This window comes from Streptomyces sp. NPDC002564 (assembly GCF_042889645.1).
Classification (GTDB): Bacteria; Actinomycetota; Actinomycetes; order Streptomycetales; family Streptomycetaceae; genus Streptomyces.
Genome location: NZ_JBIARE010000006.1, coordinates 543,400 through 594,936 on the forward strand (window position 1 = coordinate 543,400; position 51,537 = coordinate 594,936).

38 protein-coding genes (1 of these 38 only partly in view) are annotated in these 51,537 nt (G+C 73.4%); 26 read left to right on the forward strand and 12 right to left on the reverse strand.

The genetic code is table 11. The features are described 5' to 3' along the window. From ACFYXE_RS24090 to ACFYXE_RS24125, 8 genes are all read left to right on the forward strand, one after another. Positions 1-465: the 3' portion of a 3-hydroxybutyrate dehydrogenase gene (locus ACFYXE_RS24090; protein ID WP_389315451.1), read on the forward strand. It extends 288 nt beyond the left edge of the window; only the last 465 of its 753 coding nucleotides appear in the window; the start codon falls outside the window, past its left edge; its stop codon occupies positions 463-465. A 351-nt stretch (positions 466-816) separates the two neighbouring features. Continuing rightward, entirely contained in the window at positions 817-1,836 is a 1,020-nt protein-coding gene (locus tag ACFYXE_RS24095) for a pyridoxal-phosphate dependent enzyme (RefSeq protein ID WP_389315453.1), read from the forward strand. A gap of 166 nt (positions 1,837-2,002) precedes the next feature. Next, positions 2,003-3,031 carry an ornithine cyclodeaminase family protein gene (locus ACFYXE_RS24100; RefSeq protein WP_389315455.1) on the forward strand — a complete coding sequence of 343 codons (1,029 nt, stop codon included), beginning with the start codon at positions 2,003-2,005 and terminating at the stop codon, positions 3,029-3,031. 56 nt (positions 3,032-3,087) lie between these two features. Next, positions 3,088-4,899 (forward strand): GNAT family N-acetyltransferase, encoded by a 1,812-nt coding sequence (locus tag ACFYXE_RS24105; protein ID WP_389315457.1) that lies wholly within the window; start codon positions 3,088-3,090, stop codon positions 4,897-4,899. Next, complete coding sequence (locus ACFYXE_RS24110; RefSeq protein ID WP_389315459.1) at positions 4,896-6,164, forward strand: ATP-grasp domain-containing protein; 1,269 nt, start codon at positions 4,896-4,898, stop codon at positions 6,162-6,164. The genes ACFYXE_RS24105 and ACFYXE_RS24110 overlap by 4 nt, the downstream gene beginning before the upstream one ends. Continuing rightward, positions 6,161-7,432, forward strand: coding sequence for an MFS transporter (locus tag ACFYXE_RS24115; protein ID WP_389315461.1), 1,272 nt, complete (start codon positions 6,161-6,163; stop codon positions 7,430-7,432). The genes ACFYXE_RS24110 and ACFYXE_RS24115 overlap by 4 nt, the downstream gene beginning before the upstream one ends. 51 nt (positions 7,433-7,483) lie before the next feature. After that, positions 7,484-8,482: a diiron oxygenase gene (locus ACFYXE_RS24120; RefSeq protein ID WP_389315463.1), complete on the forward strand. Its 999-nt coding sequence runs from the start codon at positions 7,484-7,486 to the stop codon at positions 8,480-8,482. Beyond that, the gene (locus ACFYXE_RS24125) at positions 8,479-9,480 is read left to right on the forward strand and encodes an ornithine carbamoyltransferase (protein WP_389315465.1); all 1,002 of its coding nucleotides are present in this window, start codon (positions 8,479-8,481) and stop codon (positions 9,478-9,480) included. Before ACFYXE_RS24120 ends, ACFYXE_RS24125 begins: the two co-directional genes overlap by 4 nt. Here the strand turns inward: ACFYXE_RS24125 and ACFYXE_RS24130 are convergent. Continuing rightward, a complete protein-coding gene (locus ACFYXE_RS24130; RefSeq protein ID WP_389315467.1) occupies positions 9,444-12,236 on the reverse strand; it encodes an AAA family ATPase in 2,793 nt (930 codons plus the stop codon). The two genes, ACFYXE_RS24125 and ACFYXE_RS24130, sit on opposite strands and share 37 nt — an antisense overlap. 112 nt (positions 12,237-12,348) lie before the next feature. On the opposite strand from ACFYXE_RS24130, the gene ACFYXE_RS24135 reads away from it, so the two are divergent. Together ACFYXE_RS24135 and ACFYXE_RS24140 are read left to right on the forward strand one after the other, a co-directional pair. Beyond that, entirely contained in the window at positions 12,349-13,425 is a 1,077-nt protein-coding gene (locus ACFYXE_RS24135; RefSeq protein WP_389315469.1) for a dihydrodipicolinate reductase, read from the forward strand. Between the two features lie 4 nt (positions 13,426-13,429). Then, positions 13,430-13,921, forward strand: coding sequence for a carboxymuconolactone decarboxylase family protein (locus ACFYXE_RS24140; RefSeq protein WP_389315471.1), 492 nt, complete (start codon positions 13,430-13,432; stop codon positions 13,919-13,921). Between the two features lie 55 nt (positions 13,922-13,976). Here the strand turns inward: ACFYXE_RS24140 and ACFYXE_RS24145 are convergent, their stop codons facing one another. Beyond that, positions 13,977-15,620 (reverse strand): GMC oxidoreductase, encoded by a 1,644-nt coding sequence (locus tag ACFYXE_RS24145; RefSeq protein ID WP_389315473.1) that lies wholly within the window; start codon positions 15,618-15,620, stop codon positions 13,977-13,979. A 190-nt stretch (positions 15,621-15,810) separates the two neighbouring features. Then, the gene (locus ACFYXE_RS24150) at positions 15,811-18,552 is read right to left on the reverse strand and encodes a M4 family metallopeptidase (protein WP_389315475.1); all 2,742 of its coding nucleotides are present in this window, start codon (positions 18,550-18,552) and stop codon (positions 15,811-15,813) included. Positions 18,553-18,918: 366 nt separating this feature from the next. Between ACFYXE_RS24150 and ACFYXE_RS24155 the strand changes: the two genes are divergently transcribed. The 4 genes from ACFYXE_RS24155 to ACFYXE_RS24170 all read left to right on the forward strand — a co-directional run bounded on the left by ACFYXE_RS24155 (position 18,919) and on the right by ACFYXE_RS24170 (position 24,921). Next, complete coding sequence (locus ACFYXE_RS24155; RefSeq protein ID WP_389315477.1) at positions 18,919-20,334, forward strand: MFS transporter; 1,416 nt, start codon at positions 18,919-18,921, stop codon at positions 20,332-20,334. Positions 20,335-20,413: 79 nt separating this feature from the next. Continuing rightward, entirely contained in the window at positions 20,414-22,318 is a 1,905-nt protein-coding gene (locus ACFYXE_RS24160; protein ID WP_389315479.1) for a helix-turn-helix domain-containing protein, read from the forward strand. Positions 22,319-22,389: 71 nt separating this feature from the next. Further along, positions 22,390-24,045: a cytochrome bc complex cytochrome b subunit gene (locus ACFYXE_RS24165; protein ID WP_389315481.1), complete on the forward strand. Its 1,656-nt coding sequence runs from the start codon at positions 22,390-22,392 to the stop codon at positions 24,043-24,045. 21 nt (positions 24,046-24,066) lie between these two features. Beyond that, on the forward strand, positions 24,067-24,921 hold the full coding sequence (locus ACFYXE_RS24170; protein WP_389315568.1) for a metallophosphoesterase family protein: 855 nt from the start codon (positions 24,067-24,069) through the stop codon (positions 24,919-24,921). 12 nt (positions 24,922-24,933) lie between these two features. On the opposite strand, the gene ACFYXE_RS24175 is transcribed toward ACFYXE_RS24170, so the two are convergent. Next, the gene (locus ACFYXE_RS24175) at positions 24,934-26,844 is read right to left on the reverse strand and encodes an NAD-binding protein (protein ID WP_389315570.1); all 1,911 of its coding nucleotides are present in this window, start codon (positions 26,842-26,844) and stop codon (positions 24,934-24,936) included. Positions 26,845-27,047: 203 nt separating this feature from the next. Here ACFYXE_RS24175 and ACFYXE_RS24180 point away from each other — a divergent pair, with 203 nt between their 5' ends. The 5 genes from ACFYXE_RS24180 (at position 27,048) to ACFYXE_RS24200 (ending at position 31,878) form a co-directional block, all read left to right on the forward strand. Beyond that, complete coding sequence (locus tag ACFYXE_RS24180; protein ID WP_389315572.1) at positions 27,048-28,343, forward strand: alpha-L-fucosidase; 1,296 nt, start codon at positions 27,048-27,050, stop codon at positions 28,341-28,343. 228 nt (positions 28,344-28,571) lie between these two features. Beyond that, positions 28,572-29,423 (forward strand): TetR family transcriptional regulator C-terminal domain-containing protein, encoded by an 852-nt coding sequence (locus ACFYXE_RS24185; RefSeq protein WP_389315483.1) that lies wholly within the window; start codon positions 28,572-28,574, stop codon positions 29,421-29,423. Positions 29,424-29,479: 56 nt separating this feature from the next. Continuing rightward, a complete protein-coding gene (locus ACFYXE_RS24190; RefSeq protein WP_361180311.1) occupies positions 29,480-30,376 on the forward strand; it encodes a 3-keto-5-aminohexanoate cleavage protein in 897 nt (298 codons plus the stop codon). 36 nt (positions 30,377-30,412) lie between these two features. Continuing rightward, complete coding sequence (locus ACFYXE_RS24195) at positions 30,413-31,390, forward strand: 3-hydroxyacyl-CoA dehydrogenase NAD-binding domain-containing protein (RefSeq protein WP_389315486.1); 978 nt, start codon at positions 30,413-30,415, stop codon at positions 31,388-31,390. Next, positions 31,387-31,878 carry a thioesterase family protein gene (locus ACFYXE_RS24200; protein ID WP_389315489.1) on the forward strand — a complete coding sequence of 164 codons (492 nt, stop codon included), beginning with the start codon at positions 31,387-31,389 and terminating at the stop codon, positions 31,876-31,878. The genes ACFYXE_RS24195 and ACFYXE_RS24200 overlap by 4 nt, the downstream gene beginning before the upstream one ends. A 49-nt stretch (positions 31,879-31,927) precedes the next feature. Here the strand turns inward: ACFYXE_RS24200 and ACFYXE_RS24205 are convergent, their stop codons facing one another. Continuing rightward, positions 31,928-33,226 (reverse strand): MFS transporter, encoded by a 1,299-nt coding sequence (locus ACFYXE_RS24205; RefSeq protein WP_389315491.1) that lies wholly within the window; start codon positions 33,224-33,226, stop codon positions 31,928-31,930. A 67-nt stretch (positions 33,227-33,293) separates the two neighbouring features. Further along, the gene (locus ACFYXE_RS24210; protein WP_389315493.1) at positions 33,294-34,145 is read right to left on the reverse strand and encodes a hypothetical protein; all 852 of its coding nucleotides are present in this window, start codon (positions 34,143-34,145) and stop codon (positions 33,294-33,296) included. A 152-nt stretch (positions 34,146-34,297) separates the two neighbouring features. Here ACFYXE_RS24210 and ACFYXE_RS24215 point away from each other — a divergent pair, with 152 nt between their 5' ends. Further along, positions 34,298-35,674 (forward strand): 6-phospho-beta-glucosidase, encoded by a 1,377-nt coding sequence (locus ACFYXE_RS24215; protein ID WP_389315495.1) that lies wholly within the window; start codon positions 34,298-34,300, stop codon positions 35,672-35,674. Further along, complete coding sequence (locus tag ACFYXE_RS24220) at positions 35,671-36,060, forward strand: (2Fe-2S) ferredoxin domain-containing protein (RefSeq protein ID WP_361180018.1); 390 nt, start codon at positions 35,671-35,673, stop codon at positions 36,058-36,060. The genes ACFYXE_RS24215 and ACFYXE_RS24220 overlap by 4 nt, the downstream gene beginning before the upstream one ends. Positions 36,061-36,205: 145 nt before the next feature. Here the strand turns inward: ACFYXE_RS24220 and ACFYXE_RS24225 are convergent, their stop codons facing one another. Next, positions 36,206-36,856: a hypothetical protein gene (locus ACFYXE_RS24225; RefSeq protein WP_389315498.1), complete on the reverse strand. Its 651-nt coding sequence runs from the start codon at positions 36,854-36,856 to the stop codon at positions 36,206-36,208. Between the two features lie 101 nt (positions 36,857-36,957). Between ACFYXE_RS24225 and ACFYXE_RS24230 the strand changes: the two genes are divergently transcribed. After that, a complete protein-coding gene (locus ACFYXE_RS24230) occupies positions 36,958-37,278 on the forward strand; it encodes a hypothetical protein (protein ID WP_389315500.1) in 321 nt (106 codons plus the stop codon). A gap of 53 nt (positions 37,279-37,331) precedes the next feature. Here ACFYXE_RS24230 and ACFYXE_RS24235 read toward each other — a convergent pair whose 3' ends face one another. Genes ACFYXE_RS24235 through ACFYXE_RS24245 form a run of 3 tightly spaced genes read right to left on the reverse strand, consistent with a single transcriptional unit; the run spans position 37,332 to position 39,677 of the window. After that, on the reverse strand, positions 37,332-37,871 hold the full coding sequence (locus tag ACFYXE_RS24235) for an FBP domain-containing protein (protein WP_361180554.1): 540 nt from the start codon (positions 37,869-37,871) through the stop codon (positions 37,332-37,334). Positions 37,872-37,908: 37 nt separating this feature from the next. Then, the gene (locus tag ACFYXE_RS24240; protein ID WP_389315574.1) at positions 37,909-38,715 is read right to left on the reverse strand and encodes a GNAT family N-acetyltransferase; all 807 of its coding nucleotides are present in this window, start codon (positions 38,713-38,715) and stop codon (positions 37,909-37,911) included. Between the two features lie 38 nt (positions 38,716-38,753). After that, entirely contained in the window at positions 38,754-39,677 is a 924-nt protein-coding gene (locus ACFYXE_RS24245; protein WP_389315502.1) for an NADP-dependent oxidoreductase, read from the reverse strand. Between the two features lie 277 nt (positions 39,678-39,954). On the opposite strand from ACFYXE_RS24245, the gene ppk2 reads away from it, so the two are divergent. After that, complete coding sequence (gene ppk2 / locus ACFYXE_RS24250) at positions 39,955-40,920, forward strand: polyphosphate kinase 2 (RefSeq protein WP_389315504.1); 966 nt, start codon at positions 39,955-39,957, stop codon at positions 40,918-40,920. A 60-nt stretch (positions 40,921-40,980) separates the two neighbouring features. Here the strand turns inward: ppk2 and ACFYXE_RS24255 are convergent, their stop codons facing one another. Continuing rightward, positions 40,981-42,177, reverse strand: coding sequence for a serine hydrolase domain-containing protein (locus ACFYXE_RS24255; protein WP_389315506.1), 1,197 nt, complete (start codon positions 42,175-42,177; stop codon positions 40,981-40,983). Positions 42,178-42,267: 90 nt separating this feature from the next. Continuing rightward, positions 42,268-45,027, reverse strand: a complete 2,760-nt coding sequence (mgtA, locus tag ACFYXE_RS24260) for a magnesium-translocating P-type ATPase (RefSeq protein WP_389315508.1) — start codon at positions 45,025-45,027, stop codon at positions 42,268-42,270. Positions 45,028-45,524: 497 nt separating this feature from the next. Between mgtA and ACFYXE_RS24265 the strand changes: the two genes are divergently transcribed. The 3 genes from ACFYXE_RS24265 to ACFYXE_RS24275 all read left to right on the forward strand — a co-directional run bounded on the left by ACFYXE_RS24265 (position 45,525) and on the right by ACFYXE_RS24275 (position 51,308). Next, positions 45,525-47,582, forward strand: coding sequence for a phosphocholine-specific phospholipase C (locus ACFYXE_RS24265; protein WP_389315510.1), 2,058 nt, complete (start codon positions 45,525-45,527; stop codon positions 47,580-47,582). 110 nt (positions 47,583-47,692) lie between these two features. Further along, positions 47,693-50,245 (forward strand): valine--tRNA ligase, encoded by a 2,553-nt coding sequence (valS, locus tag ACFYXE_RS24270; protein WP_389315512.1) that lies wholly within the window; start codon positions 47,693-47,695, stop codon positions 50,243-50,245. A gap of 88 nt (positions 50,246-50,333) precedes the next feature. Continuing rightward, the gene (locus tag ACFYXE_RS24275) at positions 50,334-51,308 is read left to right on the forward strand and encodes a phospholipid scramblase-related protein (protein ID WP_389315514.1); all 975 of its coding nucleotides are present in this window, start codon (positions 50,334-50,336) and stop codon (positions 51,306-51,308) included. Positions 51,309-51,537 lie beyond the last annotated feature (229 nt).

Genomic DNA, 51,537 nt, shown 5'->3' on the forward strand with positions numbered 1-51,537 from the left:
TTCGAGCTGATCCAGCGCCTGATGGTCACCGCGCCCTTCCTGCTCCTGCGGCACTGCCTGCCGCACATGTACCGGCGCGGCTGGGGCCGGGTGGTGAACATCTCCAGCATGCACGGGCTGCGGGCCAGCCCCTTCAAGTCCGCGTACGTCGCCGCCAAGCACGGCCTGGAGGGGCTCAGCAAGGTCGCCGCCCTCGAAGGCGCCCCGCACGGCGTGACCAGCAACTGCGTCAACCCCGGCTATGTGCGTACGCCCCTGGTGGAAGGGCAGATCGCCGACCAGGCCGCCCTGCACGGCATCGCCGAGCAGGACGTCGTCAGGGACGTCCTGCTCGGCCGCTCCGCGATCAAGCGGCTGATCGAGCCCGCGGAGGTCGCCGCCGTCGCCCGCTGGCTCTGCGGCCCGGACACCGGCTATCTCACCGGGACCTCGGTCCCCGTCGACGGCGGCTGGGGCGCCGCCTGAGCGGCCCGGACCACCCGAGGAAAACCCTGGGTCCGGCCCTGGCGCCCGGTGGTTGAACCGCGGAACCACCGGCTCACCGTTCCTGCGTTCGACGCCCTGCGTCCCACCTGCCCCTCCCGGCCCGCGGCGCCCGGCCGGCCACCTCCGGTCCCGGGCCCGGAGTCCAGGGTTTTCACGGTCGCCCCCGCTCACCCGCGGGGCCAAGGTGGAGCCACGGTCGCGGAGCCGCGGCGGACCTGGAAACACCGATACGGGGGAGAAGGACCGGTGACCGGACGTACTACGGGGGTGTACGCACCGGCGGGCCGCCCGGGACCGGGGGAGCGACCGTCGCGAGGGCGGGGGACGGGGGTGCCCCACGGCACCCCCGCTCGGGTGCGGGACGTCTCCAGGATCGGCCGCACCCCCCTCCTGCCCGTGCGGCTCCAGGTCGCCGGGCGCGAGCGGGAAGTGGCCCTGAAACTGGAGCAGTTCAACCCGGGCGGGTCGGTCAAGGACCGGACCGCCTACGCCCTTGTCGAGGACCTGGAGGACCGCGGGCTGCTCGGGCCGGGACGTACCGTCGTGGAGTCCACGTCGGGCAACCTCGGCGCGGCGCTCGCCTATGTGTGCCACAGCCGGGGCTACCCCTTCGTCGCCGTCGTCGACCCCAAGACCTCCCGCCGCAACCTCGACGAGATGACCGCACTCGCCGCCCACGTGGAACGCGTGGACCGGCCCGACGCGCACGGCGGCTATCTGCACGCCCGGCTCGACCGGGTCCGTGACCTGCTCGCCGGCGACACCTCGCTGGTCTGGCCCGACCAGTACCGCAACCCGGCCAACCCGCGCGTCCACCGCGAACAGACCGGCCCGGAGATCCTGCGGCACGCACAGGCCAGGCCCGACGCCGTCTTCGTGGCCGTCTCCACCGGCGGCACCCTGGCCGGAGTCGCCCAGTACCTGCGGATGGTCGCGCCCGAGTGCCGGGTCGTCGGGGTGGACGTGCGCGGCTCGGTGGCGCTCGGCGGCCCGCCGGGGCGGCGCAGGCTGACCGGGATCGGGGCGGGCCGCCCGTCCGCGTTCGCCCGCCCCGCCGACTGCGACGAGGTGCGGCACGTGCCGGACGCCGAGGCCGTGGCCGCCTGCCACCGGCTGCGGGCCGGGACCGGCGTGGGCGTCGGCGGCTCCTCCGGGGCCGTGCTCGCCGCGGCGGCCCGGTACCTCGCGCGGCACCCGGACGCCGGGGAGGTCGTGTGCCTGTGCGCGGACGGCGCCGACCGCTACGAGGACACCGTGTACGGCGCGGCCTGGCTGCGCGAGCACGGGCTCACGCCCGCACCGTCCGGCGCGTCCACCGGGCCCGCCTTCGACGCCGCGCGCCTCGCCTGACCCGGCGGCACCGGACGCACCGGCCGGCTCCGCGACCACAGGACCACGACCACGACCAAGACCACGACCAGGACCAGAACCAGGTCCACCGCAAGGACCACCGCAAGAACACCGCGCACGACCGCACTTCGCAGGACAACGGCAGTACAACGGGGGAACCGTCACCATGCCCGCTCACGGCACCATCACCCATCGATCCGACACGCTCACCTACCTCTGCGGCGAGGAGGTGCGTCAGGCCTGCGCCGAGATCGACCCGCTGGCCTGCATGCACGAGACGCTCGTCGCGCACGCCGAAGGCAGGACGATCCTGCCGCCCGAGGCCTACCTCGGCTGGGCGTCGCCCGGCGGCGGCGAGGCCCGCAGCATCGCCATGCCCGGCCTCGTGCACGGCGGCCTCACCGCCGCGGGGACGAAGGTCATCAACGCCCGTCCCGGCAACGTCGAGCAGGGCCTGCCCCGCGCCAGCGGCCTGACCGTGCTCTTCGACCCGCGGACCGCCCGGCCGCTGTGCGTCATGGAGGGCGCCCACATCAGCGCCCTGCGCACCGCCGCCGTGTCCGTGCTCGCCGTCCGCCGCCTGGTGCGCCCCGGCGCCCGGGCCGCCGCCCTCTACGGCGCGGGCGTCATCGCCCGCGAGCACGCCCTGATGCTCGCCCGCAGGCTGCCGGGACTGGAGGAGATCCGGGTGTACGACGCCGTGCCGGGCCGCGTCGCGCAGTTCGAGCAGGACACCGGCGTGGTCCTCGCCACCTACGGCGTGAAGATCACCGCGGCCGAGGACGCCCGCACCGCCGCGTACGGCGCCGACGTAGTGATCGCCTGCACCAGCGCCCGGCACGGCTACGTCGAACGCTCCTGGCTGGCCCCCGGCACCCTCGCCGTGAACGTCTCGCTCGACGACCTCACCGAGGACGTGCTGCTCGGCGCCGACAAGCTCTACGTCGACGACTGGGGCCTGATCCGCGACGACCCGCACCGGCTGCTCGGCCGGCTGCTGCGCGCGGGGCGGGTGCGCGAGGAGCACGGCGCCACCCTCGGCGAGCTGCTCGGCGGCACCCGCCCCGGACGGGAGTCCGACGACGAGCTGATCGTCGTCAACCCGTTCGGCCTCGCCGTCGAGGACATCGCGCTGGCCCACCGGGTGTACCGCATCGCCCGCCACCGGGGCCTGGGCACCGCGCTCCCGCGCTGAGTCCGCCCACCCCGCCCCAGCCCACCGCGCCACCCGTAGCCACGGAGAAGAAGACTGTGAAACGACTGCTGTTCGTCGCGGGCCGCAGCGGCCCGTCCCTCGACTACGCGCTGCCCCGGCTCGCCGCCGTCGCGTCCGTGCACGCCGTGCTCCTCTCGCCCGTCGACGACTTCGCGCGCGGAGAGCTCGCCCGGCACTGCGCCGACGTCACCGACCGCGCCGACGCGCCCGACCCCGTCGCCGCCCTCACCGAACACGCCGCGCTGACCGGCGCGCAGGGCCTGCTGACCTTCTCGGAGTACGCGGTACGGCCCGTCGCCGAGGCCTGCCTGCGGCTCGGCCTGCCCGGGCCCGGCGTCAACGCGGCCCGGGCCCGCGACAAGTGGCTGATGCGGCTGCGCTGGCAGCGGGCCGGGGTGCCCGTGCCACGCTTCCGGCAGGTCACGAGCCTCGGCGACCTGCAGCGGGCCAGGGACCGGCTCGCCGCGCCCTTCCTGCTCAAGCGCGCCGACGGCGCCGGGTCCATCGGGCACGTCCTCATCGGCGAGGACACCGACATCGCCGACGTCTGGCACCGCTCCCTGGAGGTCGACCGGGCCGCCCGCCTCGACGGCTTCGGCGACTACACGGCGGGTGAGCACGCCCCGTCGTTCGTCGCCGAGGAACTCATCGCCGCCACCACCGCGTCCTGGTACCCGGGCGAGGACGACGGCACCCGCGGCTACGGCGACTACGTGAGCGTCGAGGGCATGGTCACCGGCGGCACCTACCACCCGGTCTGCGTCACCGGGCGGCTGCCCACCGTCGCCCCCTTCACCGAACTGAGCAACCAGGCGCCCTCCGTCCTGCCCGAACGGCTCCAGCGGATCGTCGAGGCGCACGCCCGCCGCGCCGTCGACGCCCTCGGCCTGGACACCTGCGCCACCCACACCGAACTCAAGCTGATGGCCGACGAACGCGTCAGCCTCCTGGAGACCGCGGCCCGCGTGGGCGGCGCCATGGTGACCCGCGAGGTGGCGGAGGTCTTCGACGTCGACCTGATCACCTGCCAGGCCCACGAGGCACTCGGCGAACCCCAGAAGTACCCCGAGCGGATGCTCGTCACCGGCACGGGCCGCGCCGCGGCCTCGCTCGCCCTGATCGCCACCGACTCCCGTGGCACCCCGTGGCGCACCCGGCCCCGCCTCACCTGGCGCACCCTGGACTGGAGTTCCCTGGTCTCGCCCGGCACCACGGTCGAGGTCGCCCGTGGCAGCACCGTGCCCGACGGCACCGTCATGCCCCGCTACGACGCCGCGGCCGCCGCCCTCAGCATCGGCGGCATCGCCTACGTGACCGCCGCCGACCCCGCCACCCTCAAGGCGGACACCTACCGCATCCTCGACGGCCTGGAGGGCGCACTCGCCCCCGGCACCCGGACCCCGGCGCACCGCAGGATCACGCTCACGGCACCGGCGCCCGTCACCTACGCGGACGAACTCCCGGACGCCGCGGAGGTGGCGGACCTCTTCCGCGCCGCCGGACTGAACGGGCCGCTCGACGACCCCGACCGGATGCGCCGGATGCTGGAGACCTCCCAGCACATCCTCACCGCCCGGGTGAAAGGCCGCCTCGTCGGGCTCATCCGGGTGCTGACCGACCTGTCGTTCAACGCGTTCGTCGCCGACCTCGCCGTCCACCCCGACCAGCAGCGCCGCGGCATCGGCAGCGACCTCCTGCGCCGGGCCACGGAACCGCACCCCGGCGTCAAGTTCGTCGTCCACCCCGGCAACCACTCCGGGGACTTCTACCGCAAGCAGGGCTTCCAGTCCGCGCCGGAGTGCGTGGCCCTGCCCCGGCGCGACCTCCCGGCGAAGGAGACCCGATGAAGACCGCCGACACGACGGCAGGAACGGTCCTGGTGGTCGGCAGCGGCACCGAGGAGTACCGCGCCTACCTGCTGCGCTCCGCCGCGCTCCGCGCCGACCTCTGGCTGCTCGACGCGGCCGCCCCCACCTGGCAGGCGCCGCACCTCACCGGGGCCACCACCGTCGACCCGACCGACCCCCACGCCCTGATCCGCGCGGCCCGTGCGGTCGCCGAGGTCCGGAAGGTACGGGGCGTCCTGTGCTACGACGAGGCCCTGATCCTGCCCGCCGCGCAGGTCGCCGAGGCCCTGGACCTGCCGGGCCCCTCCGTCTCCGCCGTCCGCAACTGCCGCGACAAGCACCGCACCCGCGCCCTGCTGCGCGACGCCGGGCTCCCGCAGCCCCGCCACGCGCTGGTCGCCGACCTCGCCGAGGCGGCCGCCGCGGCCGAGTGGATCGGCTACCCCGTGGTGGTCAAGCCCCGCGGCCTGGGCGCGAGTCGCGGGGTCGCCCTGGTCCGCTCGGCCGCCGACCTGCGCGACCTGTTCGCCGACGCGCGGGCCGCCCACTACCCGGGCGTCCCGACGTACCGCGCGGGCATCCTCGTCGAGGAGTACCTGGACGGCCCCGAGATCAGTGTCGACGGCGCCGTCCACGACGGCCGCTACCTGCCGATGTTCCTGGCCCGCAAGGAGGTCGGCCTCTCCCCGTACTTCGAGGAGACCGCCCACGTCGTCAGCGCCGGCGACCCGCTCCTGGACGACCCGACGCTGCGCTGGGTGCTCGCCGAGACCCACCGCGCGCTGCGCGTCACCGACGCCCTCACCCACACCGAACTCCGCCTGACGGCACGGGGATTCGTCGTCATCGAGGTGAACGGCCGACTCGGCGGCGACCTGATCCCCCACCTCGGCTCGCTCGCCACCGGCATCGACCCCGGCCTGGTCGCCGTGGACGTCGCCCTGCGCACCCCGCCCGACCTCACGCCCGACCGCTCCCGCTGCACCGGCATCCGGTTCCTCTACCCGCCCGGGCACTGCCGGGTCGAGCGCGTCACGGTGCCCGCCGCCGACCCCGCGCGGGGCCTGCTGCGGTCCGTGGCCCTCGCCGCACCCGGCGACGAACTGCGGCTGCCGCCACTGGACTACCTCCAGCGGTACGCGTACGTCCTGTGCGAGGCCGACTCCGCCGCCGAGTGCGCCGCGCGCCTGACCGACGCGGAGGCCCGGGTACGCCTGGAAGCGACCCCGCTGGACCTCGCCCGCGCCGAACGGGTCGCGTCGTGACGGCACCCGACCCGCCCGCACGCGGCTCCGGGCACGGCGCCGCCGACGGGCGGCAGCCCGACCCCGGCATCCGCGCCGCCCTGCGCGAGCTGCCGGGACCCGCCCGGCTGCTCCTGGCCGGCGTCGCCCTGAACCGCATGGGCTCCTACGTCCAGGTCTTCGTCGTCCTGTACGTCACCCACCTCGGCCACACCGCGGCACAGGCGGGCCTGGTCCTCACCGGCTACGGCGCGGGTTCCGTGCTCGGCACCCTGCTCGGCGGCACCCTCGCCGAACGCGTCGGCAACCGCCTCGCCATCGCCGGATCCGTGCTCGTCACCGGACTGCTCACCGCCGTCCTGCCCGCCGTCCCCGGCTACCTTGCGCTGCTCCTGACCGTCACCGCCATCGGCACCGCCTCCCAGGTCTACCGGCCGGCGGCCGCCGCCCTCCTCGCCGAACTCCTGCCCCCGCACCGCCTGGTGGTGGCCTCCGCCGCGTTCCGCCTCGCGCTGAACGTCGGCGCCGCCCTCGGACCGCTCGTCGGCGCGGCGCTCCTGACCGGCTCGTACACGCTGATGTTCGAGGTCAACGCCGCCGTGTCGGTGCTGTTCGCGCTGCTCGCCCTCGCCGTGCTGCCGCGCGGCCGGCCCGCCCCCGCCCCGCCCGGCGGCCCCGCCCGCGCGCGCTACGCCGACGTGCTGCGCGACCGGCGGTTCGCGCTCGTCGTCCTCGCCCTGTTCCTGATCGCCCTCGTCGAGTCGCAGTACCTCTCCGCCCTCCCGCTCGACCTGCGCGAGCAGGGCGTGCCGACCGCCGTCTACACCGCGCTCGTCGCGCTCAACGGCCTGCTCGTCATCGCGGGCGAACTCCCGCTGACCCGCTATGTGCAGCACTGGCCGATGCGGGTCTCCATCGCGGGCGGCATCGCGCTCATCGGCGTCGGCATCGGCCTGTACGGGGTGCGGGCCGGGGCCGTGCTGCTCGTGGTCGCCACCGTCGTGTGGACGCTCGGCGAGATGGTCGCGGCCCCCTCCACCCTCGCCTACCCCGCGCTCACCGCGCCCGGCCCCGCCCGCGGGCGCTACATCGCCGCGCTCTCGGCCGGCCAGAGCATCGGCTACGCCGCCGGACCCGCCCTCGGCGCACTGCTGTTCCAGGGGGTCGGCTCCGCCGTCTGGCCCGTCTTCGCCGCCGTCGGCCTGCTCGGCGCGGCCGCGGCGGGCGCCGGGGTCCGCCAGCCGCGGGTCCTGCGCCCCGCACCCGCCCCCGCGGCCCCGCCCCCGTGACCCGCCGACCGCCCACCGACCCGCCACCTGCCCCCCCGGATCAGAGGAGAGATGACCACCAACGCGTCCCACGACGGCCCCGACTGGTACGAGCGGTCGGGGGTCCGCAGCGGCCCGCACCGGACCGTGACCGGCCCCCTCGACCCCGCGTCCCGGTTCTTCCCGCCCCACCTGGTGCCGTACTGGAACCACCCGCTGGTCCGCGCGCTCCCCGAGCGGCGCCGCCACGAACTCCTCGCCCGGCACCTCTACCACTACCTCACGTTCACCGCGCACTTCGAGACCCGCGTGGTCAACCGCGCCACCGAGCGCATCGCGGACGGCCGCACCGGGCTCGCGCTGCCCGCCGGGGTGCGCCTGGACGCCTACCGCATCTACTGCGACGAGGGCTACCACGCGCTGTTCAGCCTGGAGGTCGTCGAGCAGATCGCCGCGGCCACCGGCATCGCGCCGCTGCCCTACGCCTTCGACCCGTTCCTGGACCGGCTCGACGGCATCGGCGCCGAACTCCTCGCCGGGGAACCGGTCCTGGCCCAACTGCTGCAGGTCGTCGTCTTCGAGACGCTCGTCACCTCCGTCCTCGGCGACGTGCCCAAGGACCGCGCGGTGCTCCCCGTGGTCCGCGACGTCGTCCGCGACCACGCCCGCGACGAGGGCCACCACCACGTGTACTTCGCCCGGTTCTTCGAACGGCTCTGGTCCGACCTGCCGACACCGCTGCGCCGACGCGCCGCCCACTGTCTGCCCGAGCTGATCGTCTCCAGCCTCTCGCCCGACCTGCGGCCCGTCGGCGCCGCCCTGACCGTGGCGGGCCTCGGCCCCGACGCGGTGAGCGACGTCATCGCGGACAGCTACCGCACCCCGCGCGGGGCGAGCGCGCTGCGGGCCACCGCACGGCACACCGTCCGGCTGTTCCGGGACGCCGGAGTCCTCGAACTGCCCGGCGCCGCCGACGCGTTCGCGGCGGCAGGACTGCTCACCGACGTACCCGACCGGCCGGCCCCCGACGTACCGGACCTGCCGGCACCACCCGTGGAGGAGGAACGATGACGTCCCCCGGCACCACCGCACCGCGCGGCGCCCCGCCCCAGGTCCCCGAGACCGGCCTGTTCTCCCTGGCCGACCTGCCCGTGGACACCGTCACCCGGCTCGCGGACCGGGCCGTGGAACTGCACCACGACCCCGCCGCGCACACCCGCCCGCTGGCCGGGAGGACCGTCGGCGTGCTGTTCACCGAGCCGTCCACCCGCACCCGGACCGCGTTCACCGTCGCGGCCGTCCGCCTCGGCGCCGCCCCCGTCACCTACGGGCCCGGCGACCTCCAGCTGTCGACCGGCGAGGCCGTCGAGGACACCGGACGGGTCCTCGGCAGCATGCTGGACGGACTCGTCGCCCGCACCGCGGGACCCCTCGCCGACCTGCGCACGCTCTCCCGGCACGGGCACCTGCCCGTCGTCAACGCCATGGCCACGGAGGAACACCCGTCCCAGGGCCTGTGCGACCTCGCCACGCTGCGCCTGGTCCTCGGCGACCTGGGCGGACTGCGGCTGCTCTACGTGGGGGAGGGCAACAACACGGCGACGGCGCTCGCGCTCGCCCTGTCCGGCATCCCCGGCTGCGAGGCCACCTTCGCCTGCCCGCCCGGCTACGGCCTGCCCGACGACCTCCTCACCACGGCGCGCAAACGGGCCGCGCACTGCGGCGCCACGCTCACCCACCGCGACACGGCGCACGCCCTGCCCACCGGCGTCGACGTCGTCTACACCACCCGCTGGCAGACCACCGGCACCAGCAAGCCCGACGCCGCCTGGCGCGAGCGCTTCCGGCCCTTCCACATCGACGAGGAGTTCATGACCCGGCGCCCCGGCGCGCTGTTCCTGCACGACCTGCCCGCGCACCGCGGCGACGAGGTGACCGGCGCCGTCCTCGACGGCCCCCGGTCCGTGGCCTGGACGCAGGCGGCGATGAAGCTCAGCAGCGCCACGGCCGTCCTCGAACACGCCCTCGGGGATCAGACCCCGGAGATCTCCGGGACCTCCGAGGCCTGAGCGAGCAGCCGCACGAGCTGCGCCCTGCGGTGCACCCCGTCGAGCTTGCGGTAGATGTTGCTCAGGTGGAACTCCACGGTCTTGACGCTGAGGAACAGCCGCTCGGCGACCTCGTGGTTGGTCAGACCGCGGCCCACCACCAGGGCCACCTGCAGCTCCTGCGGGGTCAGCCGCTCCAGCGGGGCGCGCTCCGGGCGCACCTCGGTGCCGCCCGCCGCGCGCAGTTCGGCCGCGACCCGCGCCGCCCACCCGGCCGCGCCCAGCCGCTCGAAGGTCGCGAGCGCCCGTTCGAGGACCCGCCGGGCCTCGCTGCGCCTGCCCTGCCTGCGCAGTTGCTCGCCCCACGCGAACTCGGTGCGCCCCCGCTCGAAGGGCACCGGACGCTCGGAGAGCAGCGCGAGCGAGCGCCGCATGTGCCGCGACGCGGCCTCGGGGTCGCCCGGTTCGAGCAGACCGCGGCAGCGGGCCGCCGCACCGGCGGTGACCGGGCGGTGGCCGCGGCCCGCCTCGTACTCCAGGACGGCCAGGACCTCGCGGGCCTCCTCGGTGCGGTGCAGGTGGACGTAGGCGTCGGCGAGGTCGGCGGCCCACGTCAGGTACAGGCCGTCGCCCCGGCCGTGCCGCTGCGAGAAGGCCCGCACCTCCTCCAGGTGGCGCACCGCCTCCTCGAAGCGGCCGAGCCCCAGCTCCAGGAGGCCGAGCCCGCCCAGCGCCCGCGCCGCGTCGAGCTGCAGCTCGGTGGAGGCGGCCCACTCCATGGCCTGCGCCGCGTGCCGCCTGCAGTCCTCCTCGCGGCTGAGCGCGGCCTCGGTCCTGACCAGGGCGGCGAGCCCGCGCGACACCTCGATGAGCTGCCCGCTGGCCTCCGCGAGCCGCACCGACTCGTCCGCGTGCGCGAGCGAGGCCGTCCAGCGGCCCCGCCAGAAGTCGACGACGGCCAGGGTGCCGAGCAGGTGCGAGAGCAGCCCGACCGCGCTGGAGCTCCGCGCCGTGTAGGCGGCGCGGTCCAACAGGCCGTGCGAGGCGTCCAGTTCCTCGGCCGCCAGGTAGCACAGGCCGCCCACCCCGGCGAGCGGGTAGGGGAAGGCGGGGTCGGGCGAGGTGAGGGGTTCGGCGAGCTCCCGCAGGAGCGCGCGGCCCGCCTCCGCGTCGCCGCCGAGCAGCAGCACCAGGGCGTGCAGCAGCCGCACCGGCAGCAGCGTCTCGTGCGCGGAGTCGGCGAGCCCCATCGCCGCGGCCGAGGTGGCACGGGCCGCGGTGAGGTCGCCGATCGCCAGCTCGGTGAGCGCGATGCCCCCGAGCATCACCGCGGCGAGCGCCGGGTCGACCTTCTCCGCCTCGTCCACGGCCGACCTGAGCAGTTCGCGCGAGCGGGTCGGCCGGCCGCGCTGCACGTCCAGGTAGCAGCGCAGTTGGCGGATGTCGAGCCGGGTGCCGAGCTGTTCGGCGTGCTCCAGGGCGCGGTCCAGGATCGCCGCCGCCTCGTTCAGCGATCCGGCGGCCTGGGAGGCGCGGGCCGCGCACAGCAGCCGCTCCGCCTTGTGCTGCCCCGCCGGGGTGAAGCGGGCGGCCCGCTCGTACAGCCGGGAGGCCAGCGGGTAGGCGAGGGTGTCGGGGGCGCCGGACGCGGCGTTCTCCAGTAAGGACGCCACGTGTTCGTCGGGCTCGGCGCCGGATGCGGCCAGGTGCCAGGCGTACTGCTCCAGGGCGGGGGCGGTCGCGCCCTGGAGGGAGCGGGCGATGGCGTGGTGGGCCCGCCGTCTGCGCACGGGTGTCGCGCCGTGGTAGACCGCCGAGCGCACCAGCGGGTGCCGGAAGGCGTAGCCGTCGCGCTCCTCGACCACCAGACCCGCCTCCTCGGCGGCCTCCAGCGATTCGTAGCTGAGGCCGTGCGCCCGCAGCGCCGCCTCGGTGCCGGCCAGCGGCCGGGTGCCGAGGACCGCGAGCAGCAGCATCGCGTCCTGTGCCTGGGCGGGCAGCCGCGCCACCGCGCTGCCGAAGGTGTGGGCCAGCAACTCGCCGATGGGCAGCGGCGCCTGGGAGCCGTCCCCGTCGTCGTCGGCGTCGCTGCCGGCCAGCAGAGCGGGCAGCTCGATCAGCGCGAGGGGATTGCCGCGGGCCTCCGCGAGGAGCCGGGCCGCCTCCCGCTCGGTGAGGTCGGCGGTGCCCTTCTCGGCGATGAGCCGGTGCGCGGACTCGGGGTCGAGGCCGGTGAGGGTGAGCGTCTCGATGGAGGCGAGGCGGGACGCGGCCTCCTCCAGCTCGTCGCGCGCGGTGAACAGGACGACGACGCCCTCGCGGCCCAGTCTGCGGGTGGCGAAGGCGAGCGCGTCCAGGGAGTACGGGTCGAGCCAGTGCGCGTCGTCGACGGTGACGAGGACGGGGCCCTCCTCGGCGAGCGCGCCGAGCAGGCTGAGGGTGCCCGCGGCCACCGCGAAGCGGTCCTGCGCGACGGCGGGGCCGAGGGCGAGCGCGCCGGTCAGCGCGGCGGCCTGCCGCTCGGGGATGCGGTCCAGGAAGTGCAGGACGGGACGCAGCAGGTCGGCGAGGCCGACATAGGGCAGGTCGGACTCGACCTCGACGCCGCGGGTGCCGATCCGCAGCAGGTCGCCGGCCTGCTCGGCGACGTGACCGACGAGGCTGGTCTTGCCGATCCCGGCCTCGCCGCGGACGAGCAGGGCACCGCTCTCGCCCCCGCGTGCCTTGTCGATGAGGGCGAGAAGACGAGCGCATTCCGCGGAACGCCCCAGGAGCATGCGTCCAGCGTACCGGCGTCGGGTGACGAAGCGGAGAGGCGGAAGCGAACGTATCTCTTCTGGTCGGGTCACGCCTCTGTCAACCGTCGACGCCCCTCGCTACCCTCCGCGCATGATTCCCACGGTGGTCTGGGGCACCGGCAATGTCGGCCGTGCGGCCGTGCGTGCCGTCGATGCCCATCCCGATCTCACGCTCGCGGCCGTGCTGGTGCACGACCCCGCCAAGGTCGGCGTCGACGCGGGTGAACTCGCAGGCATGGACCGTGCGTTGGGGGTGGCCGCCACCGACGACGTGGCGGCGGTCCTCGCCGCGCGGCCCCGCGCGGTGGTGTACGCGGCCTCCGGCGACCTGCGTCCCGACGAGGCGCTCGACGACGTCGTCAGGGCGGTGCGCGGCGGCGCCGCCGTCGTCACGCCCGCCCTGTACCCGCTCTACGACCAGCGCGGCGCGCCGCCGGAGTTCCGGGACCCGGTGCTCGCGGCGGTGGCCGAGGGCGGCGGTTCGCTGTTCGTCTCCGGGGTGGACCCGGGCTGGGGCAACGACGTGCTGCCGCTCCTCGTCAGCGGGCTCGGCTCCACGATCGAGGCGGTCCGCTGCCAGGAGATCTTCGACTACTCGACGTACGACCAGGAGGCCTCGGTCCGCGATCTGATCGGCATGGGGCACCCGATGGACTACGAGCCGCTGATGCTCGCGCCCTCGGTGCCGACCATGGTGTGGGGCGGGCAGATACGCCTGATGGCCAGGGCCCTGGACGTCCGGATCGACGAGATCCGCGAGACGATGGCGCGGCACCCGCTGGACGAGACCGTGCACACGCGCACGATGGGCGAGTTCGCCGCGGGGACGCAGGGCGCGGTGCGCTTCGAGGTGCAGGGCATCGTCGACGGCGTACCCCGGATCGTCATCGAGCACGTCACCCGCATCCACCCCTCCTGCGCCCCGCACTGGCCGACGCCGCCCGACGGGGGCGACGGCGCGCACAAGGTGATCGTCGAGGGCCGCCCGCGCATCGAGGTCACGGTCGAGGCCACCGACGAGGGGGAGAACCGCTCGGCGGGCGGCAACGCGACGGCGGTGGGCCGCCTGGTGAACGCCCTCGACTGGCTGGTGAGCGCCGAACCCGGCCTCTACGACGCGCTCGACGTCCCGCTGCGCCCGGCAGCGGGCCGACTCGGAAGGAAGTGAACCCATGGGTGGTTCCCTGCGCATCGACATCCCCGAGGGGCAGGACGCGATTCCGTACGTGTGGGGCGACATGGTCCCCGAGATCGGGACGGCCGCGTCGAACTTCTCCCTCGCGGTCTACGCCCACACGACGCTCGGTCTGCGCGAGTTCGAGGCGGCCCGGCTGCGCGTCGCCCAGATCAACGGCTGTGTGTTCTGCCTGGACTGGCGCACCGAGCGCGACGGCGAGAAGGTCGACGACGACTTCGCCGAGGCGGTGACCCAGTGGCGTACCACAGGCGCCTTCGACGACCGCACGCGGCTGGCCGCGGAGTACGCCGAGCGGTACGCCCTGGACCACCACCATCTCGACGAGGAGTTCTGGACGCGGATGACCGCGCACTACAGCCAGGCCGAGATCGTGGAGTTGAGCATGAGCATCGGATCGTGGCTCGCCTTCGGCAGGCTCAATCACGTGCTGGGCCTCGACACGGTGTGCGTGCTGCCCAAGCCGTGACCGATGACGGGCCGGCCGGTCCTTGCGGGCCGTTCGGCCCGGTCGGTCCCGCGGATCACAGGTCGGTCGCGATGACCTTGTCGATGTTCCGCTCGGCGAGTGCCGTGATGGTGACGAACGGGTTGACGCTGGTGTTGCCGGGGATCAGGGCGCCGTCGATGACGTAGAGCCCCGGATAGCCCGCCAGGCGACCGTAGTTGTCGGTGGCCTTGCCGAGCACCGCGCCGCCGAGCGGGTGGTACGTGAGGTGGTCGCCCCAGATCTTGTAGGTGCCGAAGAGATCGGTCCGGTAGATCGTCCCCTCCTTCGAGTTGATCTTGTCGAAGATCGTCTTGGCGGCGTCGATGGAGGTCTGCTTCCAGGCCGTCTGCCAGTTCAGCTCGGCCCGGTTCGCCGCGGCGTTCCAGGTGAACTCGGCGCGGTGCGGGGTCTTGGTGATGGACAGGTAGAACGAGGCGTACGTCTCGATGCCGGTGGGCAGCGGCGCGACCTCGGCGAAGGCGCCGCCCGCGGCCCAGTTGTCGATGCCCGCCGTGGGGATGGACGACTGGAGCTTGCCGGTCGGGTCCCACAGGTGGTTGGCGCGGCCGCACATGACGTTGCCGTTGTCGCCCCAGCCCTTGCCGATCTCGCCGTTGAGCCGGGGCAGGGCGCCGGTCGCCTTCAGTTTGACCAGGAGCTTGCTGGTGCCGACGCTGCCCGCGGCGAAGAAGACCTTGTCGGCCGTCACGGACTTGGTGGCGGTGGTGTCCCCGGTGGTGTTGATCTGGTCGATGGTGACCGTGTAGCCGCCACCGGCCGCCGGTGTGACCGAAGTGACCTTGTGCAGCGGTGAGATGGTGACCCGGCCGGTCGCCCTGGCGCGGGCGATGTAGGTCTGCTGCAGGGACTTCTTGCCGTAGTTGTTGCCGTAGAGGATCTCGCCCGCGAGCGCCGACTTGGGGACGGTGCCCGCCTGCTCCTTCTTCATGTAGTCCCAGTCGTACACGTCGGGCACGAAGGTGAAGGCGAAGTTGGAGCGCTGGGCGTGCTTGCGGCCGACGCGGGCGTACTGGTAGCACTCGGCCGTCTCGAACCAGTTGGGGTCGATGGTGTTCACGCCGAGGCCCGCGTTGGCGCGCGGGTAGTACGTGCCGTACATCTCGCCCGCGTCGACCGTGGGGAGCACCGCGGCGAAGTTCTCCCGTTTCGGGGTGACCGCCATGCCGCCGTTGACCAGCGAGCCGCCGCCGACGCCGCGGCCCTGGTAGACGATGATCCCGCCGAACTCCTCGGCGTCCAGGATCCCGGTGTGCCGCGGGACGTCCTTGTCGATCGGGAAGCCGAGGAAGTTGCTGATGGGCTGCTTGGTCCTGGTGCGCAGCCAGAAGGAGCGCAGATCCGGCGTGGTGGTGTTGGCGAAGATCTTGCCGTCCGCCCCCGGGGTGTCCCAGGCCTTGCCCATCTCGACCATCTGGACGTCGACGCCCGCCTCGGCGAGCCGCAGCGCGGCGACCGAGCCGCCGTAGCCGGTGCCGATCACGAGGACGGGGACCTTGGCGCCGTCGGGGATCGGGGCGGCGGCGACGCTGTCCGCCCGGGCCGCCGACGTCGTGTGTCCGGCCAGCGCCACGGCGCCAAGAATAGAACTCGTTCCTGCTATGAATCTTCGACGTGACACACCGTCAGAACCGGTGCTACACACAGGATTTACACTCATGTGATCTACCTCACTTGTGAGTGAACGGAAACGAGTTCTACTGCGGGGCGTGTGCGAAGTCACGCCATACTTGTGGGTAATTTCTGGCCGACGACAGCGCCCCGCCCCTCCAGGAGCGGAGGAAGCGGGGCGCATCGGTGCAAGGGGTCTGTACAAGGGGGGACGGGTTGTACCGGCCGGTACGGGCCCGCTAGGAGCAGGCGCCCGCCGGGCGGGCCCGGGTGACCAGATCGGTGTGACCGGTCGTGCCGTCGATCCACACCACGCGCCGGCCCGTGTCGGCCACGCCGTGGCTCTGCTCACCGCGGTTGCACGACACCCGCTGCGCGCCCTTGCCGTCCAGGCCGGTCTGCACGAGCTTGGTGAGGTTGGTGTTGCTCCAGCCCCGCTCGGGCTTCCACTGCGTCAGCGTCAGCGCCGTGTCGGACGCGTCCACACCCCAGAGGTAGGCGTTGTCGCTGTTCTCCGGAATGACGTCGGTGCGTCCGGTGCCGTCCAGCTTCGCGCGGCGCAGGCCCTGGCGGTTGTCGTCGGCGATGTCGTCGACCAGCCAGTACAGGTACGTGCCGTTGATCGTGGGCGAGGAGATGCCCAGGCGGCTCTCCTTGGCCGGGACCAGCGTCCTCCGGCCGCTGCGCACATCCGTGATCTCGGTCGAGATCTGCTCCACGCCGTCCTTGTCGGTGTACAGCTTGGCGTAGCCCAGCTTGTCGCCGTGCAGCGTGGGCAGTGCCGTGGCCACGTCGTAGCGGCCGCCGTCCACGAAGCGCGGCTCGCGCTCGCCGGCCCTGAGGTACGCGACGCGCTGCTGCCCGAGGGGGCTGGACTCCTGCCAGGCGACGGTGCCGCCCGACACCCGGACGTTGCCGACAGTGGTCCCCGCCGACCAGAGCTTCTTCACCGGCCCGCCGCTCAGCCTGCGGCTGAGCACGTCCACGCCGTCCGCGCCGTACGCCGCCCAGGCCACTGTCGTGCCGTCGGTGTCCGCGTAGACGTGGAACCGCCCGTCGTTGGGGCTGATCAGCTTGGGTGTGCCGGCTCCGGACGTGCGGCCCGCGTGGACCGAGTAGGGCTCGCCGCCCTCCTCGTCGGACTTCGAGGCGGCCCACCGGCCGCCGCCCGCGCCCGCACCGGTGCCCTTGACGTTCAGGTCGCCGAGGAGCTTGTCGGAGTCGGCGCCGATGGCCTTCTCCCAGCCCCTGACGATGCCGTGCGCGTCGAACGCCCGGGTGACCGCGCGCAGGTCGGCGCCCTTGACGCCGAGATCCTCGGCGGCGGCGACCACCGCGTCGCGCGCCTCGGTGAAGCCGTCGAGCGGCGTGAGGTACGCGGTGAGCGCGCGGTAGACGATCCGGTCGGCGCGCTTGCCCCCGAGGTCCTCGCGGATGTCCCACAACGCACCCGAGAAGATCGTGGAGTTGAGGTGCACGCCGCCGCTGTCGGTGGCGTAGGTGACGCCCAGGAAGTCCTTGGCGGTGGTGCGGCCGTCGTTCAGGTCGCGCATCGCGCAGTCCTTCGGCCCCCGCGTGCGGCAGAGGTCCTCGCCGATCAGCGAGGCCTCGGGGGAGTGCGCGTCGCCCGTGGCGTCGACGTCGATGGCGTTGCCGAAGTAGTCGGCGACGGCCTCGTTCAGCGCGCCGGACTGGCCCGTGTAGACGAGGCCCGCGGTGTGCTCGACGACGCCGTGCGTCATCTCGTGCCCGACCACGTCCAGGTCGGCGGAGAACACCTTGTTCTCCTCGTCGCCGCCCCCGTAGACCATCTTCTGGCCGTCCCAGAAGGCGTTGACGAACGGCAGGCCCCGATCCGTCACGCCCACCAGGGAGTTGATGGCCATGCCCTTGCCGTCCAGGCTGTCCCTGCCGTGCCGGGACTTGTAGTAGTCGTATACCTTCCCGGCGGCCCAGTGCGCGTCGACCGCGCCCGAGGTGGTGGCGTCCGCACCGAACGCGGGCGTCGGCGACGTGACGTCCTTGAGGCCCGCGGGCCACGTGCCGGACGCGTCCTCCGCGTCCACGTCACGGGCGTCGTACGTGGTGATCGCGTTCTTGCTGCCGCCCCACTGCCGGCGCCGGTCGACCAAGGCGTACGCCCCGGTCCGCGCGTCCTTGGTGATGTCGAGGGCGACCTCGGTGCCGTCCAGCTTGACGCCCGACCCCGTGCTGCCGGGGCGGGCGGCCGGGGCGCCGTCGAAGGCCTGGATGCCGGAGTAGCTCAGGACGGGGAAGCCCGCGTCCGCGTCGACGTAGATCTCCTGCTTGACCGGCGCGCCCGTCGCCGGGTCCTGGCCCGTGACGGTGACGTGGTAGGTCAGGACGCCCGTGCCCCGCGGCAGGACGACCAGGCCGTGCGAGGTGCCGGTGAGGGCGGGCTGCCGCCCCGAAGTCCCCTTGCCCAGCGACTTCCTGGCGCCGTCGTGGCCTTTGCCCGCCGCGGGGCCGCGCAGCTTCGTCCAGCTGCCGGCCCGGTCGCCGGAGAGCCCGGCGAGGGCGGCCGCGGTGGCCCGCTCGACGGCCGTGGCCCGCGACACCTTGGCCTCGGTGTCCACCGCCAGGCCGGTGAAGTACTTGCCGGACGTGCCGGTGACGATCCGGTCGCCGTCCTGCTCCGCCAGGCGCACCAGGTACTGGCCGCCGAGCACCGGTATGCCCCGGTGCTTCTGCTGGAAGCGGACCGTGTCCCCCGTGCGGTCGTGCACCGTCCGCCCCGCGGTCAGATCCCGCGCCGGGTCGGGTATGCGGTAACGGCTCTTCTTCTGGGCCAGGTGCCTCTTGGCGGCCTCGGCGGCGCTGCCCGTGGTGCGGACGCGCTCCTCGATGCCGTCCACCAGGGCGGGAGTCGCGGTGCGCCGGCCGGGTATCAGCTCCGGCCCCGGCTCGGGATCCGCGGCGTGGGCGACGGGCGCCGACACGGCGGCCAGCAGTGCCGCCACGCCGAGCAGGGCGGCGCCACCGGCCGCGCCGGGTATGCGGGGTCTCCGAACGCCCCTGACGGATCTGGGTTTTGTGCTCATGGGTGACGTGCTCACATTCCCCTCCATGGCAGGGCCGCAGGTCGGGCGGCCCTCTTGATCATGAAGGTGCCAGACGAATGTGGATCAAGTGATAACGCGATGTCACAAGTGTCCGGAAGCAGATGCCCCGCGACGGCCCGCCGCCCCTCGCGCCCGCCCGGCATGGCGGCCGGGCACACGGCCGGACCACGAACCATGGTGCTCCGCCATATACGCCACTGATCTGCGGTTTCCTACCTTGTGCCGGTACGGAAGCGTCCCCGCAGAACACTGGAAGTGGTGCACATGGCCTCGCAAGGAACCGCTCCGCCCGCCCGTACCGGCATGGTCCGCACCGTGGCCGCGAGCCTCGTCGGCACGACCGTCGAGTGGTACGACTTCTTCCTCTACGGCTCGGCCGCCGCGCTGGTCTTCAACACCGTCTTCTTCCCGTCGAGCGACCCTCTCGTCGGCACGCTCCTCTCCTTCCTGACCTACGCGGTGGGCTTCGCCGCACGCCCCCTCGGCGGAGTCGTCTTCGGGCACTACGGCGACCGGATGGGCCGCAAGAAGCTGCTCGTCGTCAGCCTCCTGATGATGGGCGGCGCCACCTTCGCGATGGGCCTCCTCCCCACCCACGCGACCATCGGCGTCGGCGCACCCGTCCTGCTCACCGTGCTGCGCCTGGTGCAGGGCTTCGCCCTCGGCGGCGAGTGGGGCGGCGCCGTCCTGCTCGTCTCCGAGCACGGCGGCGACCGGCACCGCGGCTTCTGGGCGTCCTGGCCGCAGGCCGGCGCTCCCGGCGGCAACCTGCTGGCCACCGGCGTGCTCGCGCTGCTCGCCGCCGTCCAGTCCGAGGAAGCCTTCCTCGCCTGGGGCTGGCGCGTGCCGTTCCTGCTCTCCGGGGTGCTCGTGGTGATCGGCCTGTGGATCCGCATCTCGGTCAGCGAGTCGCCCGTCTTCCTCGCGGCGCAGCGCCGGGCGGACGAGGCCGCGGCGGCGGGCGCCGGGCGAAAGCCGCCCGTGGTCGAGGTCTTCCGCAGGAGCCGGCGCGAGGTGCTCACCGCCATCGGCACCCGCTTCGGCGAGAACATCTCCTACTACATCCTCACGGCGTTCGTCCTCGTCTACGTCACCGTGCACCTGGAGCTGCCCAAGAGCGACGCGCTCAACGCCGTGCTCATCGGCTCCGCGTTCCACTTCGTCACCATCCCGCTCTGGGGCGCGCTCTCCGACCGCGTCGGGCGCCGTCCGGTCACCCTGATCGGCGCCCTCGGCATGGCGGGCTGGGCCTTCGCGTTCTTCGCGCTGGTCGACTCCCGGTCCTTCCCGGTCATCACGTGCGCGGTCACCGTCGGACTGCTCTTCCACGGCGCGATGTACGGGCCGCAGGCGGCGTTCATCTCCGAGCTGTTCGACACCGAGGTCCGCTACTCGGGCGCGTCCATGGGCTCCCAGCTCGCCTCCATCATCGGCGGGGCGCTCGCCCCGATCATCGCCGTGGAACTCCTCAGGGACTACGACTCGGCGCTCCCCGTCGCCCTCTACCTGTGCCTGGCCGCGCTCGTCACCGCCGTGACCGTGTACGTCGCCAGGGAGACCCGGGGCCGCGACCTCGCCGCCGACGAGGCGTCCGGGCCCGCCCCGGACCGCGCCGCGGGCAGCGCGACCGCCCCCGACCCCGCAGGCTCCCTGCCGCTCGGCGGCCGGCACCCCGGCTGACACCCCCGCGCCCCGGCCCCCGCGCCGGATCCGGGGCGGCCCATCGACCGCACCCACCCCGCCGGGAGACGATCGCTCCATGCTCCCCACCACCGAGGGCGCGGACCACGCCGATCCCCGGTCGGCGCTGCGCAGCCTGCTCGACCTGCTCGACCGGGGCGCGCCCGCCGAGGAGTTCGCGCGCCCCGCCGCCCGGGCCCGCGAGGCCGGTGCCGCCCCCGGCGACCTCGCGGCCCTCGACGCGGCCACCGACGTGGCGCTGCGCGTCCACCGCACCCTGGGCGCGCACCGCCGCCGCGAGGCCGAACTGACCGCCCTGTTCGACACCGCGAGCGACCTGGCCGCGCTGCGCGACGCGGACGCCGTCCTGCGCGCCATCGTGCGCCGCGCCAAACTGCTCCTCGGCACCGACGTCACGTACCTCTCGCTCAACGACGAGGCGGCGGGCGACACCTACATGCGGGTCACCGACGGCAGCGTGGCCGCCGCCTTCCAGCAACTGCGGCTCGGCATGGGCGAGGGGCTCGGCGGCCTCGTCGCGCAGACCGCCCGGCCCTACGTGACCGGCGACTACCAGCAGGACCCCCGCTTCCACCACACCGACGCCATCGACAGCGCGGTCCACCAGGAGGGGCTGCGGGCCATCCTCGGCGTGCCGCTGCGCCTGGGCCCGCGCGTCATCGGGGTCCTGTACGCGGCCGACCGCGCCGCCCGCGCGTTCGCCACCGAGGAGATCGTGCTGCTCTCCTCCCTCGCCGACCACGCCGCCATCGCCATCGACGGCGCCCGCCTGCTGGAGGAGACCCGGGCCGCGCTCGTCGACCTCAACGCCGCCACCGAGACCATCCGCGCGCACAGCAGGGCCATGCGCCGCGCCGAGCAGGCCCACGACCAGCTCACCGACCTCGTGCTGCGCGGCGGCGGCGCCGACGACGTGGCCGACGGAATCGCCGCCCTCCTCGACGGCGGCGTCCTCATCCACGACGCGGACGGCGTCGAGCTCGCCCGCACCGGCGCCGGACCGCTGGCGCCGCCCGCGCCCGCCGTCGCCGCCTCGCGGGCCAGCGGCCGGGCCGTCCCGCAGGACGGCACCTGGGTGTGCGCGGTGCTCGCCGGGCCCGAACTCCTCGGCAGCATCGCCCTGACCGGACGCGCCGAACTCGCCGACGCCGACCGCAGGTTGTTCGAGCGGGCGGGCGTCGTGACCGCGCTGCTCCTGCTGCTGCGCCGGTCGGTCGCCGAGACCGAGGACCGGGTGCGCGGCGAGCTCCTCGGCGACCTGCTCGCCCCCCGCGGCGACCCGGCGGGCCTCGCCGGACGCGCCCGCCGCCTCGGGGTCCGCCTCGACCGCCCGCACGCCGTGTTCGTCGCCCACGGCGAGAGCGCGCCCCGCCCCCGGCTGCTCGCCGCGGCGCACCGCACCGCCCGCGCCCACCGCGGCCTGGCCGGACTGCACCACGACGACGTGGTCGTCGTGGTCCCCGCCGCGGCGCCCGGCGCCGACGCCGCCGCGCTCGCCGCCGCCCTCGGGCAGGCCGTGGGCGCCCCGGTCACCGTCGGCGCCGCGGGCCCGGCCGCCGGCCCCGCCGGACTGCCCGCCGCGCACGCCGAGGCGCTGCGCTGCCTCTCCGCGCTGCGGGCGCTCGGCCGCACCGGGCACGGCGCGGCCCTCGCGGACCTCGGCTTCGTCGGCCTGCTCATCGGCGAACAGGCCGACCTGGGCGGCTACGTGCGGGCCACGCTGGGCCCCGTCCTGGACTACGACGCCGAACGCGGCACCGAGCTGGTGCGCACCCTGGAGGCGTACTTCGGCCGGGACCGCAGCCTCACCCGCGCCAAGGCCGCGCTGCACGTCCACGTCAACACCGTCGTGCAGCGCCTGGAGCGCGTGGCCCGCCTCCTCGGCGACGACTGGAACACCCCCGCCCGCACCCTGGAGATCCAACTCGCCCTCAGACTGCACCGGTTGACGCCACCGCAGTGAGTTGTCACGTCCGCACCTGTTGGATCCGCCACCCATGCGACCTACCCTGGTACCGCCTGAAAGGGAGTCGCATGAGCGGACGCATCGAGCGCACCGGGACGACTGCACGACCTGAACGGCCCGGCAACCCCGGCAAGGGGGAGCGGGTCGCCGACTGGGCGGACGGGCGGCTCGGCATCCACACGCTGGCCAAGAGCCAGATGCGGAAGATCTTTCCGGACCACTGGTCGTTCATGTTCGGCGAGATCTGCCTCTACAGCTTCATCATCCTGATCCTCACCGGCACCTATCTGACCCTCTTCTTCGACCCGAGCATGTCCGAGGTCGCCTACGACGGCCCGTACACCCCGCTCAAGGGGGTCCTGGTCTCCCGGGCGTACGAGTCCACGGTCGACCTCAGCATGGAGGTCCGCGGCGGCCTGCTGATCCGGCAGATCCACCACTGGGCCGCGCTCGTCTTCGTCGCCGGGATGCTCGTGCACATGATGCGGGTGTTCTTCACCGGGGCGTTCCGCAAGCCGCGCGAGCTCAACTGGCTGTTCGGCTGGACCCTGTTGTTCCTCGGCATCCTCACCGGCCTGACCGGCTACTCACTACCCGACGACATGCTGTCCGGCACCGGCATCCGCTTCGCGCAGGGCGCCATCCTCGCCACCCCCGTCGTGGGGACGTACCTCTCGTTCTTCCTGTTCGGCGGGGAGTTCCCCGGCGAGGACATCATCCCGCGGCTCTACCCGATCCACGTGCTGCTGCTCCCGGGCATCATGCTCGGGCTCGTCGTCGCGCACCTGATCCTCGTCTTCTACCACAAGCACACCCAGTTCTCCGGCCCCGGCAGAACCGAGAAGAACGTGGTCGGAGCGCCGCTCCTGCCCGTCTACATCGCCAAGGCGGGCGGCTTCTTCTTCCTCGTCTTCGGCGTGCTCGCGATCATGGGTGCGGTCGCCTCCATCAACCCGGTCTGGGCGATCGGCCCCTACCGGCCCGACCTGGTGTCCACCGGTGCCCAGCCCGACTGGTACCTGGGGTTCTCCGAGGGGCTGATCCGGGTGATGCCCAGCTGGGAGATCAACGCCTGGGGCCACACCCTGGAACTGGGCGTCTTCATCCCCTTCACGATGTTCCCGCTGATCCTCCTGGCCATCGGCATCTATCCGTTCGTCGAGTCCTGGGTCAAGGGCGACAAGCGCGAGCACCACATCGCGGACCGGCCGCGCAACGCCCCGGTGCGCACCGGACTCGGCGTCGCCTGGCTCGCGCTCTTCGGCGTCCTGATGGTCGGCGGCGGCAACGACCTGTGGGCCACCCACTTCCACCTCTCCATCAACGCCATCACCTGGCTCGTGCGGATCGGGTTCTTCGTCGTCCCCGTCCTCGCGTTCGTCGTCACGCACCGCATCTGCCTCGGTCTGCAGCGCCGGGACCAGGAGAAAGTGCTGCACGGCCGGGAGACCGGCACCATCAAACGCCTCCCGCACGGCGAGTACGTGGAGATCCACGAACCGCTGCCGCAGTCCGAGCTCTACCGGCTCACCGCCCACGAACAGCCCCGGCCCTACGAGATCGGCCCGCTGGTCGACGCCAACGGCGTGGCCCGCAAGGTCAGCCGTTCCGACCGCCTGCGGGCCCGCCTGGCACGCGCCATGTACGGCCCCCGGGCACAGGTGCCCAAGGCGACGCCCGAGGAGTACCTCGCGGTCCGGCAGGGGGAGGGCGATCACCACTGACTCGGTTAGCCTCACAGCGTGATGGCATCCGAGAAGACCCCGAAGCTGCTCGCGATCAGTGACCTGCACGTGGCGTACGCGGAGAACCGGAAGTACGTCGAGACCATCCGCCCCGGGACGGACGGGGACTGGCTGATAGTCGCCGGTGACGTCGCCGAGCGGATGGCCGACATCGAGTGGGCGCTGCGCACGCTCGCCGGCCGCTTCGCCAAGGTGGTGTGGTCGCCGGGCAACCACGAGCTGTGGACGCCCAAGGACGACCCGGTCCAGCTGCGCGGCGAGGAGCGCTACCGGCACATCGTCGCGTTCTGCCGCGAGTTGGGGGTGGCCACCCCCGAGGACCCGTATCCCGTGTGGCGGGGCGCGGGCGGTCCCGTCGTCGTCGCCCCGCTCTTCCTGCTCTACGACTACACCTTCCGCCCCGAGGGGACGCACACCAGGGAGGAGGCGCTGGCGGTCGCCCACGACGCGGGCGTCGTCTGCACCGACGAGTACTTCCTGCACCCCGACCCGTACGCCACCCGCGACGACTGGTCCCGCGCCCGCGTCAAGCACACCGAGGAGCGGCTCGCCGAGCGCCCCGCGGGGCTGCCCACCGTGCTGGTCAACCACTGGCCGCTGCTGCGCGAACCCACCCGGATCCTGCGCTACCCCGAGTTCGCCCTGTGGTGCGGCACCGAGCAGTCCGCCGACTGGCACCTGAAGTACGAGGCGGCGGCCGTCGTCTACGGGCACCTGCACATCCCGCGCACCACCGTGCACGACGGGGTGCCGCACATCGAGGCGTCCGTCGGCTACCCGCGCGAGTGGCGCAGGGACTTCCACCCCGACCCGCACCTGCGCCAGGTCCTGCCGGTACCGCCCGCCACGCCGTGAGGGACCGGCCCGTCAGGTCCTGCCGGGCAGCGGCCTGCGGGCCAGGAGTTCGGCCAGGCCCTGCCGGGTGGCGGCGAGGACGACCCGGTCCTCGGGGCGCAGCGTGTAGTGCGGGTCGAGCTCCCACTCCAGGCCCGACGAGAGGCCGGACGCCTGCCGCGAGGCGCGTTCCAGGGCGACGACCCGCCACGCCCCGGGGCGGAACACCTCGGCGATCGTGCGGCCCGTCAGCTGCGGCTGCAGCGACACGTCGAGCGCGGCGAAGAGCAGCACCGACCGCTCGACCGGCAGCGCGCCGAGGATCTGCCGGCCCATCATCGCCCCGGCGAACGCGGGTGCGGCCAGCGCGGACACGCTGCGGCTGCGGGTGAGCGCGCCCGGGTGCGCGGCACGCAGGGTGCGGTAGACGGCGGTCGCGAACTCGTCGTCGTACAGCCGCAGCGCCACCCGCAGGTCGGGCTTCACCGACCGTGCGTACAGGGCCGCTTCGAGGTTGATGGTGTCCGCGCTGGTCAGGGCGAGCAGCGCGTGCGCGCGGTGCACCTTGGCCGCCTCCAGGACGCCCTCCTCCGTCACGTCGCCGACGACGGTCGGCACGCGCAGGCGCCGGGCCAGCGAGATGCCGCGCGCCTCGGGGTCGGCCTCCACGCACACCACGGGGATGTCCAGCTCCCGCAGCCGGGCGAGCACCCTGGTGCCGATCTTGCCGAGGCCCAGCAGGACGACGTGGCCGGAGAGGCCGCGCGGCGGGCGGCGCAGCGAGGACGCGGTGCGGAAGGTGCCGAGCGCCTCCAGGACGGCGGCGAACAGGATCGGCAGGAGCAGCAGCCCGACCAGGCCGGACAGGAGCTGCAGGATCTGCCGGCTCGTCGGCCCGTCGGTCGCCGGGTCGTTGAGGGAGAACAGGTCGAGCAGCGTCAGGTAGGTGGCGTGCAGCGGGGTGGTGTCGTCGGTGGTGATGATCGAGGCGATGGCCATGCCGACGACCGCCGCCGCGAATCCGGCCACCGACCAGCGCAGCCGCCGCGAGAACAACTGCCGCAGCGGCACCCCCCGTCCGGCGAGGAACCCGGGCGGCGGCGCGGACCCCGAGTACGAGACGGTCTCCAGGACCAGCGCGCCCCGGCCGGGCGCGGCGGCCACCGCCGCGTCGTCCGGCAGCAGCCGCGGCCCCGCGCCGGTGTCCGACGCGTCGTGGCCCTCCGCGCCCGCGGGGTCGTTGGCGGTGGCCGAGAGCAGCGCGAGGGTCGCCAGGCCCCGGGGCGCCACCTGGCCCGGCGCCGGGGGCGTGCGTTCCACCGCGCGCAGCAGCAGCCCGTCGGCGTGCACGACCTTGCTGGTCCCGGCGACCGCCGTGGCGGCGAGGGCGGGCGCCGCGGTGTCCGCGTCGGACAGCACGGTGACGCTGGCGTCCGTGGTGGCCAGGCCCGCCACGGCCGCGGCCTGGTCGAGCAGTTCCTCCAGGTGCTGGCCCAGCTTGCGGTTGTACAGCCGGATCACCAGGCGCAGACGGGGGTTGAGCCGCCGGGCGGCCAGCGCGGTACGGATGTTGGTCTCGTCGTCGTCGTGCATGAGCGCGAGCGCGGCGGCCCGGGCGACGCCCGCCTCGGTCAGGACGTCGTCGGTGAGGTCGGTGGCCTCGAGGACCCGGGGCGGGTCCGCGGTGCCGCTCTCGCCGGTGCCGCCGACCGCGTCGGGGCCGCTGCCGTTCCCGGTCCCGTTCGCGGTCCCGTTCCCCGTGGTGCGGGACACGGCGGCGGTGATCCGTCCGAGCAGCGCCGTCGTACGGGCCCGTCCCGTCAGCCGGTTCGGCTCGCCGCGTCCCGCGGGCGGCACGACGAGGACGACCTGTTCGCCGTAGACACCGCGGAGTTCGGCGGCGAGCCGGTGGGCCAGGACGTTGTCGCCGCCGCACACCACCATGTGGCCGGGCGAGGCCGGCGTCGGGCGCTGCGGGGGCAGGGAGGATGCGTGCGACACAGGGAGAAGAGTGCCGCACGGGGGCGGTCGGTTCCCCGCGCACCCCACCGGACGCCGCTCCGCGGTGAGGACGCCGTAGCGGAAACCTCCGACCTATTGCCTCCGTCATCCGGGCCGACTTAGCCTGTTCGCGCTTCCGGCCGGCGATCGGACACACCACCAGTGAGGGGGAACGGCGCGTGATCCAGCCCTGGTTCGGCGAGGCCAAGCTCGGGATCTTCGTGCACTGGGGCATCTACAGCGTGGACGGAGTGCCCGAGTCCTGGTCGTTCTTCGACGGCACGGTGCCCTACGACCGGTACATGGCCCAGCTCGACGGTTTCACCGCCGCCCGGTACGAACCCGCCGCCTGGGCGGACCTGTTCGTCCGCGCCGGCGCGCGGTACGCCGTGCTGACCGCCAAGCACCACGACGGCGTCGCCCTGTGGGACACCGCGGCGAACGACCTCTCGGTGGTCGGGCGCACCCCCGCGGGCCGCGACCTCGTCGCCCCGTACGTGGACGCGCTGCGCGCCCGGGGCGTCAAAGTCGGCCTGTACTACTCGCACGTGGACTGGTCGCACCCCGATTACGCCACCGTGCGCCCTCCGGGACAGGACCCGGCCGAGCGCGGCAACCCCTACTCCATGCCCGCCGCGGGGGACGAGTCGTCGGAGCGCTGGGCGAACTTCCTCGGCTTCCACCGCGCTCAGGTCAGGGAGCTCCTGGAACGCTTCCGGCCCGATCTGCTGTGGTTCGACGGCGAATGGGAGCGGGCCCCCGAGCAGTGGCGCACGGCGGAGCTCGCCCGGGACATCGCCGAGCTGAGCCCGCACACCGTGGTCAACGGCCGCCTCACCGGCCACGGCGACTACGCGACACCGGAGCAGGGCGTGCCCGTCCAACCGCCCGCACAGGAATGGGAGTTGTGCCTCACCGTCAACGACTCCTGGGGCTACCAGCCGCAGGACACCCGCCACAAGTCCCCGCGCCGACTGGTCCGCATCTTCGCCGAGACCATCGGGGGCGGCGGCAATCTCCTCCTGGACGTCGGCCCCAAGGAGGACGGCACGCTGCTGCCCGAGCAGGCCGAGCGGCTCGAAGCGCTCGGGGAGTGGATCGGACGGCACACCGACGCCGTGTACGGGACGGTGCGGGGCCTGCCGCACGGCCACTTCTACGGACCCTCCACCCTCGCCGCCGACCGCCGCACCCTCTACCTCTTCCTCTTCGACCGGCCCAACGAGTACGTCGTGCTGCGCGGGGTGCGCAACGCGGTGCGTTCGGCGCGCGTGCTCGGCACGGACGTCGAGGTGCGCCACGAACGGGTCGGCGGCCTCGGTGACGTACCGGGCTGGGAGTACGTCCACCTCACCGACGATCACCTCGACCCGCTGTGCACGGTCCTCGCCCTGGAGCTCGACGGCGCGCTCGACCTGTACGGCGCGCACACCCGCGACTGAACGCGCACACCTGAACGCGCCCACCTGAACGCGCACACCCGCGACGGCGACCGCGTCCGCCGGCCCGACCCCGCGCCCCGGCCCGTGCGGGGTTCCGGCACAGGAGTGACTGATGCGTCAGTCAGAATCGCAATCCTGTGCGGAATGCAGGTGAAGATTGGGTTTCCGGGCGAGCTCGCGCCGTCGTCGCGTTGTGTTCGTCGCAACGTGCGGGTAGGGTCGCCGACCATGCAGCACGACCCCGAGGTGGCGGACCGCGTCCGCAAGGTGATCACCGACGCCGGTGTGACCCAGCGCGAATTCGCGCGCCGCATCGTCATGGACCCCTCCAAGCTCTCCCGCTCGCTCGGCGGCACCCGCCGCTTCACGGCGGCCGAGCTCGCCCGGATCGCGGACACGGGCGGGGTCGACGCGGGCTGGCTGCTCGGCGCCGCCCGCCCCCCGGAGCCGGCCGTGGCGCGACGTGAGCGCGCCGTGGCCCCCGAGGGCGGTCGGCCCCTGCAGATCGTCCGCGAGACGGTCCGGCTCATCGCCGAGCGGGGCTTCCACGCCGTCCGCGTCCAGGACATCGCCGCGGCCTGCGACACCAGCACCGCCGCCATCCACTACCACTTCCCGGGCCGCGACGACCTCCTCGAAGCCGCCGTGCGCTGGTGCATGGACGAGGACACCGCGCGCCGCGCCGCCCGGATCGCGGACGCCGCCGACACCGCGGACGAGCTGCGCCAGCTCATCGAGCTGCAGATCCCCCGTACCCCGCAGCAGCGCTGGCAGTGGAGCGTTTGGCTCGACCTGTGGGCCGAGGCCGCCCGCTCCACCGCCGTCGGCCGCCTGCACGCCGAGTACTACCGGCAGTGGCGCACCACCGTCGCCGACGTCGTCCGCCGCGGGATGGCCGAGGGCTGCTTCCGGCTCGCCGACCCCGAGTCCGCGGCGCTGCGCCTCACCGCGCTGATCGACGGCCTCGCCACCCAGGTGCTCGCCTCGGCACCGGACGCGCCCGGGGTCCCCGGCACCGGACCCGACGACATGCACGAGGCCCTGACCGCCTACGTCGACGCGACGCTGACCGCGCACTGACCCGTACGCCCGCACCGACCCCGTACGCCCGCACACCCCCCGAGGGAGAGTTCCGCATGCCCGTGAACGACAACGTCATCATCACCTGCGCCCTGACCGGCGCGGGCGACACCGTGCGCAAGAGCCCGCACGTACCCGTCACGCCCGAGCAGATAGCCACCTCGGCCGTCGAGGCCGCCGACGCGGGCGCCGCCGTCGTGCACATCCACGTCCGCGACCCCGAGACCGGCGACCCCTCGCGCGACCCGCGGCTGTACCGCGAGGTCGTCGAGCGCATCAAGGAGACCGGCACCGACGTCGTCATCAACCTGACGGCCGGCATGGGCGGCGACCTCGTCATCGACCCCGTCCAGCCCCTCAAGGACCTCGGCGAGCTGCCCGGCACCGACCTCGTCGGCGGCCTGGAGCGCCTCCCGCACGTCGAGGACCTGCTGCCCGACATCTGCACCCTGGACTGCGGCTCCCTCAACTTCGGCGACAACCTCTACATCTCCACGCCCGACATGCTCCGCCAGGGCGCCCGGCGCATCCAGGAGCTCGGCGTACGCCCCGAGCTGGAGATCTTCGACACCGGCCAGCTGTGGTTCGCCAAGCAGCTGCTCGCCGAGGGACTGCTCGACGACCCCACCGTCTTCCAGCTGTGCATGGGCATCCCGTGGGGCGCCCCCGCCGACCCGGGCGTCCTGCAGTCCATGGTCAACATGCTGCCCGAGGGCGCCCAGTGGGCCAGCTTCGCGCTCGGCCGCATGCAGATGCCGTGGGTCGCCCAGTCCATTCTGCTCGGCGGGCAGGTCCGCGTCGGCCTGGAGGACAACCTCTACCTCGGCAAGGGCAACAAGGTCAGCAACGCGCAGCTCGTCGAGCGTGCCGTGCAGATCACCGAGAACCTCGGTTCGCGCGTGGCCACCCCCGACGAGGCCCGCCAGAAGCTGGGCCTCAAGCCCCGCTCCTGACCTCCGCGCCCCCCCCACGACGAGGAGGACCCCTCCATGAACGAGATCACCACACCGCCCGCCCCCTGCGCCCCCGAGGACGTGCGCCGCGTCGCCTGTGTCGGCGCCGGTGTCATCGGCGGCGGCTGGGTCGCCCACTTCCTGGGCCGCGGTTACGACGTCACCGCCTGGGACCCCGCGCCCGACGCCGAGCAGCGGCTGCGCCGCCTGGTCGAGGCCGCCTGGCCCGCGCTCACCCGGCTCGGCCTCGCCGAGGGCGCCTCGCAGGACCGCCTCACCGTCACCGCCACCCTCGAAGAGGCCGTCGCCGACGCGCAGTTCGTGCAGGAGAGCGCCCCGGAGAAGCTGGAGCTCAAGCGCGACCTGCTGACGCGCCTCGACGCCGCGACGCCCGCCGGCGTCGTCATCGCCTCCTCCACCTCCGGCTACCCGATGACCGACATGCAGACCGGGGCGGCCGACCCGGGCCGCCTCGTCGTCGGGCACCCCTTCAACCCGCCCTACCTGATACCCCTCGTCGAGGTCGTCGGCGGCGAGCGCACCGCCGCCCACGCCGTGACCTGGTCGTCCCGCTTCTACGAGGTCGCGGGCAAGTCGGTGATCACCATGAAGAGCGAGGTGCCCGGCTTCATCGCCAACCGCCTCCAGGAGGCGCTCTGGCGCGAGGCCCTGCACATGGTCGCCAACGGCGAGGCCACGGTGCGGGAGATCGACGACTCGATCACCGAGGGCCCCGGCCTGCGCTGGGCGTTCATGGGCCCCATGCTCACCTTCGCGCTCGCGGGCGGCGAGGGCGGCATGGCCCACATGCTCGACCACTTCGGCCCGTCCCTGAAGTCCCCGTGGACGCGCCTGGAAGCCCCCGAACTCGACAAGAAGCTGTACGACGCCGTGGTCGCCGGGTGCGACGAGGCGGCGGACGGCCGCACCATCGCGGACCTCGTCGCCGAGCGCGACCAGGGCGTCATCGACGTCCTGCGCGCCACCGGCCGGCTGCCCGGAGGCGCCGCATGAGCGACCCGCTGCCCCCGCTCCGCCGCCAGGTCCGTCCCGAGTGGATCGACTACAACGGCCACATGAGCGAGGCCTTCTACGTCCTCGTCTTCGGCTACGCCACCGACGCCATGATGATCGAGACGGGCCTGCACGCCGGGTACCGCGAGTCGACCGGCTGCTCCCTCTACACGGTCGAGGCGCACGTGCGGTACCTGAACGACGTCTCGGAGGGCGCCCACCTCGTCGTCCGCACCCGCGTGCTCGGCGCGGACGCGAAGAAGGCGCGCTTCACGCACGAGATGTACGTGGTCGAGGACGACCGGGCCGAGCCCGCGCCGGACGCCGCCCCCGTGGCGACGACGGAACTCCTGGCGCTCCACGTCGACCGGAACCAGGGCCGTACCACCGCGTTCCCCGACGACATCCGCGCGCACCTCACGGCGCTGACCGAGGCGGCCCCGGACTGGGCGGGCCGCTCCATCGCGCAGGTCCCGAAGGCTTCCTAGGGACGCCGGGAACCGCGCGGCGAGCCCCGACGGCCCGCGGCCGAGGAGCTCACCGGTCGAGCGGCTCGCGCGCGGTCTCCGGCAACCGCAGGTAGACCACCGAAGAGATCACGCACAGCACGGCCACGTACACGGGGAACAGTCCGGGAGAGCCGATCTCCTTGAACAAGGTGCCCATGTACGGGGCCGTGCCGCCGAACAGCGCGACGGTCAGCGAGTACGGGAAGCCGATCCCGGCGGCCCGCACCCGCGCGGGGAACACCTCGGCGTTCACCGCCGCCGAGATCGACGTGAAGCCGGTCAGCAGCACCATGCCCGCGCACTGCACGAACAGCAGCGAACCGAACGACCCCGAAAGGGACTTGAGCAGCGGCACGCTCAGGACGGCGAAGCCGATGCCGAAGAACAGCAGCAGCGGCCTGCGTCCGAGCCGGTCCGACAGCAGCCCGCCGACCGGCTGGAGCAGGGCGAAGAAGGCGAGCGAGAGGGTGCCTGCGAGGAGCGCCTGGCCCTTGCTGATGTCCGTGTTCAGCTCGGCGTACGTCGGCAGGTACGACGTCCACGTGTAGTAGGCCAGGGTGCCGCCCGCCGTGATGCCGCAGATCAGCAGGGACTGGCGGGGATACTGGCGCAGCGCGTCGAACAGGCCCGGGCGCGCGGCCGGTTCGGCGGGGGCCCGGTGCGTCTCGTGCGCCCCCTGCCGGATCCAGAAGCCGACCAGACTGAGCAGCGCCCCGAGCACGAACGGCAGTCGCCACCCCCAGCCGTCCATCTGTCCCTCGGAGAGCGTGGCGACCAGCAGGGCCGCGACGCCGGACGCCGCGAGCTGGCCGGCGCTGGTGGAGACGTACTGGAAGCTGGAGAAGAGGCCGCGCCGCCCGGGCCCCGCCGACTCCACGAGGAACGTCGTCGACGCGGCGAACTCGCCGCCCACGGACAGCCCCTGCAGCAGCCGCGCGAGCACCAGGACGACGGGGGAGAACACCCCCACCGCCGCGTAGGTCGGGGTCAGCCCGACCAGCAGGCTGCTGCCGCCCATGAGCAGGATGGTGACGGTCAGCGCGGCGCGCCTGCCGCGCCGGTCGGCGACCGCGCCCATCAGCAGGCCGCCGACGGGCCGCATGAAGAAGCCGACCGCGAAGACGGCGAAGGTGGAGAGCAGCGGGACCAGGGAGTTCCCCGAACCCTTGGGGAAGACCTGGCCCGCGATGTACGTGGCGAGGAAGGTGTACGCGTACCAGTCGTACCACTCCACGGCGTTGCCGACCGAGGCGGCGAGCAGCTGCCGGATCGGGCGCCGCTCGGGGGCGGGGACGGTGGCGGTCACCTGCGGGTCGTGCTGTGTCATGATCACGACCTTCCCCGGTCCGGCGGCGCCCCACACGTGCTGTCCGGCAGACGGACGGGGCGTGCGCTTAGCCGGACGTCGGCCGGTAGGCGTGCACCGCCGTCGTCACCAGGCACGGCGCGGGCGGCACCACCTCGACGCGCAGGGTGCGGCGCGCCGCGTCGTAGTCCACGCCCTCCGTCTCGAACGTGCCGGAGCAGATGCTGCGCTGCGGCGCCGCGAAGAGGCTGGAGACGTGCCCGGTCACCTCCTTGCCGTCGAGCGGACGCGCCAGGTCGACCTGGAGGACGGGACGGTCCTCGGGGAACAGTTCCTTGGACGCGTCGTTGGAGGCGCACACCAGACGCGTGTCGGAGACGAAGTCGCAGCCCTGGATGTCCCGCACCGGCTTGTCCAGCGAGATCTGCCCGGCCTGCGGGAGCGCGCCGCCGGTGGGCGGCGTCGAGGAGTTGAGGAGCGGGGCGGGGAAGACCTGGAGGCGGTTCTGGTCGCCCCACTCGCCGGACACCAGCCACTGGTCGTCCGGCGAGACGGCCGCGAAGGAGTTGTTGAGCTTCTCGCCCGCGTCCAGCCGGTGCTCGTAGAGGTAGCGCTTCCCGGCCGGGGTCGTGACCGCGTACATCTTCGACCGCGCCGCGTCGCCGCCCTGATAGGCGTCGAAGGTGTGGCCGCGCGCGATGTCCGGGTCGCCTATGTGCTCCCAGCCCTTGACGCGCAGGTCGAGCGGGACCGAGCCGAGCCCGCGGTGGAGCAGGCTGCCGTCCGCGCGGCTGGCCAGACCCTGGCTGCCGGTGAGCGAGTTGACGTACGAGGTGCCCGACTCCTGCCAGCCGCCCGGCGCGGCGGAGGCGCCGCCGGCCGTCATCACCACCAGGGTGACGGCGCCGAACAGGGCGGTTGATGCCTTCCAGACGGTCATGGGGCGCTACCTCCGTGGGGGGTCGGAACGCTGCGGCGTCATCGTACGGAACACGCGCCCCGGCAGGTACACCCCGTGCGGCCCCGCGAGGTACGTAACGTGAACCCCGGCGGTACCGGCCCGACACCAGGACGACAGAAGGCGGTTCAGACGTGAAGCTGGCAATTCTCGGCGGGGGCGGATTCCGCGTGCCGCTCGTGTACGGGGCCCTCCTCGGCGACCACGCCGAGGGGCGCGTCACCGACGTCGTGCTGCACGACGTGGACGCCGCCCGGCTCGGCGCCGTCGCCCGCGTCCTGGCGGAGCAGGCCACCGGGATCCCCGACGCGCCCGCGGTCACCGTCACCACCGACCTCGACGAGGCGCTGCGCGGCGCCGACTTCGTCTTCTCCGCGATCCGCGTCGGCGGCCTGGAGGGCCGCGCCGCCGACGAACGCGTCGCGCTGGCCGAGGGCGTCCTGGGCCAGGAGACGGTCGGCGCGGGCGGCATCGCGTACGGCCTGCGCACCGTGCCCGTCGCCGTCGACATCGCGCGCCGCGTCGCCCGGCTCGCCCCCGACGCCTGGGTCATCAACTTCACCAACCCCGCGGGCCTGGTCACCGAGGCCATGGCCCGCCACCTGGGCGACCGCGTCATCGGCATCTGCGACTCGCCGGTGGGCCTGGGCCGCCGGGTCGCGCGCGTGCTGGGCGGCGATCCGGACGAGGCGTTCATCGACTACGTCGGCCTCAACCACCTCGGCTGGCTGCGCGGGCTGCGCATCGAGGGCCGCGACGAGCTGCCGCGGCTGCTCGCCGACCCGGCGCTGCTCGGCTCCTTCGAGGAGGGCAGGCTCTTCGGCGCCGACTGGCTCCAGTCCCTCGGCGCCGTCCCCAACGAGTACCTGCACTACTACTACTTCAACCGCGAGGCCGTACGCGCCTACCAGGAGGCCGAGCAGACCCGCGGCGCCTTCCTGCGCGACCAACAGGCCCGCTTCTACGCCCGGATGCGGCAACCCGACGCCCCCGCGCTGAAGACCTGGGACACCACCCGCGCCGAGCGCGAGGCGACGTACATGGCGGAGAACAGGGAGGCGGCCGGCGCGGGGGAGCGGGCCGAGCAGGACCTGGAGTCCGGCGGCTACGAGCAGGTCGCCCTCGCCCTGATGCGGGCCGTCGCACGGAACGAACGGGCCACGCTGATCCTCAACGTCCGCAACGGCACGACCCTTGCGGCGCTGGACGCGGACGCCGTCATCGAAGTCCCGTGCTCCGTCGACGCCAATGGCGCCCACCCCATGGCGGTGGCCCCGCTGCCCGGCCACGCCACCGGCCTGGTCTGCGCGGTCAAGGCCGTCGAGCGCGAGGTGCTCGCCGCGGCGGAGAACGGCTCGGCCGCGACCGCCGTGAAGGCGTTCGCGCTGCACCCGCTGGTCGACTCGGTGGCCGTCGCCCGGCGGCTCGTGGACGGTTACCGGCAGGCGCACCCCGGCCTCGGCTACCTGGGCCGCGGGCGGCCACAAGGGCCTGACATGATCACGGGATGAGTCCCGTCGTCTCCATCGGTGCCGCAGCCCGCCGCCCCTGCACGCTCGTCGTGTGCCGGGGCTGCTGCTGCGGCGACGCCCGCAAGAACCCCGGCATCGACCACGCCTGGCAGTTGGAGCGGCTGCGGTCCGCGGCGGCGGCCTCGCGCGGCCGGTTCGCGGTGCGTACGAGCGACTGCCTGGGGCCGTGCGGGCAGGCCAACATCGTGGTCGTGCAGCCCTCGCCGGAGGGGCGCAGGCGGGGCGGCCGTGCCGCCTGGGTCGGCTTCGTCACCGACGACGAGTCGCTCGACGGGATACTCGCCTGGGCCGAGGCGGGCGGCCCGGGCATCGCGCAGCCGTCGGCGACGCTCGCACTCCAGCTCGTGGACCCTCGCGCGGTCTAGGGGGTGAGGCGTCGGCCGCCGCCGTGCGGTCTAGGGGGTCAGGCATCAGCCGCCCCTGTGCGGTCCGGCGGTTCAGGTGCCAGTCGCCCCCGTGCGGTCCGGCCAGCGGCCCGGGCGTCGGCCGGCCGTGCGGTCGGCCCCCGCCTCAGCCGCCGCCCCCGCGCGGGGGCCACGGCGGCGGGGGCGCCGCGCCGCCGGGCGGGGCGGTGGCGTTCCCGGCCGGGTCCTCCCCGTGCAGCAGCCTGATCGCGTGCGCGTCCATCGCGCGGACCAGTTCCAGGCGCGTCTGCGCCAGTCCGGCCATCTGCTCGTCGAGACGGTCCCAGACCTCGTCGGGGATCCCCAGGTCGAAGTCGAGGACGAGCTGCCGCGTGGCGGTCGTCAGCGCGACCAGATGATCGTGCACCCGCGCCGAGCAGCGCTCCACTTCGTGCTCCCGGTGGTAGAGGGGCGCGTATCCCAGCTGGACGACCTGGCCGCCCGCGTCCGCGACGGCCGCGTCGAACACCGCCAGGTCGGCGGGGTGCCCCGCCCGCATCGTCTGCTGGAAACGCAGCAGCACGTCCATCCACAACCGGCCGCCGACCCGCAGCCCCGTCAGCCGGTCCACCTCCGCCCGCACGTCCTGCTGGTGCCGCGCCACGTCCCGCTCGGCGTGCTGCCGGGCCAGGGCCGCGGCCTCGCTCTCGCGCGCGGCCCGCCGCTGCCGGTTCGCCACGGCGACCCCGCCGACCGCGGTGATCGCCGCTCCGCCCAGGGCCCCGGCGAGCCCGACCCATAACGCCGCATCGCTCATGGCCCGAGTATCGCGCCCACGGGGCGGGGGACGACAGAGCTCGTGGGCCCTTCGCCGCGCGCTGTCCTGCCGGACCCGGGCGGTCCGGGCAGAATCGGCGCATGTCCCCGAACCCGCGGCCCGAGCACACCCCGGACGGGCACTTCGTCCTCATCAAGGGACGGAAGTGGCGGGCGACCGACCCGATGCTCCCGGACGAGGTCGCGGCCCGGCTGCGCTCCCATCTGATGGCGGCCCGGCGCGCGGTGCGCTCCGCCCTCGCCGACGGGGACGAGACGGCGGAACGGGCGGCCCGGGACCGCGTGCAGCACGCGAAGGTCGCCCTGGGGGAGCGCGGCACCCCGTGGTGGGAACAGAGCGAGGCGCAGCGGCGCCGCCGCTGGGAGGACGGCCTGAGCGCGCTCGACGCGGCGCGCCCGTAGCCTCGACCGGCCGATGACCCGACCCGACCCGACCGGCCGATGACGTCGTCCGGCTAGCTGATGGCGTCGTCCGGCCGGCCGATGACGTGCTCCGACCGGCCGATGACCTGGTCCAGGAAGCCGTGCAGGTTCCGCAGGGTGCGCGCGTTCTGTTCGTCCGGCGTCAGGCTCTCCTCGAAGCGGCGGGCCAGCGCCGTGGTCTTCTTCCCCCGTACGTAGAGGGAACAGGCCAGGTCAGCGCAGATGTAGAGCCCCACCGAATTGCCCTGCCGGCCCGCCGCGCCCGCCTTGGGGGCCACCAGCAGCGTGATGCCGGAACCGGACTGCGGTGTCACGCAGACCGAGCAGATGCTGGACTTCAGCAGGCTCTTGCGCGCGCCCGTCGAGGCGCGCAGGGCGATGCCCACGGGCTCGCCCTCCCGCCACGCCACCACATAGCCGCGGTCCGGCGCCTTGGGGTCGCGCCAGCCGAGGAAGTCCAGGTCGGACCAGGGGGTGGAGGCGAAGCCCGCCGGGAGGGTGAGCCTGCGGGCCTCGCCCTTCGAACAGTTCACAAAGGACGCGCGGATCTCGTTCTCACTGACGTGCTGCATGATCCGGAAGGTATCAACGCCCGGCGGGACCGTCCTGTCATTTCCCCCCGTCCCCGGCACCGTCCCCGGCACCGTCCCCGGCACCGTCCCCGGCACCGTCCCCGGCACCGGCACCGGGGACGGCCCCTTCCCCGCCCGGCACCCGCGCCGCCCGGAACTCGGTGGTGCGCCGCAGCCGGAAGCCCAGCGACTCGTAGAGGCGGATCGCGGAGGTGTTCCGCGCCGACGTGTGCAGGAACGGGGTCTCGCCGCGCTCCCTGATGCCGTGCGCGACGGCCAGGATGAGCCGGGTCGCGAGCCCGTGGCCCCGGTGGGCGGGGTCGGTGCAGACCGCGCTGATCTCCGTGTGGCCCGGCGGGTGCAGCCGTTCACCGGCCATCGCGACCAGGGCGCCGCCCCGGCGGATGCCCAGATACGTGCCGAGTTCCACGGTGCGCGGCAGGAACGGGCCGGGCCGCGTCCGCGCCACCAGGTCCAGCATCTCCGGCACGTCGTCGGCACCGAGCCGCACGGCCTCGGGGTCCGGTGCGGCCGCCACCCCGTCGTCGACGAGCTGCACGCCGGGCATGGTGAACGTCTCCTGCCACCCGTCGGGCAGGCCCACCGTCACCCCGGGCAGCGGGACCTCCGCGCCCGGTCCGGCGAGCTCCGCCAGGTCCGCCCAGTCGGCGGCCGTCATCTCGGCGGGCAGGGCCAGCCACGGCGACACGTCGAGCGGATAGCGCAGCACCCGGCCGCGCCGCTCGGCGAAGTGCGCGTGCGGGCCGGTGAGCGAGGCGAGGGCGGGATGGTCGAGGGGGTGCGGCGGCGCGGCGGGGCCGGCCCCCGCCGATGTGCGCGGCAGCGTGTCGGTGGCCGAGGCCGCCGGCCCGGTGGTCGCCGTCACGCGGTCACCTCGATCACGACCTTGCCGCGGGTGTGCCCGCTCTCGACGGCCCGCAGCGCCTCGTCCGCGCGCTCCAGGGGGTACGTCGCCGTCACGTGCGGGCGCAGCACGCCCGCCACGGCCAGGAGCGCGATCTCGTCGAGGACGGCCGCGGTGCGGGCCCGCTCCACCGGGGCGCCGCCCAGCTCGGCCACCGTCTCCTTGGCCGCCGCCGTGATCAGCTTCTTGCGGTCGGTCAGGAGCTGCGCGACCTCCGCCAGGTCCGCGCCGCCCACCAGGTCGAAGACCGCGTCGACGCGGCCACCGGGCACCGCCTCGCGGATCCGTTCGGCGAGCCGCGGCCCGCGCGGCACGTGCACCGCGCCGAGGGACTCGACGAACTCCTTCTTGCCGGCGCTCGCCGTGCCCACCACGCGCAGCCCGAAGTGCCGGGCTATCTGCGTGGCCGCCACCCCGACGCCGCCGCCGGCCCCGGTGATCAGCAGGGTCGCGCCCGCGGGCAGGTCGAGCTGGCGCAGCCCGTCGTACGCGGTGGCCGCGGCGACCGGCAGCACCGCCGCCTCCGGGAAGGAGAGGGTGTCCGGCTGGTGCGCGGCGATGTCGGCGGGGACCAGCGTGTACTGCGCGAACCCGCCGGTGACCGGGTTGCCGAAGACCCGGTCGCCGGGTGCGAACCCCGTGACGCCGGGCCCGACCCGCTCCACCACGCCCGCGACCTCGCTGCCGAGGACCTCCGGGCCCGTCAGCGGCCCCTGGCCGGGGCGGCGCTTGCCCGCCCGCAGCTTCCAGTCGACCGGATTGACCCCGGCCGCGCGCACCGCGACGAGCAGCTGGCCGGGTCCGGGCTCCGGTGTCGCGAGGTCGAGGAAGGCCTCCACCTCCGGACCACCGTGCTCGGTGAATGCGTACGCCTTGGGCATCGGAACTCCCTCACTTCGATCGGCCGTCCGTCCGTCCGGCTGTCTGTCTGTCGATGTCGTGCGACGGCGTGCGACGGCCTGCGAGGCCTGCGACATCCGTAGAGGACGACCAGCAAGATCGGCCGGCTATTCCCGGCCCGCCGCAGCGTTCACGAAGCCGCAACAGGAGCCTCCACCAGGTCTCCGGCCGCGCTGCGGGCAGAACGTCCCTCGTGCGGGCAAGCTTTTGGCGAAGGCGGAGAAAAGTCTTCGAGGACTTCGAGGAGAGGCGGACGCGGTGGCGGCGACCGAGGCACATGAGGGCGACGACGACCTGCTCGCGGGTCTTTCGGTGGACGACGCCCGGCCGGAGCGTCCGGTGCTCCTCGACGAGGAGGGGCGGCCCCTGCGGACCTGGCGGGAGAACTACCCGTACGCGACGAGACTGCGCAGGAAGGCCTACGAGCGGCACAAGCGCATCCTTCAGATCGAGCTGCTGAAGCTGCAGAAGACGGTGCGGGAGCACGGCCTGCGCGTGGTGGTCGTGTGCGAGGGGCGCGACGCGGCCGGGAAGGGCGGCACGATCAAGCGGTTCACCGAGCGCCTGAACCCGCGCGGCGCGCGCACGGTGGCCCTGGACAAACCGAACGAACACGAGGCGGGCCAGTGGTATTTCCAGCGGTACGTGGCCCAGTTGCCGTCGGCGGGCGAGATCGTCTTCTTCGACCGGTCCTGGTACAACCGCGCGGGCGTCGAGCCGGTGATGGGGTTCTGCACGCCCCAGGAGCACCTGCACTTCCTGCGGCAGGCCCCGCTGTTCGAGAAGATGATCACCGATGACGGCATCATCCTCATCAAGTTCTGGTTCTCCGTCTCCCGGGCCGAACAGCGCACCCGCTTCGCGATCCGGCAGGTCGACCCGGTCCGCCAGTGGAAGCTGTCCTCGACCGACGTCGCCTCCCTGGACCTGTGGGACGCCTACACCTACGCGAAGGTGGAGATGTTCCGCGCCACCGACACCCCGCACGCGCCGTGGACGGTGGTGAAGACCAACGACAAGCGGCGCGGCCGTCTTGAGGCGATGCGCCACCTCCTCCTGCAGGTCGACTACGAGGCGAAGGACACCGAGGCGGTGGGGAAGGCCGATCCGCTGATCATCGGGCCCGCCAACACCCTCCTCGAGCCGGGCGAGGACGCCACGGACCTCTCGCCCAGCAAGCTCGCCGACCACACGAAGGGACCCGGCCGGCACCCCCGCGGATGACCCCGCCGCGCCCACCCGCCGTCACAGCCCGACGGCGGACGCCACCTCGGCACACCGCGCTCAGCCCTGGAGCCCCAGCCCCCGGTACAGCGCCCCGACCAGGTGGATGCTGCGCAGGTCCTCGCCGGAGGTCCCGGCACCCATGCGGTTCATCGTGTACGCGTACGAGACGCCGTTCTCCGGGTCGGCGAAGGCGTACGACCCGCCCATGCCGCCGTGCCCGAACGCCCGGGGGTTGGGGCCCGCCTGCCCGTACTGGTTGAGCATGTAACCGAGGCCCCACGGCCAGGTGTCGGCGAGCGGGGTCGCCGTGCGCAGCACCAGGTCCGGCTCGTCGCCCTCGCCCTGCGGGGTGCGCAGCCGCTCCAGTGCCCCGGCGGACAGCAGCCTGCCGCACGCCAGCTCCGCGTAGACGGCGGCGAGGCCGCGCGCGGTGGCATGGCCGTTGGCGGCGGGTATCTCCGCGCCGCGGTAGGCCGCGCCGTTCACGTCGCCGAGCGGCACGTACTGCAGGGCCAGGGTGGCCGGCGCCATCGGATGGTCCGTCAGCCCGGCGACCGGCGGCTCCGGGGCGTCGCCGAACGCGCCGCGCGACGGCGGCGAACCGGCGCGGCGGACCGGCGGCGCCATGTCCGCGCACCGCCCGTGCTCGCTCGGCGGTGTGCCGACATGGACGTCGGCGCCCAGCGGCCCGGTCACCTCGGTGCGCAGGAACGTGCCGAGGGAGACCCCGCTGACCCGGCGCACCACCTCACCGACCAGGAAGCCGAACGTCACCGCGTGGTAGCCCTGTGCGGTGCCGGGCCGCCACCACGGCCGCGAGGCCGCCAGCGCGGCGGTGACCTTCTCCCAGTCGTAGGCCGCGCCCCGCTCCAGCGGCTCGTCCGGCGCGATCAGCCCGGCCCGGTGGCTCAGCAGCCAGCGCACCGGGATGTCGTCCTTTCCCGCCTGCGCGAACTCGGGCCAGTAGTGCGCGACGGGCGCGTCCAGGTCCAGCGCGCCGCGGTCCACGAGCAGATGGGCGCAGAGCGCGGTCATGCCCTTGGTGGTGGAGTAGACGTTGACCAGCGTGTCCCGCTCCCAGGGGCGGGTGCCCGAGCGGTCCGCGTCACCGCCCCACAGGTCGACGACGAGCTCGCCGCCGACGGTGGCCGCGACGGCCGCGCCGAGTTCGTCCCGTTCGGCGAAGCTCCGCTCGAACTCCTCGCGCACCCCCTCGAATCCGGGGGCGCAGGTGCCGTGGACGCGCTCGGTCATGACTCTCCTCGGCGGCGGAGGGGGCAGGGGCGGGTGCCGCGGGCCGTCCGCGCATGGTTGCCCACGGCACCTACCTTTGCAAGGGGTCCGTCACAGCCAGGCGTGGTAGCGCCGGATGTACCAGCCCTTCACGACCTGCGTGAGCACGCAGTACGCGACCAGCGTCCCGACCAGCCACGGGAAGTAGCTCATCGGCAGCGGCTGCATCGACAGCGCGGCGGCCAGCGGGGAGAACGGCAGCCACAGGCCGAGGACCATCACCGCACCCGTCGTCACCAGGACCGGCAGCGAGGCGCGGGACTGGAGGAACGGGATCTTCCGCGTGCGGATCATGTGGACGATGAGGGTCTGGGACAGCAGCCCCTCGACGAACCAGCCCGTCTGGAACAGCGTCTGCTGCTCGGGGGTGTTGGCCCGGAAGACGTACCACATGACCAGGAACGTCGAGATGTCGAAGAGCGAGCTGATCGGGCCGATCCGGATCATGAACCGGCCGATGCCCTTCGCGTCCCAGGTGCGCGGCTTGCGCAGGTACTCCTTGTCCATCCGGTCCCAGGGGATCGCCAGCTGGCTGACGTCGTAGCAGAGGTTCTGCACCAGCAGGTGGATGGCGAGCATCGGCTGGAAGGGGATGAAGGCCGAGGCCACCAGGACGGAGAAGACGTTGCCGAAGTTCGACGACGCGGTCATCTTGATGTACTTGATGGTGTTGCCGAAGGTCTGACGCCCCATCAGGACGCCCTGTTCCAGGACCATCAGGTCCTTCTTCAGCAGGATGATGTCCGCGGACTCCTTGGCGATGTCCACGGCCGTGTCGACGGACACGCCCACGTCCGCCTCGCGCAGCGCCGCCGCGTCGTTGATGCCGTCCCCGAGGAAGCCGACCGTGTGCCCGTCGGCCTTCAGGGCGCGCACGATCCGCGCCTTCTGCACGGGGTTGACCTTGGCGAACACCGTGGTCGTACGGGCCAGTCCGATCAGCTCGACGTCGTCGATCCCGTCGATCTCGGCGCCGGTGACCAGCTCCCTGACGTCCAGGCCGACATCGGCGCAGACGCGGGCGGCGACCAGTTCGTTGTCGCCGGTGACGACCTTCACGGCGACGCCGTTGTCGGCGAGCGCGCGCAGGGCCTCGGCCGCGTCCTTCTTCGGCGGGTCGAGGAAGGCGAGGAAGCCGATCAGGGTCAGCTCCGTCTCGTCCGCCACGGAGTAGGTCGTGCGCTCCGCGGTGTCGGGGTCCACGGGGAAGGCGCGGGTGGCGACCGCGAGGACGCGCAGGCCCTCCCGGTTGTGCCGCTCGGCGAGCTGGACGGCGTGCGCGCGCAGCGTGGCGGTGAGCTCCACGCGCTCGCCGCGGTCCATCAGGTGGCCGCACCGGTCGAGGACCTCCTCGACCGCGCCCTTGGTGATGAGCGTGTGCTCGGCGGCGGGACCGGCGAGTTCGTTGCGGCGCAGCACGACGGACATCCTGCGGCGGGCGAAGTCGAAGGGGATCTCGTCGACCATCGTGAACAGGTGGTCGACGACAACCTCTTCGGCCTCGTCCACGCGGTCGACGACCGCCTGGTCCATGAGGTTGCGCAGGCCCGTCTGGAAGTGGGAGTTCAGGTACGCGTACTCCAGCACCTCCCGGTCCTCCTCGCCCCGCGTGCCCAGGTAGCGGTCGAGGACGACGCGGTCCTCGGTCAGCGTGCCCGTCTTGTCGGTGCACAGCACGTCCATCGCGCCGAGGTTCTGGATTGCGTTGAGCCGCTTGACGACGACCTGGTGCCGGGACATGGCGACGGCGCCGCGGGCCAGGTTCGCCGAGACCACCATCGGCAGCATCTCGGGGGTGAGCCCGACCGCCACGGACAGCGAGAACAGCAGCGCCTGGTCCCAGTCGCCCTTGGTGAAGCCGTTGATCGCGAAGACGACCGGGACCATCACCAGCATGAAGCGGATCAGCAGGAAGCTCACCCGGCGCACGCCGAGGTCGAAGGCGGTCTGCGGGCGGTCGCCGGTCAGCGCGCTCGCCATCGAGCCGAAGTACGTCCCGGCGCCGGTCGCGACGACCACGCCGGTCGCCGTGCCGGAGGTCACCGTCGTCCCCATCAGGCAGAGGTTGTCGGCCTCGACCGGGTCCGTGGTGTCCTGCTGGCCCAGGTCGTGGGCGCGGGTGTCGGCCTTGGCGACCGGCAGCGACTCGCCGGACAGCGCGGCCTGACCGACCATCAGGTCCTTGGCGGTGAGCAGCCGCAGGTCGGCGGGGACGAGGTCGCCGGCCGCCAGCTTCACCAGGTCGCCGGGGACGACCTGCTCCATCGGGATCTCCTCGGTGCCCGCGGTCTCGCTCCAGCGCCGCTGGACCGCGCAGGAGGTGGTGACCAGCGCCTTGAGCGCCTCGGCCGAGCGGGTGGAGCGGAACTCCTGCCAGAACCGCAGCAGGGCGCTGATCAGCACCATCGAGGTGAGGATGTAGACGCCGGGGTCGGCCGGGTCCTGCCAGTACATGACGGCGGCGAGCACGACGAGCACGCCGATGAACGGGTTCCAGAAGGACAGGGCGAGCTGCGTGCTCCAGTGCGGCGCGCGCTCGTGGGCGACGGTGTTGGCGCCGAACCGCTCCATGCGCTCCAGGACCTGGTCCTGGCGCAGGCCGCGGGTGGTCGCGCCGAGGGCGCGCAGGACGTCGCGGGCGGGCCGGGAGCTGAACTCGGCGAGCAGGGCGCCGACTTCGCGGGTGCGGGCGTCCAGCTCGGCGGCCTTGCGCTCGCGGCGCGGGGTCCTGGGGCTCTTGTCGCCCGTGCGGTGGGTCTCGGGGTTCTCGCCTGGCGGGGCCAGGCGCACCTGGGGAATCAGCTTGTTCATGGCAAACCTCCCTCCGTGCCCGGGCATGGCGAAGCAGGCCCGTGCACGAGGACATGACGGTGTGAATGTGGTGTGAAAGAAACCCGGTGCCGGAAACGGCGCAATGCCGTCAAAAGGGCAGGGCTCGGTGCCGCGTCACGAGCGCGGCGCAGAAAGCGGAACGGCGGCGGAAAGCGGCCTGATCAGGCGCGCGGAAAGCGGCCTGGGAAAAGGTCACCGCTGACGCAAGGACTTCCTCCGGGACTCATCCCGAACACCTCCTTGCGGTCGCGGGACGGAGAAGAACGCACCGCACAACGGTGCACGGCCAAGTCAGACACGCCTGTTCCGCTATGTCAAATGTGGGACCTAAGTCCCAAATGACCGGGACTTGTGTCCTGCCCACCAGAGGTTGGACTTCTCTTCACACGGCCGTCACAGACCCTTCCGTATGGCTTGCTCCCCTTGGCACACTTCACCCGCTCGCGTCCCCCACAAAACACGAGGTCGGAATACACATGCCTGAACTCAATCGGCGCCGCTTCATGCAGCTGGCCGGCGGCACCGCGACGTTCGCCATGCTCAACCAGAGCATCGCCCGCGCCGCGTCCCTGCCCGCGCGGCGCGCGTCCGGCACCATCAAGGACGTCGAGCACGTCGTCGTGCTGATGCAGGAGAACCGCTCCTTCGACCACTACTTCGGGACGCTGAAGGGCGTACGCGGATTCGGCGACCCGCGCCCCGTGACCCTGCCCAGCGGCAAGCCGGTGTGGCACCAGAAGAGCGGCGCCAAGGAGGTGCTGCCCTTCCACCCGGACGCCGAGAACCTCGGCATGCAGTTCATCGCCGGCCTCGACCACGACTGGGCCGGCGGCCACAAGGCGTTCAACAACGGCGCGTACGACCAGTGGATCCCCGCGAAGTCCGAGCGGACCATGGCGTACCTGGAGCGCGACGACATCCCGTTCCACTACGCGCTCGCCGACGCGTTCACGGTCTGCGACGACTACCACTGTTCGTTCATGGGGGCCACCGACCCCAACCGCTACTACATGCTCTCCGGCCACGTCGGCAACGACGGCAAGGGCGGCGGCCCCGTCCTCGGCAACCAGGAGGCGGGCTACGACTGGACGACGTACGCCGAGCGCCTGGAGCAGGCGGGCGTCTCCTGGAAGGTCTACCAGGACATCGGCGACGGCCTGGACGCGGCCGGGCACTGGGGCTGGATCGACGACGCCTACCGCGGCAACTACGGTGACAACTCGCTGCTCTACTTCAACAAGTACCGCAACGCCAAGCCGGGCGACCCGCTCTTCGACAAGGCCCGCACCGGCACCAACGCCAAGGCGGGCGACGGCTACTTCGACATCCTGAAGGCCGACGTCAAGGCGGACAAGCTCCCGCAGGTGTCCTACATCGCCGCCCCCGAGGCGTTCTGCGAACACCCCAACTGGCCGGTGAACTACGGCGCCTGGTACATCGCGCAGGTCCTGGACGCGCTCACCTCCAACCCCGAGGTGTGGGCCAAGACGGCGCTGTTCATCACGTACGACGAGAACGACGGCTACTTCGACCACGTCGTGCCGCCGTACGTCCCCAAGGACGCCGGCCAGGGCAAGTCCACGGTCGACACCAAGCTCGACCACTTCCCCGGCAACGCCTCCTACGCGGCCGGGCACTACGGTCTGGGCCAGCGCGTCCCGATGATCGTCGTCTCGCCGTGGAGCACCGGCGGCTTCGTGAACTCCGAGGTCTTCGACCACACGTCGATCATCCGGTTCATGGAGACGCGCTTCGGCGTCCGCGAGCCGAACATCTCGCCGTGGCGCCGCGCGATCTGCGGCGACCTCACCTCCGCCTTCGACTTCGGCGGCAAGGACACCGACCCGGCGCGGCTGCCCGACACCGACGCCTACGAGCCGCCGGACAACAAGCGCCACCCCGACTACGTGCCCAAGGCGCCCGCGAACCCGGCGCTGCCCAAGCAGGAGCGCGGCTCCCGTCCCGCCCGTCCGCTGCCGTACACCCCGGTGGTCGACGGCGCCGCGGACGCCGCGGCCGGGAAGTTCACGCTCACCTTCGGCGGCGGCGCCAAGGCGGGCGTCTGCTTCCACGTCCGGTCCGGCAACCGCACCGACGGCCCCTGGACGTACACCGCGGAGGCCGGCAAGACCGTCTCCGACACCTGGAACTCGGCGTACTCCAAGGACGCGTACGACCTCTCGGTGTTCGGCCCCAACGGCTTCCTGCGCACCTTCCGGGGGCCCGGCAAGAAGGCGGGTCCCGAGGTCGTCGCCCGGCACGACGCCAAGACCGGCAACCTCAAGCTGACCCTGAAGAACGCGGGCAGCACCGACGTCAACCTCACGGTCACCAACGCCTACGGCGGTGGCGGCCAGACCTTCAAGGTCAAGGCGGGCGCCTCCGTGCAGCACACCGTCGACCTGCGGTCGACCAAGCGCTGGTACGACCTGACGGTGAAGTCGGACGGCGACACCGGCTTCCTGCGCCGCCTCGCGGGCCACGTGGAGACGGGCGCGGCCGGCGTCAGCGACCCGGCGATCATCACCGCCTGAGGGGTCACCGGGGGCCGGGGGCCTTTCCCGGGCCCCCGCCCCCGCCGGGCCCGGCGGGGGCGGGAAAAGGAGAGGCCGCGACCGGCGGCCCCCGGATAGCATCCGGGGGCATGACGAACGCGTCCCCCGGCCCCTCCGGGATCCCCGACAAGCCTGCCCTCGACGGGCTCGAGGCGAAGTGGTCGCAGCGCTGGGACGCGTCGGGCGTACACACCTTCGACCGGTCGCGGACACGCGAGGAGATCTTCTCCGTCGACACCCCGCCGCCCACCGTCAGCGGCTCGCTGCATGTCGGGCACGTCTTCTCGTACACGCACACCGACGCCGTCGCCCGCTACCAGCGCATGCGCGGCAAGGAAGTCTTCTATCCCATGGGGTGGGACGACAACGGCCTGCCGACCGAGCGGCGCGTCCAGCACAACTTCGGCGTCCGCTGCGACCCCGCCCTGCCCCACGACCCCGACTTCGTCCCGCCCGAGCGGCCCGGCAAGCGGCAACTGCCCGTCTCGCGGCGGAACTTCATCGAGCTGTGCGAACGGCTCACCGCCGAGGACGAGCGGGCCTTCGAGGACCTGTGGCGGCGCCTCGGCCTCTCCGTCGACTGGTCCCGCACCTACCGGACCATCGGCTCCGAGGCGCGCGCCACCTCGCAGCTCGCGTTCCTGAACAACCTCGCGCGCGGCGAGGCCTACGTCGCCGAGGCGCCCACCCTGTGGGACGTCACGTTCCGCACGGCGGTCGCCCAGGCGGAGCTGGAGGACCGGGAGCGGCCCGCCGCCCACCACCGGCTCGCGTTCCGCGCCGCCGACGGCGGCGACGTCCTGATCGAGACGACCCGGCCCGAACTGCTCCCCGCCTGCGTCGCCGTCGTCGCCCACCCGGACGACGAGCGCCACCGGCACCTGATCGGCGGCACGGTCCGCACCCCGCTCTTCGACGTCGAGGTCCCCGTCGTCGCGCACCGCCTCGCCGCGCCCGACAAGGGCACCGGTATCGCGATGGTCTGCACGTTCGGCGACACCACCGACGTCACCTGGTGGCGCGAACTGCGGCTCGCCACCCGACCGGTGATCGACTGGGACGGCCGCTTCCGCACCGAGCCGCCGACAGGGATCGAGGCACCGGACGCCGTCGCCGCGTACGCGCGGCTGTCCGGAGCCACCGCCCACACCGCGCGCGAACGCATCGTCGGGATGCTGCGCGAGAGCGGCGGCCTGCGCGGCGAGCCGCGCGCCGTCACCCACGCGGTGAAGTTCTTCGAGAAGGGCGACAAGCCCCTGGAGATCGTCACCACCCGCCAGTGGTACATCCGCAACGGCGGCAGGGACGCCGGGCTGCGCGACCGGCTGCTCGCCCGCGGCGCGGAACTGGCCTGGCACCCGCCGCACATGCGGACCCGCTACGAGAACTGGGTCGGCGGCCTCAACGGCGACTGGCTGATCAGCCGTCAGCGGTTCTTCGGCGTCCCGGTCCCCGTCTGGTACCCGCTGGACGGCACGGGCCGGCCCGACCACGACCACCCCATCGTCCCGGACCGGGCCGACCTGCCCGTCGACCCGAGCGCGCAGACCCCGCCCGGCTACACGGCCGACCAGCGGGGCGCGCCGCACGGATTCGCCGGCGACCCGGACGTCATGGACACCTGGGCGACGTCCTCCCTCACCCCGCAGATCGCGGGCAAGTGGCTGACGGACCCGGACCTGTTCGCGCGGGTCTTCCCGATGGACCTGCGTCCGCAGGCCCACGAGATCATCCGCACCTGGCTGTTCGCCACCGTCGTCCGCGCCCACGGCGAGCACGGCGCGCTGCCCTGGCGGCACGCGGCGATCTCCGGCTGGATCCTGGACCCCGACCGCAAGAAGATGGCGAAGACCAAGGGGAACGCCGTCACGCCCGGCGACCTGCTCGACCGGTACGGCTCGGACGCCGTCCGCTACTGGGCGGCGAGCGGCCGCCCGGGCACGGACACGGCGTTCGACGTCGGCCAGATGAAGATCGGCCGCAGGCTCGCCACCAAGCTCCTGAACGTCGGCACGTTCGTGCTCCGCCTCGGCGACGGCGGAGCGCCGGTCACCGAACCGCTGGACCGGGCGCTGCTCGCCGACCTGGCGTCGGCCGTCGAGGAGGCCACCGCCGCCTTCGACGCCTTCGACTACGCCCGCGCCCTGGAGCGCACCGAACAGTTCTTCTGGCGCTTCTGCGACGACTACGTCGAACTGGTCAAGGCCCGCGCCTACGGCGACCACGGCGGGCCGGGCGCCACCGGCTCGGCACGGGCCGCGCTGCGCACCGCGCTCGACGTGCTGCTGCGTTTGTTCGCGCCGGTCCTGCCGTTCGTCACGGAGGAGGTGTGGTCGTGGTCGCGCGAGGGCTCGGTGCACCGGGCGGCCTGGCCGGACGCGGCCGAGCTGTGGGCGCGGGCGGGCGACCCCGCGGTCCTCGCCACGGCGTCGGAGGCCATCGCCGCGGTCCGCGGGGCCAAGTCACGGGCGCGGCTCTCGATGCGGGCGGAGGTCGCGGCCGCCCGCGTCACGGCGCCCCGTGCCGTCCTCGACCGTTTCGCGGCGGCGCAGGGCGACGTGCGGGCGGCGGGGCGGATCGCCTCGGTCGAGGTGGCGGAGGCCGCCGAAGAGGAGTCGCTGCGGGTCGAGGTGACGTGGTAGAGCCGGTGTGCGGGGTGGGGTGAGTCGGAGGTCACACCCCCGCAAAGGACTGGCGGACGGCCGGTATCCGCGGGGTAGGGTCTCCGGCGTGACCACGCATTCGAACACTCCTGCAGGTTGGTACCCGGACCCCCACGGCGCGGCCCAGCTGCTCCGCTGGTGGGACGGCTCCCAGTGGACGGAGCACACCAGCCCGGCCCCGCAGGGTCAGGCCGCCCAGGCCCCGGCCCAGCAGGTCCCGCAGCAGGCGCAGCCCGCGCAGCAGCAGCCCGCGCAGGCCCAGGCCGCCCCGCAGCAGGGCCATTTCGGCACGCCGCAGGGGCAGTTCGGTCAGCCGCAGGCGCAGCCGGGCCAGTTCGGGCAGCCGCAGCAGGCCCACCCGCAGGCCCCGGTGGGCGACCCGGCCAAGGTGCAGCGCCAGGTGCAGCAGCAGGCCGGCGTCGCACCGTCCGCGCAGGGCGGCGGCACGCTGTTCACCGAGCCGGTCCTGGTCGTGAACCAGAAGGCCAAGCTCATCGAGCTGACCAACGAGTACAGCGTCATGGACCAGGCGGGCAACACGCTCGGCACGGTGGTGCAGGTCGGCCAGAGCACGCTCAAGAAGGTCGCCCGCTTCGTCTCCAGCGTCGACCAGTTCATGACGCACAAGCTGGAGATCCGGGACGCGTACGGCCAGCCGCAGATGCTGCTGACCCGGCCGCGGAAGGTCATGAAGTCCCGGGTGATCGTCGAGCGTCCGGACGGCCAGCAGGTCGGCGAGATCGTCCAGCAGAACATGATCGGCAAGATCAACTTCGGGATGATGGTGAACGGCCAGCAGGTCGGCGCGATCAAGGCGGAGAACTGGCGCGCCTGGAACTTCTCGATCGTCGACCACGCGGACAATGAGGTCGCCCGGATCACGAAGACCTGGGAAGGCCTCGCCAAGACCATGTTCACCACCGCGGACAACTACGTCCTGCAGATCCACTACCAGCTGCCCGAGCCCCTCCTGAGCCTCGTCGTCGCGACGGCCCTGACGGTGGACACGGCGCTGAAGCAGGACTCCCGCGGCCTCGGGTGAGTGCGCCCCGCCCTGTACGGCAACGGCGTGGGGGGGGGGCCCCCCCCCGGGGGGGGGGCCCCCCGGGGGGGGGGGGGGGGGGGGGGGGGGGGTGGGGGGGGGGGGGCGGGGGGGGGGGGGCGGGGGGGGGGGGGGGGGGGGGGGGGCGGGGGGGGGGGGGGGGGGGGGGGGGGGGGGCGGTAGTTTCCTGCGATGCCCGCCGAATCCGCAGCCCGCGCCGAGCCCGTCG

Coding starts and splice junctions, on each gene's coding strand:
- ACFYXE_RS24145 (WP_389315473.1), bottom strand. CDS start 15,620: ATGAGTGTAAATCCTGTGTGTAGCACCGGTTCTGACGGTGTGTCACGT.
- ACFYXE_RS24135 (WP_389315469.1), top strand. CDS start 12,349: ATGATTCCCACGGTGGTCTGGGGCACCGGCAATGTCGGCCGTGCGGCC.
- ACFYXE_RS24175 (WP_389315570.1), bottom strand. CDS start 26,844: ATGGTGGTGTGCGGCGGCGACAACGTCCTGGCCCACCGGCTCGCCGCC.
- ACFYXE_RS24130 (WP_389315467.1), bottom strand. CDS start 12,236: ATGCTCCTGGGGCGTTCCGCGGAATGCGCTCGTCTTCTCGCCCTCATC.
- ACFYXE_RS24220 (WP_361180018.1), top strand. CDS start 35,671: ATGAGTCCCGTCGTCTCCATCGGTGCCGCAGCCCGCCGCCCCTGCACG.
- ACFYXE_RS24120 (WP_389315463.1), top strand. CDS start 7,484: ATGACCACCAACGCGTCCCACGACGGCCCCGACTGGTACGAGCGGTCG.
- mgtA (WP_389315508.1), bottom strand. CDS start 45,027: ATGAACAAGCTGATTCCCCAGGTGCGCCTGGCCCCGCCAGGCGAGAAC.
- valS (WP_389315512.1), top strand. CDS start 47,693: ATGACGAACGCGTCCCCCGGCCCCTCCGGGATCCCCGACAAGCCTGCC.
- ACFYXE_RS24125 (WP_389315465.1), top strand. CDS start 8,479: ATGACGTCCCCCGGCACCACCGCACCGCGCGGCGCCCCGCCCCAGGTC.
- ACFYXE_RS24190 (WP_361180311.1), top strand. CDS start 29,480: ATGCCCGTGAACGACAACGTCATCATCACCTGCGCCCTGACCGGCGCG.
- ACFYXE_RS24255 (WP_389315506.1), bottom strand. CDS start 42,177: ATGACCGAGCGCGTCCACGGCACCTGCGCCCCCGGATTCGAGGGGGTG.
- ACFYXE_RS24155 (WP_389315477.1), top strand. CDS start 18,919: ATGGCCTCGCAAGGAACCGCTCCGCCCGCCCGTACCGGCATGGTCCGC.
- ACFYXE_RS24200 (WP_389315489.1), top strand. CDS start 31,387: ATGAGCGACCCGCTGCCCCCGCTCCGCCGCCAGGTCCGTCCCGAGTGG.
- ACFYXE_RS24195 (WP_389315486.1), top strand. CDS start 30,413: ATGAACGAGATCACCACACCGCCCGCCCCCTGCGCCCCCGAGGACGTG.
- ACFYXE_RS24100 (WP_389315455.1), top strand. CDS start 2,003: ATGCCCGCTCACGGCACCATCACCCATCGATCCGACACGCTCACCTAC.
- ACFYXE_RS24245 (WP_389315502.1), bottom strand. CDS start 39,677: ATGCCCAAGGCGTACGCATTCACCGAGCACGGTGGTCCGGAGGTGGAG.
- ACFYXE_RS24110 (WP_389315459.1), top strand. CDS start 4,896: ATGAAGACCGCCGACACGACGGCAGGAACGGTCCTGGTGGTCGGCAGC.
- ACFYXE_RS24140 (WP_389315471.1), top strand. CDS start 13,430: ATGGGTGGTTCCCTGCGCATCGACATCCCCGAGGGGCAGGACGCGATT.
- ACFYXE_RS24210 (WP_389315493.1), bottom strand. CDS start 34,145: ATGACCGTCTGGAAGGCATCAACCGCCCTGTTCGGCGCCGTCACCCTG.
- ACFYXE_RS24235 (WP_361180554.1), bottom strand. CDS start 37,871: ATGCAGCACGTCAGTGAGAACGAGATCCGCGCGTCCTTTGTGAACTGT.
- ACFYXE_RS24265 (WP_389315510.1), top strand. CDS start 45,525: ATGCCTGAACTCAATCGGCGCCGCTTCATGCAGCTGGCCGGCGGCACC.
- ACFYXE_RS24185 (WP_389315483.1), top strand. CDS start 28,572: ATGCAGCACGACCCCGAGGTGGCGGACCGCGTCCGCAAGGTGATCACC.
- ACFYXE_RS24165 (WP_389315481.1), top strand. CDS start 22,390: ATGAGCGGACGCATCGAGCGCACCGGGACGACTGCACGACCTGAACGG.
- ACFYXE_RS24205 (WP_389315491.1), bottom strand. CDS start 33,226: ATGACACAGCACGACCCGCAGGTGACCGCCACCGTCCCCGCCCCCGAG.
- ACFYXE_RS24230 (WP_389315500.1), top strand. CDS start 36,958: ATGTCCCCGAACCCGCGGCCCGAGCACACCCCGGACGGGCACTTCGTC.
- ACFYXE_RS24160 (WP_389315479.1), top strand. CDS start 20,414: ATGCTCCCCACCACCGAGGGCGCGGACCACGCCGATCCCCGGTCGGCG.
- ACFYXE_RS24225 (WP_389315498.1), bottom strand. CDS start 36,856: ATGAGCGATGCGGCGTTATGGGTCGGGCTCGCCGGGGCCCTGGGCGGA.
- ACFYXE_RS24170 (WP_389315568.1), top strand. CDS start 24,067: ATGGCATCCGAGAAGACCCCGAAGCTGCTCGCGATCAGTGACCTGCAC.